General features: G+C 66.0%; 49 protein-coding genes and 1 tRNA gene (1 of these 50 running past the window's edge). 34 read left to right on the top strand and 16 right to left on the bottom strand.

Features of this window, described 5'->3' with window-relative positions; all coding sequences use genetic code 11:
* Positions 1-109: the end of a 3-oxoacid CoA-transferase subunit B gene (locus tag QWL29_RS10915; RefSeq protein WP_305822916.1), read on the top strand. 542 nt of this gene lie to the left of the window's left edge; the window shows 109 of its 651 coding nt (coding positions 543-651); its start codon lies beyond the left edge, outside the window; its stop codon occupies positions 107-109.
* 358 nt (positions 110-467) lie between these two features.
* Here QWL29_RS10915 and QWL29_RS10910 read toward each other — a convergent pair whose 3' ends face one another.
* Both QWL29_RS10910 and QWL29_RS10905 read right to left on the bottom strand, forming a co-directional pair.
* Positions 468-1,733, bottom strand: coding sequence for a M56 family metallopeptidase (locus QWL29_RS10910; protein WP_305822915.1), 1,266 nt, complete (start codon positions 1,731-1,733; stop codon positions 468-470).
* Positions 1,730-2,113, bottom strand: coding sequence for a BlaI/MecI/CopY family transcriptional regulator (locus QWL29_RS10905; RefSeq protein ID WP_305822914.1), 384 nt, complete (start codon positions 2,111-2,113; stop codon positions 1,730-1,732). Before QWL29_RS10905 ends, QWL29_RS10910 begins: the two co-directional genes overlap by 4 nt.
* A 143-nt stretch (positions 2,114-2,256) precedes the next feature.
* Between QWL29_RS10905 and QWL29_RS10900 the strand changes: the two genes are divergently transcribed.
* A complete protein-coding gene (locus QWL29_RS10900; RefSeq protein WP_305822913.1) occupies positions 2,257-2,964 on the top strand; it encodes an SIMPL domain-containing protein in 708 nt (235 codons plus the stop codon).
* Positions 2,965-2,967: 3 nt separating this feature from the next.
* Here the strand turns inward: QWL29_RS10900 and QWL29_RS10895 are convergent, their stop codons facing one another.
* Complete coding sequence (locus tag QWL29_RS10895; protein WP_305822912.1) at positions 2,968-4,284, bottom strand: amidohydrolase; 1,317 nt, start codon at positions 4,282-4,284, stop codon at positions 2,968-2,970.
* 192 nt (positions 4,285-4,476) lie between these two features.
* Here QWL29_RS10895 and paoA point away from each other — a divergent pair, with 192 nt between their 5' ends.
* From paoA to paoC, 3 genes are read left to right on the top strand one after another with little or no spacing between them, the layout of a single operon-like run.
* Entirely contained in the window at positions 4,477-5,151 is a 675-nt protein-coding gene (paoA, locus tag QWL29_RS10890; protein ID WP_305822911.1) for an aldehyde dehydrogenase iron-sulfur subunit PaoA, read from the top strand.
* On the top strand, positions 5,148-6,101 hold the full coding sequence (locus tag QWL29_RS10885) for an FAD binding domain-containing protein (RefSeq protein ID WP_305822910.1): 954 nt from the start codon (positions 5,148-5,150) through the stop codon (positions 6,099-6,101). Before paoA ends, QWL29_RS10885 begins: the two co-directional genes overlap by 4 nt.
* Positions 6,102-6,103: 2 nt before the next feature.
* Positions 6,104-8,305: an aldehyde oxidoreductase molybdenum-binding subunit PaoC gene (gene paoC, locus QWL29_RS10880; RefSeq protein ID WP_305822909.1), complete on the top strand. Its 2,202-nt coding sequence runs from the start codon at positions 6,104-6,106 to the stop codon at positions 8,303-8,305.
* 381 nt (positions 8,306-8,686) lie between these two features.
* Here the strand turns inward: paoC and QWL29_RS10875 are convergent, their stop codons facing one another.
* The 4 genes from QWL29_RS10875 to QWL29_RS10860 form a co-directional block, all read right to left on the bottom strand.
* Positions 8,687-9,058 (bottom strand): response regulator, encoded by a 372-nt coding sequence (locus tag QWL29_RS10875; RefSeq protein WP_305822908.1) that lies wholly within the window; start codon positions 9,056-9,058, stop codon positions 8,687-8,689.
* A 181-nt stretch (positions 9,059-9,239) separates the two neighbouring features.
* Positions 9,240-10,085 carry an acyl-CoA thioesterase gene (locus QWL29_RS10870; protein WP_305822907.1) on the bottom strand — a complete coding sequence of 282 codons (846 nt, stop codon included), beginning with the start codon at positions 10,083-10,085 and terminating at the stop codon, positions 9,240-9,242.
* 108 nt (positions 10,086-10,193) lie between these two features.
* Positions 10,194-11,501: a dicarboxylate/amino acid:cation symporter gene (locus QWL29_RS10865; protein WP_305822906.1), complete on the bottom strand. Its 1,308-nt coding sequence runs from the start codon at positions 11,499-11,501 to the stop codon at positions 10,194-10,196.
* 390 nt (positions 11,502-11,891) lie between these two features.
* On the bottom strand, positions 11,892-13,181 hold the full coding sequence (locus QWL29_RS10860) for a metal-dependent hydrolase family protein (RefSeq protein WP_305822905.1): 1,290 nt from the start codon (positions 13,179-13,181) through the stop codon (positions 11,892-11,894).
* A gap of 103 nt (positions 13,182-13,284) precedes the next feature.
* Here QWL29_RS10860 and QWL29_RS10855 point away from each other — a divergent pair, with 103 nt between their 5' ends.
* On the top strand, positions 13,285-14,802 hold the full coding sequence (locus QWL29_RS10855) for a tetratricopeptide repeat protein (protein ID WP_305822904.1): 1,518 nt from the start codon (positions 13,285-13,287) through the stop codon (positions 14,800-14,802).
* On the opposite strand, the gene QWL29_RS10850 is transcribed toward QWL29_RS10855, so the two are convergent.
* From QWL29_RS10850 to QWL29_RS10830, 5 genes are all read right to left on the bottom strand, one after another.
* Positions 14,799-16,202, bottom strand: coding sequence for an MFS transporter (locus QWL29_RS10850; protein WP_305822903.1), 1,404 nt, complete (start codon positions 16,200-16,202; stop codon positions 14,799-14,801). The two genes, QWL29_RS10855 and QWL29_RS10850, sit on opposite strands and share 4 nt — an antisense overlap.
* Positions 16,203-16,220: 18 nt before the next feature.
* Positions 16,221-16,925, bottom strand: a complete 705-nt coding sequence (locus tag QWL29_RS10845) for an SDR family oxidoreductase (RefSeq protein WP_305822902.1) — start codon at positions 16,923-16,925, stop codon at positions 16,221-16,223.
* Between the two features lie 121 nt (positions 16,926-17,046).
* Complete coding sequence (locus QWL29_RS10840; protein WP_305822901.1) at positions 17,047-17,622, bottom strand: TetR/AcrR family transcriptional regulator; 576 nt, start codon at positions 17,620-17,622, stop codon at positions 17,047-17,049.
* Between the two features lie 98 nt (positions 17,623-17,720).
* Entirely contained in the window at positions 17,721-18,359 is a 639-nt protein-coding gene (locus QWL29_RS10835; RefSeq protein ID WP_305822900.1) for a CatA-like O-acetyltransferase, read from the bottom strand.
* A 248-nt stretch (positions 18,360-18,607) separates the two neighbouring features.
* A complete protein-coding gene (locus tag QWL29_RS10830; RefSeq protein ID WP_305822978.1) occupies positions 18,608-19,390 on the bottom strand; it encodes a 3-hydroxybutyrate dehydrogenase in 783 nt (260 codons plus the stop codon).
* Between the two features lie 146 nt (positions 19,391-19,536).
* Here QWL29_RS10830 and QWL29_RS10825 point away from each other — a divergent pair, with 146 nt between their 5' ends.
* The 6 genes from QWL29_RS10825 (at position 19,537) to QWL29_RS10800 (ending at position 25,596) form a co-directional block, all read left to right on the top strand.
* Positions 19,537-20,415, top strand: coding sequence for an alpha/beta fold hydrolase (locus tag QWL29_RS10825; RefSeq protein WP_305822899.1), 879 nt, complete (start codon positions 19,537-19,539; stop codon positions 20,413-20,415).
* A 31-nt stretch (positions 20,416-20,446) separates the two neighbouring features.
* Positions 20,447-20,797 (top strand): RidA family protein, encoded by a 351-nt coding sequence (locus tag QWL29_RS10820; protein WP_305822898.1) that lies wholly within the window; start codon positions 20,447-20,449, stop codon positions 20,795-20,797.
* A 3-nt stretch (positions 20,798-20,800) separates the two neighbouring features.
* A complete protein-coding gene (locus QWL29_RS10815) occupies positions 20,801-23,038 on the top strand; it encodes a RelA/SpoT family protein (RefSeq protein ID WP_305822897.1) in 2,238 nt (745 codons plus the stop codon).
* A 184-nt stretch (positions 23,039-23,222) separates the two neighbouring features.
* The gene (locus QWL29_RS10810) at positions 23,223-24,029 is read left to right on the top strand and encodes an MlaE family ABC transporter permease (protein ID WP_305822896.1); all 807 of its coding nucleotides are present in this window, start codon (positions 23,223-23,225) and stop codon (positions 24,027-24,029) included.
* A gap of 8 nt (positions 24,030-24,037) precedes the next feature.
* A complete protein-coding gene (locus QWL29_RS10805) occupies positions 24,038-24,967 on the top strand; it encodes an MlaD family protein (protein WP_305822895.1) in 930 nt (309 codons plus the stop codon).
* Positions 24,964-25,596: a hypothetical protein gene (locus QWL29_RS10800; RefSeq protein ID WP_305822894.1), complete on the top strand. Its 633-nt coding sequence runs from the start codon at positions 24,964-24,966 to the stop codon at positions 25,594-25,596. Before QWL29_RS10805 ends, QWL29_RS10800 begins: the two co-directional genes overlap by 4 nt.
* Positions 25,597-25,664: 68 nt before the next feature.
* On the opposite strand, the gene QWL29_RS10795 is transcribed toward QWL29_RS10800, so the two are convergent.
* Positions 25,665-26,639: an NAD(P)/FAD-dependent oxidoreductase gene (locus QWL29_RS10795; RefSeq protein WP_305822893.1), complete on the bottom strand. Its 975-nt coding sequence runs from the start codon at positions 26,637-26,639 to the stop codon at positions 25,665-25,667.
* A gap of 69 nt (positions 26,640-26,708) precedes the next feature.
* On the bottom strand, positions 26,709-27,650 hold the full coding sequence (locus QWL29_RS10790; RefSeq protein ID WP_305822892.1) for a cation diffusion facilitator family transporter: 942 nt from the start codon (positions 27,648-27,650) through the stop codon (positions 26,709-26,711).
* A gap of 146 nt (positions 27,651-27,796) precedes the next feature.
* On the opposite strand from QWL29_RS10790, the gene QWL29_RS10785 reads away from it, so the two are divergent.
* The 11 genes from QWL29_RS10785 to QWL29_RS10735 all read left to right on the top strand — a co-directional run bounded on the left by QWL29_RS10785 (position 27,797) and on the right by QWL29_RS10735 (position 38,820).
* Positions 27,797-27,873: transfer RNA gene (locus QWL29_RS10785), tRNA-Val, on the top strand.
* Between the two features lie 260 nt (positions 27,874-28,133).
* A complete protein-coding gene (thrS, locus tag QWL29_RS10780) occupies positions 28,134-30,044 on the top strand; it encodes a threonine--tRNA ligase (protein ID WP_305822891.1) in 1,911 nt (636 codons plus the stop codon).
* Positions 30,045-30,056: 12 nt separating this feature from the next.
* On the top strand, positions 30,057-30,605 hold the full coding sequence (gene infC / locus QWL29_RS10775) for a translation initiation factor IF-3 (protein WP_305822977.1): 549 nt from the start codon (positions 30,057-30,059) through the stop codon (positions 30,603-30,605).
* 425 nt (positions 30,606-31,030) lie between these two features.
* Positions 31,031-31,228: a 50S ribosomal protein L35 gene (rpmI, locus tag QWL29_RS10770; RefSeq protein ID WP_026354218.1), complete on the top strand. Its 198-nt coding sequence runs from the start codon at positions 31,031-31,033 to the stop codon at positions 31,226-31,228.
* 20 nt (positions 31,229-31,248) lie between these two features.
* Positions 31,249-31,608 (top strand): 50S ribosomal protein L20, encoded by a 360-nt coding sequence (gene rplT, locus QWL29_RS10765; RefSeq protein ID WP_182988823.1) that lies wholly within the window; start codon positions 31,249-31,251, stop codon positions 31,606-31,608.
* Between the two features lie 127 nt (positions 31,609-31,735).
* A complete protein-coding gene (pheS, locus tag QWL29_RS10760; RefSeq protein WP_305822890.1) occupies positions 31,736-32,767 on the top strand; it encodes a phenylalanine--tRNA ligase subunit alpha in 1,032 nt (343 codons plus the stop codon).
* Positions 32,768-32,862: 95 nt separating this feature from the next.
* On the top strand, positions 32,863-35,289 hold the full coding sequence (gene pheT, locus QWL29_RS10755) for a phenylalanine--tRNA ligase subunit beta (RefSeq protein WP_305822889.1): 2,427 nt from the start codon (positions 32,863-32,865) through the stop codon (positions 35,287-35,289).
* 156 nt (positions 35,290-35,445) lie between these two features.
* Positions 35,446-35,799: an integration host factor subunit alpha gene (locus tag QWL29_RS10750; protein WP_305822976.1), complete on the top strand. Its 354-nt coding sequence runs from the start codon at positions 35,446-35,448 to the stop codon at positions 35,797-35,799.
* A gap of 7 nt (positions 35,800-35,806) precedes the next feature.
* On the top strand, positions 35,807-36,211 hold the full coding sequence (locus QWL29_RS10745) for a MerR family transcriptional regulator (RefSeq protein WP_305822888.1): 405 nt from the start codon (positions 35,807-35,809) through the stop codon (positions 36,209-36,211).
* A 180-nt stretch (positions 36,212-36,391) separates the two neighbouring features.
* Complete coding sequence (locus QWL29_RS10740) at positions 36,392-37,024, top strand: response regulator (RefSeq protein ID WP_005667428.1); 633 nt, start codon at positions 36,392-36,394, stop codon at positions 37,022-37,024.
* A 248-nt stretch (positions 37,025-37,272) separates the two neighbouring features.
* The gene (locus QWL29_RS10735) at positions 37,273-38,820 is read left to right on the top strand and encodes a CHASE3 domain-containing protein (protein WP_305822887.1); all 1,548 of its coding nucleotides are present in this window, start codon (positions 37,273-37,275) and stop codon (positions 38,818-38,820) included.
* Here the strand turns inward: QWL29_RS10735 and QWL29_RS10730 are convergent.
* On the bottom strand, positions 38,817-39,629 hold the full coding sequence (locus tag QWL29_RS10730; protein ID WP_305822885.1) for a Crp/Fnr family transcriptional regulator: 813 nt from the start codon (positions 39,627-39,629) through the stop codon (positions 38,817-38,819). The two genes, QWL29_RS10735 and QWL29_RS10730, sit on opposite strands and share 4 nt — an antisense overlap.
* Before the next feature lie 336 nt (positions 39,630-39,965).
* Here QWL29_RS10730 and QWL29_RS10725 point away from each other — a divergent pair, with 336 nt between their 5' ends.
* The 10 genes from QWL29_RS10725 to QWL29_RS10680 all read left to right on the top strand — a co-directional run bounded on the left by QWL29_RS10725 (position 39,966) and on the right by QWL29_RS10680 (position 54,515).
* Positions 39,966-40,631: a response regulator transcription factor gene (locus tag QWL29_RS10725; RefSeq protein WP_305822884.1), complete on the top strand. Its 666-nt coding sequence runs from the start codon at positions 39,966-39,968 to the stop codon at positions 40,629-40,631.
* On the top strand, positions 40,628-41,947 hold the full coding sequence (locus QWL29_RS10720; RefSeq protein ID WP_305822883.1) for a sensor histidine kinase: 1,320 nt from the start codon (positions 40,628-40,630) through the stop codon (positions 41,945-41,947). The genes QWL29_RS10725 and QWL29_RS10720 overlap by 4 nt, the downstream gene beginning before the upstream one ends.
* A 156-nt stretch (positions 41,948-42,103) precedes the next feature.
* On the top strand, positions 42,104-42,538 hold the full coding sequence (locus QWL29_RS10715) for a type IV pilin protein (protein WP_305822882.1): 435 nt from the start codon (positions 42,104-42,106) through the stop codon (positions 42,536-42,538).
* Between the two features lie 26 nt (positions 42,539-42,564).
* Complete coding sequence (locus tag QWL29_RS10710) at positions 42,565-43,185, top strand: pilus assembly FimT family protein (RefSeq protein WP_305822881.1); 621 nt, start codon at positions 42,565-42,567, stop codon at positions 43,183-43,185.
* On the top strand, positions 43,182-43,616 hold the full coding sequence (locus QWL29_RS10705; RefSeq protein WP_305822880.1) for a prepilin-type N-terminal cleavage/methylation domain-containing protein: 435 nt from the start codon (positions 43,182-43,184) through the stop codon (positions 43,614-43,616). Before QWL29_RS10710 ends, QWL29_RS10705 begins: the two co-directional genes overlap by 4 nt.
* Positions 43,616-44,794 (top strand): PilW family protein, encoded by a 1,179-nt coding sequence (locus QWL29_RS10700; protein ID WP_305822879.1) that lies wholly within the window; start codon positions 43,616-43,618, stop codon positions 44,792-44,794. The genes QWL29_RS10705 and QWL29_RS10700 overlap by 1 nt, the downstream gene beginning before the upstream one ends.
* A 3-nt stretch (positions 44,795-44,797) precedes the next feature.
* Entirely contained in the window at positions 44,798-45,397 is a 600-nt protein-coding gene (locus QWL29_RS10695; RefSeq protein WP_305822878.1) for a pilus assembly PilX family protein, read from the top strand.
* A 96-nt stretch (positions 45,398-45,493) separates the two neighbouring features.
* The gene (locus QWL29_RS10690) at positions 45,494-50,158 is read left to right on the top strand and encodes a pilus assembly protein (RefSeq protein WP_305822877.1); all 4,665 of its coding nucleotides are present in this window, start codon (positions 45,494-45,496) and stop codon (positions 50,156-50,158) included.
* A gap of 81 nt (positions 50,159-50,239) precedes the next feature.
* Entirely contained in the window at positions 50,240-51,907 is a 1,668-nt protein-coding gene (locus QWL29_RS10685) for a peptide chain release factor 3 (protein ID WP_305822876.1), read from the top strand.
* Between the two features lie 454 nt (positions 51,908-52,361).
* Positions 52,362-54,515: a TonB-dependent receptor plug domain-containing protein gene (locus QWL29_RS10680; protein ID WP_305822875.1), complete on the top strand. Its 2,154-nt coding sequence runs from the start codon at positions 52,362-52,364 to the stop codon at positions 54,513-54,515.
* 16 nt (positions 54,516-54,531) lie between these two features.
* Here QWL29_RS10680 and QWL29_RS10675 read toward each other — a convergent pair whose 3' ends face one another.
* Entirely contained in the window at positions 54,532-55,620 is a 1,089-nt protein-coding gene (locus tag QWL29_RS10675) for a DUF3108 domain-containing protein (RefSeq protein WP_305822874.1), read from the bottom strand.
* 234 nt (positions 55,621-55,854) lie between these two features.
* On the opposite strand from QWL29_RS10675, the gene QWL29_RS10670 reads away from it, so the two are divergent.
* A complete protein-coding gene (locus QWL29_RS10670) occupies positions 55,855-57,570 on the top strand; it encodes a methyl-accepting chemotaxis protein (RefSeq protein WP_305822873.1) in 1,716 nt (571 codons plus the stop codon).
* Positions 57,571-57,671 lie beyond the last annotated feature (101 nt).

The following is a 57,671-nucleotide window of genomic DNA, read 5'->3' as shown; positions in this document are numbered from 1 at the left end:
GATCGATGTCACCGGCGCCGGCCTGAAGCTGGTCGAGCTGGCGCCGGGCGTGAGCAAGGAAGACGTGCTGGCGGCGACCGGAACGGAGCTGGACGTGTCGGCGGTGTAATCCTTCGTCGCGTTGAATGAAGAGGGCGCTGACATATCAGCGCCCTTTGTCGTTTACAGCGTGAATGTTCGTCTCGTCGCTTGCGCGTCCGAAGTTGACTGCGGGAACGTACGGTGGGCACCCCGTGCCCACGCGGTTACGTGCTTGTCCAGGGTCCGCTGCTGCGACTATTCGCTCCGCGGCTTCAAGCATGCTGGAGACGTTCGCGAGACGCTTCTCATACGCCGGCAATCCGCTTCGATCTCGATACGGCACGCGCTAACGATGATCATCGTTCCGCGTGGGCACGGAGTGCCCACCGTACGGTTGTGCCTTTCGCGGCCCGGCCCACCCTACGTTTACCGCATCATCCCCGCACTCAGTCCACCGACCACACGTACTGCACCGGCGCCCACGCCGCCTTCGGCTTGCCGTTCACCGTTGCCGGCGTAAAGGTGCACTTGGCAATCGCCACGCGCGCCGCTTCGTCCAGCGATGCATCCCCGCTCGACTTCATCACCTTCGAGTCCTGCACGCTGCCGTCGGCCTCGACCTTGAATTGCAAGGTCACCGTACCTTGCAGCCGCTTTGCCAGCGTTTCGGCCGGGTACATCGGCTTGGCGCAGCTGCTGAACTGGGCGAGCGGCGGGGTGGTGACGGCGTCCGCGCTGTCGGCCACCGGCGTCTGCGCGCAGCCGACCAGCAGGGTGGCGGCCAGGCCCAGTACGGGAATCGCCGCCTTCCAGTTGAGTGCCTGCATATCGGGCGTGGGACGGACCAGTCGTTTGATGCGTTGCATGAGATCTCCTCCATTGGCCGCCATGGCCAGTTTGTTGTTGGCGAACTGGAGTTTCTCCAGTTCGGAAAGCGCCAGGGCAAGGCGCCGCGGTTCGCCGATCTGGCGCGCGGCCAGGTCGTCGGCAATATGTTCGCGCTCGACGCGGATGCGGTGCGAGATCCACCACACGGCCGGGTGGTAGAACAGCAGGGTCTCGATCACACTCTGGACCAGGTTGACCAGGTAGTCTCCGCGGCGCACGTGCGCCAGTTCGTGCGCCAGCAAGGCTTCCAGCAGCTGCGGCGGCATGCCCGACACCAGCGCCGCCGGCACCAGCACCACCGGCTTCAGCCAGCCGGCCGTGACCGGGCTGGCCAGGCCGTCGACGATACGCAGGCGTACGGCACGGTCGATGCCGAAGCCGCGCGCCAGCGTGTCCAGGCGCGCCTGCCACTGCGCATTGCCCGCCTCGCGGCGCGCCGCCCGGTCTATCCACATCAGGCCGAGCACCATGCGCAGGGCCAGCGCCGCGGCGCAGCAGGCCCAGGCGCCGACCATCCACGACAGCTTGCGCTGCACCGTATCGAGCCAGCTGTCCGCCTGCGCCGCGCCGCCAATTAACAGCTGGCCGAGGGGCAGGGCGGCGCTGGCGCCATCCGCATCGCCGCCGAGGCGCAGCACCAGCGCGCAGGCCGGCCACAACAGGCACAGGAGCAGGCCGCTGCAGGCCACCACATAGCGCGATTCGGCGCGCGCGTTGCGCAGGGCGAGCAGCAGCACGGCCGTGGCGCAGCCGACCAGCGCGCCCTGCCAGACGAAGTCGAGCAGCACCCAGCCCAGCTGGGACACGAAGGATGGCAGCGTCATTCCTTGTCCTCCTTCAGCAGCTTTTCGATTTCGGCGCGTTCCTTCTTCGAGATGCCGCTTTTCAGCGCGGCCAGCACCAGGGCCTTGGCCGAGCCGGCAAAGGCGCGCTGCACCAGGTCCTTCAGCAAATTCGTCTGCAGCGAATCCTGCGGCTGGGCCGGCGCGTACACGTGCGAGCGTTCGCTCTCGTCGCGGATCAGGAGGCCTTTGGTGTGCATGATCTGCATCAGGCGCAGCACGGTGGCGTAGGTAACGTCGGGCCGGGTCTTCTGCATGCTGTCGTGCACCTGGCGCGCGGTGGCGGCGCCGAGCGGCCACAGCACCTGCAGTAGGTCGAGTTCGGCCGCGGTCGGCTTGGGGAGGTCGGATGGGGTGGGCATGGCGCTTCCTCGGGTAACGGGTCGCGTCCAGAATAGCTTGTCTAGAAATGCTTGTCTACTCGATTCGAACGCCCAGCAAAATTTGTAGACAGCACTGTCTACATACGGCTATGCTGGAGTCACATTCGCCACCTGGAGACTCCATGCTGACACGTCTTTGCCTCGCCATCGCCATCGCCACGCTGCCCGTTGCGGCGAGCGCCTCGCCCCTGCCGGCCTATCCCTTCGTGCACGTCAGCGCCGACGCCTCCGTGTACCGCGTGCCCGACATCGGCGCCATCGACTTCGAGATCCTGGTGGCGGGCGCCGACCCGCAGCTGGCGCGCACCACGGTCGAGACCCGCATCGCCGAAGTGCGCGCGCTGTTGCAGGCGCAGGGCGTGCCCCTGGAAGACATGGAAACGCGCGACGTGCGCAAGGAGCAGAAAAAAGATGGCCCGCCGGAGGCTCCCCTGTACGAGCTGCGCTCCAGCGTCCACATCAACATGCGCGACCTGTCGAAGTGGGCCGCCGTGGTCGGCCCCCTGCTCGACATGCCGAACCTGGGCAGCTTCGCCACCTCGTTCGACTCCAGCACGCGCGACGAAGTCGAAGCCGAGCTGATGGCGAACGCCCTGCGCGACGCGCGCCGCCGCGCCGAGATCATCGCCAGGGGCGCGCGCCGCAAGCTCGGCCCGGTTACCGCCGTCACCCCGGCCGGGGTGAAGAACGTCGGCTACAGCATGGGCCTGGTGCGCGACGACTTCAGTTCGCGCCGCGCCAGCGGGGCCAACGTGGCGCGCAGCGACTTCCTCGCCATCGAAGCCCTGAAGCTGATGCAGCCAATCGACGTGGTCTTCCGGCTGGAATGACGGTCAGCGCTTCAGCACGTTCAGGACGGCCAGGCTCATCGCCTGCGCGGCCGTCTTGATCGACGGTTCCGGCACCGGCGCATAGAACGGCGAGTGGTTGAAGGCGATCGGCTTGCCGCCTTCGCGCGCGGCTTCCGCCACGTCCTTGGCGTCGTACACGCCGGTGAAGAAGAACACCGAGGGCACGCCCTGGTCCACGTACTGCGAAAAGTCTTCGCTGGCCGTCATGGCCGGCATGCGCTGGGCATTCGCTTCGCCAAAGGCATCCTTGAACACCGGCTCCAGCTGCGCCACCAGCGCTTCGCTGTTCATGATGGCCGTGCCGCCCGGGATCAGCTCGACCTGGGGCGCCGGCGCATTCGCCATCGCCGCCGAGGCCAGCGCGATGCGCTTCACGCCATCGAGCAGCTTGGCCCGCACCGCCGGGCTGTAGGAACGGATGGTGCCGCGCACCTGCACGCTGTCCGGGATGATGTTGCCGACCGTGCCGCCGTTGATGGCGCCAATCGTCACCACGCCGAACTCCTTCGGGTCCTTCTCGCGGCTGACCACGATCTGCACGTCGGTGACGAAGCGCGCCGCAATCGCGATCGGGTCGACCGCCTTGTCCGGCGCCGAGCCGTGGCCGCCGCGGCCCTTGAACACGATCTCGATCGCATCCGAATTCGACGACACCGCGCCGACGTTGTAGCCGACCGTGCCGTGGGCCAGCGGCCAGGAGTGCAGGGCGAACGCATAGTCCGGCCTGGCGAAGCGCGTGAACAGGCCGTCGGCCAGCATCGCCTTGGCCCCGGACACGGTCTCCTCGGCCGGCTGGGCGACGAACATCAGCGTGCCGCTCCACTGCGACTTCATGTTCACCAGCGTGCGCGCCGTGGCCAGCCAGGACGTCATGTGGATGTCGTGGCCGCAGCTGTGGGCGGTAAAGCTTTCGCGGCCTTCGCTGGTGGCTTTCGCGCGGCTGGCGTAGGGCAGGCCGGACTTTTCTTCCATCGGCAGGCCATCGAGCTCGGTGCGCACCATCACGGTCGGGCCGGCGCCGTTCCTGTAGATCGCGACGACGCCGGTCTTGCCGACCTTTTCCGTCACCGTGAAGCCGAGCTTGCGCATTTCAAGCGCCAGCTTGCCGGCGGTGCGCGTTTCCTGGAAGGCCAGCTCGGGGTGGGCGTGCAGGTCCTTGTAGATGCCTTCCAGCGCAGGCCAGGCGCTGTTCACGCTGGACGAGACCTGGGTTTTCAGGGCGCTTGGCAACTGGGCCTGGGCGGGCAGGGCGAGAACCAGGGCGGCAATGGCGGCGGTGTGGTGCGGGCGAAGTTTCAAGGCAGGTTTCCTCGTAAGTGAACAGGCGTGGACTTTCTAAAATGATACATCTTCCGTGTACGGAATGAACGTCTGTGACGAAAAGTCTACCGTGCCGCGCGCCTGCAAGAATGTCTTTAAGATAAGCGGATGACTGCGCCGCCTTAGGACGCGGCACGTCAATACGAAACCTGCAGCCCTGGAAGGACTCCCATGGACGACCCCATCGAAACAAACATCGCGCGGCGCAATGTACTGAAGACCGGTGCACTGGCAGCCACCGCCACCGCCGTTCCCCTCAGCGCCATGGCCCAGGCGCCGAACGCCGGCACTGCCGCCAATGCCGCGGCGCCGGCCGTGCCGGCCAGCGCCCCCGTCACCTCGAAGGTGAAGCTGCGCGTCAACGGCAAGCAGCACGAGCTGACCGTCGACACCCGCACCTCGCTGCTCGACGTGCTGCGCGAGAACCTGCACCTGACCGGCACCAAGAAGGGTTGCGACCAGGGCCAGTGCGGCGCCTGCACCGTCATCCTCGACGGCCGCCGCATCAACTCCTGCCTCAGCCTGGCCATCATGCACGACGGCTCCGAGCTCACCACCATCGAAGGCCTGGGCCAGCCCGGCAAGCTGCACCCGATGCAGGCCGCCTTCGTCAAGCACGACGGCTACCAGTGCGGCTACTGTACCCCCGGGCAGATCTGTTCGGCCGTATCGGTGCTCGACGAAATCCGCAAGGGCGTGCCGAGCCACGTGACGGCCGACCTGAACCAGAAACCGCTGCTGTCCATCGACGAGATCCGCGAGCGCATGAGCGGGAATATCTGTCGATGTGGCGCCTACTCGAACATCGTCGATGCGATCACTGAAGTGGCGGGAGGCAAAGCATGAGGGCCTTTACCTACCAGCGCGTGAGCACCCCGGCCGAAGCCGCGGCTGCTGCCGCCCGCACCCCCGGCTCGCGCTTCATCGCCGGCGGCACCAATTTGCTCGACCTGATGAAGCTCGAGATCGAAACGCCGACCCACCTGATCGACGTGAACCACCTCGGCCTGGACAAGATCGAGGCCACCCAGCAGGGCGGCCTGCGCATCGGCGCCCAGGTGCTGAACGTCGACCTGGCCAGCGACGCCCGCATCCGCCGCGACTACGCCGTGCTGTCGCGCGCATTGCTGGCCGGCGCCTCGGCCCAGCTGCGCAACAAGGCCACCACCGCCGGCAACCTGCTGCAGCGCACCCGTTGCCCGTACTTCTACGACACGGCGCAGCCCTGCAACAAGCGCGTGCCGGGCAGCGGTTGCTCGGCCATCGGCGGCTACAACCGCAACCACGCCATCGTCGGCCACAGCGAAGCCTGCATCGCCACCCACCCGAGCGACATGGCCGTGGCCATGCAGCTGCTCGACGCCGGCGTCGAGACCGTGAAGCCCGACGGCAGCACGCGCACCATCCCGATTGCCGACTTTTACCGCCTGCCGGGCAACACGCCGCACATCGAGAACAACCTGATGGCCGGCGAACTGATCACCGCCGTCACCCTGCCGCGTCCACTCGGCGGGCGCCATTTCTACCGCAAGGTGCGCGACCGCGCGTCCTACGCGTTTGCCCTGGTGTCGGTGGCCGCCGTCGTGCAGCCCGATGGCAGCGGCCGCGTGGCGCTGGGTGGCGTCGCCCACAAACCCTGGCGCGTGCCGGGCGCGGATGCCAGCATGGCTGGCGGCGCGAATGCCGTCGTCGAACGCCTGCTGGCCGGCGCCAAGCCGACCGCCGACAACGCCTTCAAGGTGACCCTGGTCCAGCGCACCCTGGAGTCGGTGCTGGCGGAAGCGAAGAAAGGATAACCATGAAATTCGATACCCCCGCCACCACCAACCCGATCGACCAGCTGAAGGTGATCGGCAAACCCGTGGACCGCATCGACGGTCCGATGAAAACCACCGGCACCGCGCGCTACGCCTACGAGCAGCACGAGGCCGCGCCGAACGCCGCCTACGGCTACGTGGTCGGCGCCACGATTGCCAAGGGCCGCATCACCGGCATGGAGCTGGACGCGGCGCGCCGCTCGCCGGGCGTGATCGCCATCGTCACCGCGCAGAACGCGGGCAAGCTGGAAAAGGGCGACTACAACACCGCAAAACTGCTGGCCGGCCCGGAAGTGCAGCACTATCACCAGGCCGTGGCCGTGGTGGTGGCCGAGACCTTCGAGCAGGCGCGCGCCGCCGCCCACCTGGTGCGCGTGAGCTACGCCGAGCAGAAGGGCGAGTACGACCTGGAAAAGGCCAAGGGCAAGGCCCAGCTGCCGAAGAAGGAAGACAAGCCGGAATCGAAGATCGGCAATTTTGACTCCGGCTACGCCGGCGCGCCGGTCAAGCTCGACGCCAACTACACCACGCCCGACCAGTCGCACGCGATGATGGAGCCGCATGCCTCGATCGCGTCCTGGGACAACGGCAAGCTGACGCTGTGGACCTCGAACCAGATGATCCACTGGGGCACCAAGGACATGGCCAAGACGCTCGGTATCCCGGTCGAGAACGTGCGCCTGATCTCGCCCTTCATCGGCGGCGGCTTCGGCGGCAAGCTGTTCCTGCGTTCGGAAGCGCTGCTGGCGGCGCTCGGTGCGCGCGAAGCGAAACGTCCGGTGAAGGTGAACCTGCAGCGCGCGCTCATGTTCAACAACACCACGCACCGCCCGGCCACCATCCAGCGCATTCGCATCGGCGCCACGCGCGAAGGCCGCATCACGGCGATCTCGCACGAAAGCTGGTCCGGCGACTTGCCGGGCGGGCAGCCGGAAACCGCGGTCCAGCAAACGCGCCTGCTGTACGCCGGCGCGCACCGCCTGACGCGCCTGAAACTGGCCGTGCTCGACCTCCCGGAAGGCAACGCGATGCGCGCGCCGGGCGAAGCGCCGGGCATGATGGCGCTGGAAATCGCCATCGACGAAATGGCCGAGAAGCTGAAGATGGACCCGGTGATGTTCCGCGTGATTAACGACACTACGAGCGACCCGGAAAAGCCGGGCCGCAAGTTCTCGCAGCGCCGCTTCGTCGAGTGCATGCGCCAGGGCGCCGAGCGCTTCGGCTGGAACAAGCGCCAGGCCGAACCCGGCAAGGTGCGCGACGGCCGTTGGCTGGTGGGCATGGGCGTGGCCTCGGCCTTCCGCAACAACATGGTCATGAAGTCGGCCGCGCGCGTGAAGCTCGGGCAGGACGGCACCGTGACGGTGGAAACCGACATGACCGACATCGGCACCGGCAGCTACACCATCATCGCGCAGACCGCTGCGGAGATGATGGGCGTGCCGCTGGAGCGGGTGGTGGTCAAGCTCGGTGATTCGACCTTCCCGGTGTCCTCGGGTTCGGGCGGGCAGTGGGGCGGCAACAGCTCGACTGCCGGCGTGTACGCGGCCTGCGTCAAGCTGCGCGAAGCGGTGGCGGGCAAGCTGGGGCTGGACCCGGCCACGGCCGAATTCGTGGACGGCTCGGTGCGCGCGGGCGGACGCTCGCTGCCGCTGAAGCAGGCGGCCCAGGGCGGCGAAGTGGTTGGCGAAGACACCATGGAGTACGGCGACCTCGACAAGAAATTCCAGCAGTCGACCTTCGGCGCCCACTTCGTGGAAGTCGGCGTGGATGTGGCCACCTGCGAGGTGCGGGTGCGGCGCATGCTGGCCGTGTGCGCGGCGGGCCGCATCCTGAACCCGAAGTCGGCGCGCAGCCAGGTGATCGGCGCCATGACCATGGGCGTGGGCGCGGCGCTGATGGAAGACCTGGTGGTCGACAAGCGGCGCGGCTTCTTCGTGAACCACGACCTGGCCGGGTACGAGGTGCCGGTGCACGCCGACATCCCGCACCAGGAAGTCGTGTTCCTCGACGAGACCGATCCGATGTCGTCGCCGATGAAGGCCAAGGGCGTCGGCGAGCTGGGGATCTGCGGCGTGGCGGCGGCGGTGGCGAATGCCATCTACAACGCCACCGGCGTGCGGGTGCGCGATTATCCGGTGACGCTGGATAAGCTGATGAGCAAGATGACCATCAGCGCGTGATCGGCCGCGTTGCGTGATAACGTAGGGTGGGCGCTCCGTGCCCACGCGTGAGGTTCGCACGGCGTTGGCTATAGAAACAGGCCAGCATCATGCATCGTTTACGCGTGGGCACGGGGCGCCCACCCTACGCCGCATGCGCTTTCAATCAACGCTCGCGTCGCTGAAACGCCGCTGACAAGGCACGCGCCTCACTTCTTCTGAATCTTGTTGTGTACGTCGTTAATCATCATCATCGCAGCCGACCCATACTGGCGAAGCAGCCGGCGAACTTCTTCTTGCGGCCTTCGGCATCAGTCATCTTGTTCTGCCCCGTCTTGAGGATGACGAGCACGAACTGGCGCATGCCGTGTTCATCGGCGGCATGCGCATCCGGACAGGCCCTTAGCGCGACGCCAGCAGATTCACCAGCAGCTTCCAGTCCACCGGCTTGGTCAAGTGGTGGTCGATGCCGTTCGTGTGCGACCTGGCGCGGTCTACCTGCTGACCCCAGCCGGTCAGCGCGATGATCTTCATCCCCGCATGGCGCCCATCCTGGCGCACCCGGTGCGCTACCGTGTAACCGTCCATGCCTGGCATGCCGATATCCAGCACCATCGCGTCGAAGCGCGCTCCCCGCTCTTCCAGCGCGGCCAGCGCCGCCAGGCCGTCGTAGCGCACTTCGACCGAAGCGCCGGCCGCCTTCAGCAACAGGCAGAGCGAATCGGCGGCGTCGCGGTTGTCGTCCACCACCAGCATCCGGCGTCCGGCCAGCACGGCGGCACGACAAGGGTAAATACACGGTTGCTCCAACGGGTTCCGGTTGGCGGACCCAGCTGGAGCACGGGCGCGACCCGGTTCAACCATGCTTTCCCCGCAGAAATATTCTGCGAATCATATCAGGAAGGTATCGTTTGCAGAAGATGCCTGTCGGGATAGCCAGCGGCGCGCAGGCAGCTTACTCCTTGAAGTACACCACCTGGTGGCTGGTCGCCAGCAGCTCGCCACGCTCGCTCCACATCTCCGCGTTCTGGTCGAAGAAACCGTTGCCGAAGCGTTGCGCCCGCGCCACGCCCAGCAGGGGCGCGCTGCCCTGGGCCGCCAGCTGCGCAGCATCGGCATGGAAGAAGGTGGTCAGGGCCACCGTCCCGATCGGCACCCATTTCGGGCGGCGCACGAAGATGCGCGGATAAAACGCGTCGCACAGGGCCGCCAGCGACAGGTAGTCGAGCGGACGCGCGGGCGTGTCGCGGATCCACATGCGGCTTTGCGAGGTGTCGCTGTGGGTGTCGGGCGCGCCCGGTGCACCGTCGATGAAGCGCATTTCGTAGCGGCCGGTCCAGGCGGCGCGCGGGATGTGCGGGGCGGGGTCGATGCTGACGGCGGGCGGCACGTCGGGGAAGACGGCGTCCAGCGCGGACCAGGTGGCGCGGCGCACGGCGGTGACGGTGGTGGCAAAGGCGGCGACGTCGCCATCCTGCACCAGTTCGACCGACCAGTGCTGGGTGCTGCGGTTGGTGCGCAGGATGCGCGTGCGGATGCTGAAGCCGCCGTCGGCGATCGGCGCGGCGAAGTGCACGGTTTGCGACACCGGCTCGCCCAGCCGCTGCGGGTGCTTCATGACTGCGTTGAGCAGCGTGGCGGCGATCACGCCGCCGAAGGGGCCGACCATGTTGGCGTAGGCCGGGTGGGTCTGGCCCGTGAAGGTGTCGCCGTCGCCGGCGCTTGATGCGATGGCGGCGTCGAAGTCGTGCGTTGCCGTGGCGTCCTGCTTCATGCCGCTGTCCCCTTGCTGTTGTGTCATGCGGTCGATCTTAGCACCGGGTTGGTAGCGGTGCAAAAGCTGAGCGGCAACAGCAGGGACGAAAAAAAACCGCGCCGTAGCGCGGTTTCCTTGTGCGGTGGGTGACGCTTACGCCGCTTTCTGCAGTACCGGGGTGCCGGTAACTGGATCGACCTGCTCGACATAGGTGCCGTTCAGGACGGCGTTCATGCGGTCGTGGTCGAGTTCCTTTTCCCACTTCGACACCACCACCGAGGCCACGCCGTTGCCGACGAAGTTGGTCAGGGCGCGGCATTCGCTCATGAAGCGGTCGATGCCGAGGATCAGCGCCATGCCGGCCACCGGGATGGCCGGGACCACGGCCAGCGTTGCCGCCAGGGTGATGAAGCCGGCGCCGGTGATGCCCGATGCGCCTTTCGAGGTCAGCATCGCCACGGCGAGGATGGTCAGCTCCTGGGTCAGGGTCAGGTCGGTGTTGGTTGCCTGGGCAACGAACAGGGCGGCCATGGTCATGTAGATGTTGGTGCCGTCCAGGTTGAACGAGTAACCGGTCGGGACCACCAGGCCCACCACCGACTTCGAGCAGCCCAGCTTTTCCAGCTTGCGCATCAGGGCCGGCAGGGCCGATTCCGACGAGCTGGTGCCGAGCACGATCAGCAGTTCTTCCTTGATGTAGCCGATGAACTTGAAGATCGAGAAGCCGGTCATGCGGGCGATGGTGCCGAGCACGATGAACACGAACAGCGCGCAGGTCAGGTAGAACGAACCCATCAGCTTGGCCAGCGGAACCAGCGAGGCCAGGCCGTATTTGCCGATGGTGAAGGCCATCGCGCCGAAGGCACCGATCGGCGCGAGCTTCATGACGATGTTCACGACGCCGAAGATCACGTGCGAGAAGTCGTCGATGATCTTGGTCATCGGACGGCCGCGCTCACCCAGCATCGACAGCGCCACGCCGAACAGGATCGCGATCAGGAGCACCTGCAGGATGTCGCCCTTGGCGAAGGCATCGACAAAGGTGTTCGGGATGATGTTCATGATGAACTCGACCGTGCTCTGGTGCGAGGCCTTCTCGGTGTACTGGGCAATCGCCTTGGTATCGAGGTGAGCGACGTCGACGTTGAAGCCGGCGCCCGGCTTGGCGATGTTCGCCACCAGCAGGCCGATCACCAGCGCGAAGGTCGACACGACTTCGAAGTAGAGCAGGGCCTTGCCGCCGACGCGGCCGACCTTCTTCATGTCCTGCATGCCGGCGATACCCGCCACCACGGTGCAGAAGATGACAGGTGCGATGATCATCTTGATCAGTTTGATGAAGCCGTCTCCCAAAGGCTTCATCTTCTCGCCGAGCTCGGGATGGAACACGCCCAGCAGGACGCCCAGCACGATGGCGAACAGAACCTGTACGTACAGGATTTTATAAAATGGCTTTTTCATGACAACTCTTCTCGAGAGGTTGATGGTGAAGAGGATCATCACAAAATCTCACCGCCGTGCATATTGTGGATAACCGCAGGTCGGTGAATGACCGTCATATGGTTTATTGATGTCCGGATTGATGGCGGATATCAATAAAACGGATGACAGACGGTGGTGCAGCCTTGCACCACGAGGAGGCGGGTGGCGATCCATGGCACGCGGTGGCGGAAAAGCCGATCACCGTAGGGTGGGCTCTCGAGCCCACGCGGTGCATCATGTGCGTATCGAAACGCCAACCCGGAGGATTGCGAACGTCCCCGGTTCCATTTGACGGCGGGGCGGGGCGGGCACGGGTACAACCGCGTGGGCACAAGTGCCTGGCGCGGCCCGGCCTACCCTACAACCCCGTTACGGCTTGCGGTAGACCTTCCCGCCTTTCATCACGAAGCCCACCTTGCGCAAAGCTGCGATGTCGGCCGTCGGATCGCCATCGACGGCCACGACGTCAGCCAAGGCCCCCGGCGCCAGCCGCCCCAGCTCCTTGCCCTTGCCAAGAATCTCGCCCGCCACCGAGGTCGCCGCACGCAAGGCCTCCGTCGGCGTCATCCCCAGCCGCACCATCCATTCCAGCTCGCGCGCATTGGTCCCGTGCGTGAACACCCCGACATCGCTGCCGTTCCCGATCACCACACCGACCCTGCGCGCCAGCGCAAACGCGCGTGCCGCTTCCTTCATCGACGGCGTCGGCTCGCCGCCGCGCACGTGCTTCTGGAAGTATTCGCCGATCGCCTCCGGCGCCGTCAAGGTCGGAATGTAGGCCGTGCCGCGCTCCTTCATCAGCCTGAAGGTCGCTTCGCTCGCCCCATACCCATGCTCGACCGTGTCGACCCCGGCCAGCACCGCCATGCGGATCGCCTCGTCGGTGCTGGCGTGCGCCGCCACCTTGCGCCCGGTGACGTGGGCTGCCGCCACCATCGCCTTCATCTCCTCGATGGTGAAGGTCGGGCGGCTGCTGCCGTCGACGCCAGTGCGGTAGTCGGCGTAGAACTTGATCCAGTCGGCGCCGTGCGCGGCCTGCTCGCGCACGGCCCTGGTCACCTCGTCGATGCCGGTGGCCGGCTGGGCGCCGTAGGGAATCTCCATGTCGGGTCGGTAGCTGCGCTCGGCCGGACCATAGCTGAAGCTGGCCACGATGGCCTTGGTCGCAATCAGCAGGCGCGGACCGTCGACCACACCCCCCTCGATGGCGCGCTTGACGGCGACGTCGGCATAGTTGGCGCCCTCGGTGCCGAGGTCGCGCAGGGTGGTGAAGCCGGCCTGCAGCGTGTCCTTCGCGTGCTTGCCGGCGAGGAGAGTGCGGTACTCGACCTGTTCCTTGATTACCTGGTCGTCCCAGGTGGTTTCGTTATACGGATGCAGCAGCACGTGCGAGTGCAGGTCGATCAGGCCGGGGATCAGGGTCTTGCCGGGCAGGGCGATGCGCTCGGCGTCGACCGGAACGCTGATCCTGTCCGCCGGGCCAACCTCCTTGATGCGGCCGTCGCCCACCAGCACGGCCCAATTGGCGTGGGGCTGGCCATCGCCGGTCCAGACGCGGTCGGCGCTGAGCAGGAGGGTGCGCGCCTCGAACGCGTGCGCAGTGGCGGTGGCGATCAGGGCGAGGGCGGTCAGGGCAAGCTTGCTGGTCCAGCGGCGCATGGCGGGTCTCTTATCGTTGTGAAGATGGAATGATAGCGGACTGCCTGGCCGCTTGACAGGCGCTTGCGGTATCCTTGCGCCGATCAGGATTCGAGAGGCAGGAATGAAGCAGGCAGGAAAGCAGGACGTCACCGCGCTGTTGCAGCAGGCGGTCGCCCACCACCAGGCGGGCCGGCTGGCGCAGGCGCAGGACTTGTACCGAGCGGTACTGGCCGAGGCGCCGCGCCAGTTCGACGCGCTGCACCTGCTCGGCGTGGTCTGCCGCCAGCAGGGCGACGCCGCGCTGGCGCTGGATTTGATCGGGCAAGCCATCGCCATCAACCCGGCGCAGGCCGCCGCCCACTGCAACCTGGGCGCCGCCTTGCAGGACCTGGGCCGCAGCAGCGAGGCATTGGCCAGCTACGACCAGGCGCTGCGTTTGAACCCGTCGTATGCGATGGCCTTCGCCAACCGCGGCAATGCGCTGCGCAAGCTCGGACGCGCCAGGGAAGCCGTGGACAGCTACGAGCGCGCGCTGGCCCTCAGGTCGCCTTATCCGGAAGCGGCATGCAACCGCGCGGCGGCCTTGCTCGACCTCGGCCAGCCGCAGGCCGCGCTGGAAGGCGCCGAGCGCGCACTGGCCGGCAAGCCCCGTTATGCGCAGGCGCTGTGCGTGCGCGCGAATGCGCTGTATCTGCTGCGCCGCCTGCGCGACGCGGTCGACGGCTACGACCACGCGCTGGCCGTCGACCCCAGGATGGCCGAAGCCCATGCCGGCCGCGGCATGGCCCTGCACAAGCTGCGCCGCTTCGACGAGGCGCTGCGCAGCTACGAGCGTGCGCTGGCGGTGCGGCCCGAGAATGCCGTCACGCACGAGCATCGTGCGGCGACCCTGGTTGCGCTGGGGCGTCAGCCCGAGGCCATCGAGGCCTACCGCGCGGCACGCCGGATACTGGCGGCGCAGGGCGGGGACACGGAACAGGTGGACTTCGCGCTCGCCGCACTTCGCGTCGGCAACGCACCGGAACGCGCGCCGCAGGAGTATGTGAAGGCGCTGTTCGACCAGTACGCCGGCCACTTCGACCAGCACCTGACCGAAGTGCTGGACTACCGCACGCCGGCGGCCATCGATGCCGCCCTGCGCAGCGCCGGGGTGGCCGTCGGCGGCGACGTGCTCGATCTCGGCTGCGGCACGGGCCTGTGCGCACCGTATCTGAAGCCGGCCGCAGGTTCGCTGGCCGGCGTCGATTTGTCCGAACGCATGCTGGACAAGGCGCGCGAGACCGGCATGTACGACCGCCTGGCCTGCGCCGACATCGTCGCCTTCCTGGCGCAGGAAAGCGCAGGCGTTGACCTGGTCGTGGCGGCCGACGTCTTCGTGTACTTCGGCGACCTGGCCGAGGTATTCGCACAGGTCGCGCGCATCCTGCGGCCGGGCGGCGCGTTCTGCTTTTCCACCGAAACCTGCGCAGGCGAGGGCTTTGTGCTGCAGGCGTCGAACCGCTACGCGCATGCGGCGAGGTACCTGCGCGCGCTGGCGGCCGCGCATGGCTTCGAGGTCGCCTTGCTGGAAGCGTCCCCGCTGCGCAGCGAGAACGGCGTGCCCATCGTCGGACAGGTCGCCGTCCTGCGCGCCGCTTAACTGCGCCGCGTCTGCACGCCCAGGCACAGGGCGCAGGTCAGCAGCGCCAGCCCCATGTGCAGCACATACAGCGGCAGGAAGTCGGCGCGCGCCACACCCGCATGCCCGACCAGCACCACCGCAATCGCTACCCCCAGTGCACTGCCCAGCTGGCGCGTGGCCTGGTTCACAGCGCTGCCCACCGCATACTGCGCCGGCGGCAGGCCCGCCACCGCGGCGCCGGCCAGCGAGGGCAGCACCATGCCGACGCCGGTCCCGCTCAGCAGCACCGCCGGCAGCCACTGCGCCAGGTAATGCGGATCGCTGCCCACCATCGAGAACAGCCACAGGCTGCTGCAGGCGTAGATCAGTGCGCCCGGCACCAGCACGCGCCGGTGCCCATAGCGCCCTGCGATGCGGCCTGCGATGATCGCCGTCGGCACCACCGTCAACGGTCCCGGGGTCACGGCCAGGCCGGCCGCCGGCAGGCTGTAATGCCACACATTGGTGAGGTAGGCGAAGTAGGAAAAGAACATCAGCGCGAACGCCGTGCCAAAGACCAGCGTCGCCAGGTTCACCAGACTGTAGCTGCGGTTCCGGAACAGCGCCAGGTCGACCAGCGGCGCCCTGGCCGTACGCGCCCACAGGATGAAGGCGCCGAGGCCGGCCACGCCCAGCAAGGCCAGCACGGTCAGCTCGACCCGGCTCCAGTGCGGCGACTCCGACTGCGTAATCGCCATCGCAAATGCCCCCACCGCCACGATCAGCAGCAGCATGCCGACCACGTCCACGCGCCCCTTGTTCGCGCCGCCGCCCGCTTCGCGCAGGCGCGCCGCGCCGTACCAGAGCGACACGGCGCCCAGCGGCAGGTTCAAATAGAACGCCGCCGGCCAGCCGAAGTGCTCGATGACGGTCGTGCCCAGGCTCGGCCCCACGGCCGCCGCCAGGCCGCCGACCGCGCCCCATAAACTGACCGCCACCGCGCGCCTCTCCTTCGGAAAGGCGTCGAGGATGATCGACAGCGAGGCCGGCGTCAGCAGCGCCGCCCCCAGCGCCTGGGCCACGCGCGCCGCGATCAGCAGGCCCACGCTGTCGGCCATGCCGCAGGCGGCCGACGCCGCCAGGAACAGCGTTACACCAATCAGGAACACGCGCTTGCGGCCGTGGGTATCGGCCAGGCCGCCGGCCGGCACCAGCATGGCGGCGTAGACGATGGTGTAGGCGTTCAGCACCCAGGACATGTCGGCCGGCGTGGCGCTGGGGAAGCTGCGTCCGAGCGGGCCGAAGGCGGCGTACAGCAGGGTGGCGTCGAGCGAGACCAGGAACACCGCGATGCTGGCGATCCAGAACACGGGCCAGGGCGAGGCGCCGGCCTGCGCGCCTGCGGCCAACGGGATGGGGGCGACGGAAGGATTGTTCATGTGCTTGTCCTCAGGGGTTCAGCGCGCCAGGTCGATGTAGATGCCTGGTTCGTTCGACAGGCCGCGCTTGATCCCCTGCGTCCATTCGTCGATGGCGACTTCGCTGGCGCCGGCTTCCAGCGCCGCATACGCGCGTTCGACCACGAACTCGGGCGCCAGCTTGGGTGCGTCGAAGCCCCTGGTGAGGTCGGTGTCGATGAAGACGACGTGCATGCCGAGCACCTGCGTATTTTGCGCGCGCAGTTCGTTGCGCAGGGCGTTGGTCACGCTCCAGGCAGCGGCCTTGGTTACCGCATACCCGGCCAGCACCGGCGCGCTGATCCAGCTCGATACCGACAGCACGTTCAGCAGCGCGCCGCCGCCGTTCTTTGCCAGCAGCGGCGCAAAGGCCTGGCTCACGCGCAGCGTGCCGTAGACGTTGGTCTCCATCATGCGCTGGGTGGCCTCGATGCTGCCGGCCTCGAGCAGGCCGCCGACGGTGGCGATGCCGGCATTGTTGATGACCAGGGTAACGTCGCCGCAGTCGGCCGCGGCAGCCGCCACTTGCGAGGAATTGCTGACGTCGAGCGCGACCGGGGTCACGCCGGGCAGGGCGATGCCGGCCGGGTCGCACGCGGCGGCATAGACCTTGCGCGCCCCGGCGGCCAGGGCGGCGCGGGCAAAGGCGAGACCGAGGCCGCGGTTGGCGCCGGTGATGAAGACGGTGGCGTTGGCGAGCTGCATGGTGATCCTCTTTCGGGTTGGATGAATATGATGACTGTCATATTCTTTGGCGAGGTAGGGTGGGTACTCGTACCCACCATGCTGTACTGTATGCATGGTGGGTTCGAGAACCCACCCTACCTCAGTCGTATTGCGCCAGCAGCGCCTCGCGCGAGGCTTGCAGCAGGCCGCCGGCCTCGTCGCCGAGGGTACGCGCCAACTGCAGGGTACCGACCAGGGTGCTGGCAATGACCTGCGCCTGCGCCGCGGGCGCATCCGGCGGCAGGGCCTGGCGCACGTTGGCGATCAGGCCGAGCACGCGGCGGCGCGAGGCGGCCAGCACGTCGTCCTGCTGGCGGTGCATGTCGGAACCGAGAGCGGCCACCGGGCAGCCCAGCTCGGCGGCCGCCACGTGGGCTTCGCTCAGGTAGCCTTCGACCAGGGCGCGCAAAGGGCTGACGCCGGCTTCGCGTGCAAGTGCGATGCGGCGTGCCAACATCCTGGCGCTGCCGGCGCCGGCATGGTCGAGCGCAGCGGCGAGCAGGGCGTCGCGCGACTTGAAGTGGGCATAGAAGCCGCCGTGGGTGAGTCCGGCTTCCTTCATGACCTCGGCTACGCCGACGCCGGCGTAACCATGGCGGCGCACGGCGCGCGCGGCGGCGTCGAGGATGCGCTGGTGCGACAGTTCGCGCTTGGATGGCTTGGATTCAGGGTTCATGGTGGCTGGTGCTGGAATATGATGGCTTTCATATTATGGCATCATATTCTGGAGTCAAGCGGAATCTGCGCACCGCGTGCCGGCGGCGCTTCCTTGCATCAAGCCATGAAACCGTCGAGCTCGACGGCAATCTGCTGCGCCAGCCGGTGGATGTGGTAACCGTCGACGAAGCCGTGGTGCGCCTGCACCGAGAACGGCAGGGCCAGGCGGCCGTTCGGGCCGTCCTTGAACTTGCCCCAGGCCAGCGAGGGGATGTCGGGCGAACCGAGCGTGGCGGCCGGGTGCTGGATCGAGGTGAAGTCGAGCCAGGGAATGCAAGTGATGAAGACCTGGTCCTTCACCTGGCGCGGCGAGAGGCCGGCGTAGCCGTTGTTCAGTTCCAGCATGGCGCCGGCTTCGTCGCGTGCGGCCACGCTGCGCCTGACGAACTCGCGCAAATCGTCGGACCAGTCGAACAGGGCGAAATTCAGGTCGTGGTGCTGGTTGGTAACGGTGAACGAGGGCATCAGGCGGTCGATCTCGATGACTTCGCCTTCGAAGACGCGGTAGCGGAAGTTCGGGATATTCAGCACCGAGCGCAGCACGGCGCACAGCAGCACGTGGAAGGGCGGCAGGCCTTGCGCCTTGCACCAGGGCCGGAAGTCCGGCAGGTCCATCGTGAAGCAGAGATTGACCGCGGGGCTGTCCATGCGGTCGAAGAGGTCGAAGCGGTCGCGCCGCCGTTCAAAGTGCTGCATGCGAGTATTGCCTGGTTGATGAGGCCGAGATTGTCGCACACCGGATGGGTTTCGTAGGGTGGGCACCTGTGCCCACGCGGTCTCATCGAATGATCATCGTCGAACGAAAACGAAACCGGGATGTACGCATTGCCATTCCGTTTTGTGCCGCATGCATGCATGTGATGATCCCGCGTGGGCACGAGTGCCCACCCTACAAATGCGGATCCATTACCGATATCGGCCGATACCGTGAGGCAGCGCCTGATTTACTGCGCGGCCCAACCCCCATCCATATTCCACGCCACGCCGCGCACCTGCGCACCGGCCGGCGAGCAGAAGAACACCGCCAGCGCCCCCAGCTCGTCCGGCGTGACGAACTCGCCCGACGGCTGCTTTTCCGCCAGCAGCGCGCGCTTGGCCTCGTCGTTCGACACGTTTTCGCGCGCGGCGCGGTCGTCGACCTGCTTCTGCACCAGCGGCGTCAGCACCCAGCCCGGGCAGATCGCATTGCAGGTGACGCCGGTCTGTGCGGTTTCCAGCGCCGTCACCTTGGTGAATCCGACCAGCCCGTGCTTGGCCGCGACATACGCCGACTTCTGCGCCGAGCCCACCAGCCCGTGCACCGAAGCCAGGTTGATGATGCGGCCCCAGTTCTTCTGCTTCATGCCGGGCAGCGCCAGGCGCGTGGTGTGGAAGGCCGAGGTCAGGTTGATGGCGATGATCGCGTCCCACTTCTCGACCGGGAAGTCCTCGACCGGCGACACATGCTGGATGCCGGCGTTATTCACCAGGATGTCGACGCCGCCGAGCTTATCCGAAGCAAACTGCATCAGCGCCGCGATCTCCTCGGGCTTCGACATGTCGGCGTTATGGTAGGCGGTCTGGACGCCGAATTCCTGGCCGACGTCGGTGTACAGCTTCTCGATCTGCTGGGCGTCGCCGAAGCCGTTGAAGACGATGTTCGCGCCCTGTTCGGCCAGCGCACGGGCGATGCCGAGGCCGATGCCCGAGGTGGAACCGGTGACGAGTGCCGTTTTACCGCTTAACATCTTTGCGCTTGCAGCTGCATTCATACTGACCTCTTTAGAGTGGTGTTCAAGGTGCCTGCTCGGAATTGGTAGAATTCTAATCGCACTGCCAGCTAAAATGTCGGTTCGGCTGAACAGGCTGGCAATATTGTCACGATGGAGCGGGAATGAGCGAAGCGAGAATCAAACATGTGCAGTGCAGCTCGCGGGCTGGCCTGCACCGCATCGCCTACAAGGAGTGGGGCGACCAGGACAACCCGCGCGTGCTGCTGTGCGTGCACGGCGTCACGCGCGTGGCCGACGATTTCGACGCCCTGGCGCGCGACCTGAGCGACACCTACCGCGTGGTCTGCCCCGACGTGGTGGGGCGCGGCCGTTCGGACCGCCTGCGCGACCCGCAGCTGTACGCGGTGCCGCAGTACGTGGCCGACATGGTGACCCTGATCGCACGGGCAACCGCCGGGAGCGCGGACAGCCGGGTCGACTGGTTCGGCACCTCGATGGGCGGCCTGATCGGCATGGTGCTGGCCTCCTTGCCCGATACGCCGATCGCCAAGCTGGTGCTGAACGATATCGGCCCGGTGCTCGACGAAGCGGCCATGCGCCGCATCGCAGACTACATCGGGCAAGACCTGCGCTTCCCGGACTTCGAATCCGGCGCACGCTTCGTGCGCGACGTGTCAAGCTCGTTCGGCCCGCACTCCGACGAAGAATGGCGCAAGCTGGCCGCCGACGTGCTGCGCCAGGCGCCGAACGGCGAATGGGTGCGCCACTACGACCTGGCGCTGGCCGAGCCTTTCAAGGCGATCACTGCTTCGCGCGCCGAGATGGGGCAGGCGGCCCTGTGGCGCGCATTCGACGCGATCCGCTGCCCGACGCTGCTGGTGCGCGGCGAACTGTCCGACCTGCTGTCGCACGAGACGGCGCTGGAAATGAGCACGCGCGGCCCGGGTCCGCAGCTGGCGGAGATCAAGGGCGTGGGCCATGCGCCGACCTTCGTGCACGCCGACCAGATTGCGCTGGCACGCGCATTTTTGCTGGGCTGAAGGCCCACAGTTTTAGATAGAAAGAGAAAAAATGGAAATCACCCGTTACCACGTCGGCAAACGCCTCTCCGAAACCGCGGTCTACAACGGCACCGTGTACCTGGCCGGCCAGATCGCCGAAGACACCACCCAGGACATCGAAGGCCAGACCCGCGAAGTGCTGGCCCACGTCGACCGCCTGCTGACCGAAGCCGGCAGCGACAAGACCTGCATCCTGATGACCCAGATCTACATCGCCGACATGGCCCACTTCGCCGGCATGAACGCGGTGTATGACGAGTGGGTCGCACAGGGCCATACGCCGCCGCGCGCCACCGTCGAATCGAAACTCGCCAATCCGGCCTGCCTGGTGGAGATCGTCGTCACCGCCGCGCTGCGTTAAGCGATGGTCTCGACCGCCGCCCTCGGCGACGCCACCACCCAGCTGGTCCAGGGCCTCAGCCCTGAGGAATGCGCACGCGTCCAGCATGCGCTCGACTATGCTGCCGCCGCCTATGGCGAGCGCAGCCTGGCGTCCGGCCAGAACGCCTTCGAATTCTCGCTGGGCGTGGCTGGCACGCTGGCCTACCTGCGCAGCGACGCGGAGACGCGCATCGCTGGCCTGCTGTTCGAGCTGGCGATGATCGACCCGGCCATCGTCGAGACGCTCGAACAGCTGTTCGGCAGCGAGGTGGCGACGCTGGTGCGCGGCGTCCAGCAGCTGATCCGCCTGCGCGACCTGACCGTGGCGCAGCCCGTGCTCGGACGCGGCAAGAACGCCGCCCAGGAAGCGGCGGCCCACATCGAGACCCTGCGCAAGATGCTGCTGGCGATGGCGTCCGACATGCGCGTGGTGCTGGTGCGCCTGTCGTCCTGCGCCACCATGCTGCGCTGGTTCGCCGAGCAGAAGCGCTTCGACGACACCACCCGCGACTACGGGCGCGAGGTAATGGACCTGTACGCGCCGCTGGCGAACCGCCTCGGCATCTGGCAGCTGAAGTGGGAGCTGGAAGATCTGTCGTTCCGCTTCCTGCAGCCGGATACGTATAAACGCATCGCCAGGATGCTCGAGGAAAAGCGCATGGCGCGCGAAGGCTTCGTGCAGTCCTCGATCGACCGGCTCGAGGCGGAATTGAAGTCGGCCGGCATCAGGGCCGAGGTCAGTGGGCGGCCAAAGCACATCTACAGCATCTGGAGCAAGATGCGCGGCAAGGACCTCGATTTCTCCGAGCTCTACGACGTGCGCGCCTTCCGCGTGATCGTGCCCGACGTGAAGACCTGCTATGCGGTGCTGGGCCTGGTGCACAACATCTGGACCCCGATCCCGAAGGAGTTCGACGACTACATCTCGCGTCCGAAACCGAACGGCTACCAGTCGCTGCACACGGTGGTCACGGCCGAGGACGGGCGGCCGCTGGAAGTGCAGATCCGCACCCAGGAGATGCACAACTTCGCCGAGTACGGTATCGCCGCGCATTGGCGCTACAAGGAAACCGGCGGCTCGACCTTCAAGGGCGAGAAGTACGACGAAAAGATCGCCTGGCTGCGCCAGCTGCTGGCCTGGAAGAGCGATGTCGCCGACGCCGTGGCCGGCGAGGACGTGCAGAAGGAATGGGTCGAGAAGCTGAAGGCCACCACGCTGGACGACCGCATCTTCGTGCTCACGCCGCAGGCGCGGGTGCTGGAGCTGCCGGTCGGCGCCACGCCGATCGACTTCGCCTACCACCTGCACAGCGAAGTCGGCCACCGCTGCCGCGGCGCCAAGATCGACGGCGTGATGGTGCCCTTGAATACGGCGCTGAAGAACGGCCAGACCTGCGAAGTCATCACCGCCAAGGGCGCACCAGGCAGCGCCGGACCGTCGCGCGACTGGCTCAGCCCCGAGTACACGGTGAGCAGCCGCACGCGCTCGAAGATCCGCGCCTGGTTCCATGCGCTGGATTTGGCCGAAACCCTGTCGCAGGGGCGGGCGCTGGTCGAGAAGTCCCTGCAGCGCGAGGGCAAGACGGCGGTCAACCTGGAGGCGCTGGCGCACAAGCTGGGCTTTGCCAAGGTCGACGATTTGTTCATCGCTGTCGGCAAGGAGAAGTTCAGCCTGCGCCACGTGGAAGCGGCGCTGCACGAAGCCGCCGAGCCGCCGCCGCTGGAAGACGCGGCCGTCGTCAACAAGAGCCGCGCATCGAGCGTGGAGCAGGGCGCGAAATCCGGCGTGCTGGTGGTCGGCACCGAAGGCCTGATGACGATGCTGGCGCGCTGCTGCAAGCCGGCGCCGCCGGACCCCATCGTCGGTTTTGTTACGCGCGGCAAGGGCGTGTCGATCCACCGCCAGAGCTGCAAGAACTTCGCCGAAATGCGCAGCAAGGCCCCCGAGCGCGTGATCCAGACCGCCTGGGGCACGCTGGGCAGCGAAACCGTGTACCCGGTCGACATCTTCATCCTCGCCAGCGACCGCCAGGGCCTGCTGCGCGACATCTCGGAAGTCTTCTCGCGCGAGAAGATCAACGTGACCGGCGTGAACACGCAGACCACCAAGGGCCAGGCGCGCATGGTCTTCACCGCCGAAATCGGTTCCACGAGCCAGCTGCAAAAGGCCCTGGCCGCGATCCGCGAGGTGCAAAACGTGCACGAGGCACGCCGCCAATGATGGCGTCGGTGTGCTACGCTGGATATGATCGCGCTGTCGATGGCGATGCTCACGGTGACCGTACGGTGGGCACCCCGTGCCCACGCGAACGCATGATCCGCTACCTGCTTCGCCCCCTCGGCGCGCCACGTTGTCGCCACCGCGGCATCGCGCCCCCACGCCCAAGCGGCGCCAAATAAACCCCATGCGCCGCACCTTCAACCTCGCCACCCGCCCCAGCCTCTGGGGCGCCGCCTTCCTGCGCTACCTGCGCAGCTGGTGGTACATGTTCCACCTCGGCGCCATCGCCCTGGTCAGCGCGCTCACGCCCTCGACCTACAACCGCGCCAACCGCCACGCCACCGCCTGGTACATCTACACCGGCACCTGGAAGGTCCTGCCCTGGTTCACCTTGCTCTCGGCCCTGATCAGCCTTGTCATCATCCGCATCGTGCTGGTCACGGCCCTCAGCTACGGCCTGTCGCGCTATGCCCTGGAAATGGTGGTGCGCGTGCTGGTGCTGGAACTGATCCCGCTCTCGGCCGCCCTGTTCGCCGCCCTGCGCGCCGGCATGGCCTTCGATTCTTCGATCCTCGGCCTGGCGCGCGCCGGCCTGCCCACCGCCGACATCAATGCCGAGGCGCTGCGCCGCCTGCGCCGCGACCTGGTGCCGCAACTGTTCGCCAACGCCTTCTCGGTGCTGTCGCTGGCCATGGTCAGTTCCACCATCGTGCTGGTGCTGGCTTACCTGAATGTCTATGGCCTGTCGCCCTGGGGCCTGCCGGACTACACCCGCACCGTCGGCCGCGTGTTCGAGCCGGTGGTGACCATCGGCTTCGTGCTCAAGACCGTGCTGTTCGGCCTGGCGGTGGCCGTGATCCCGACCGCCGCCATCCTCGAACTGCAACGCTACCCGCGCCGCCTGGCCTCGAACGTGCAGCCCGGCGCGCTGCGCCTGCTGTTCGTGCTGCTGCTGATCGAAGGCTCCTCGCTCGCCATCAAATACATCTGACCATTCATATGAACGAACCTATCCAGGACGAACCGGCCCACGTCGAAACCAAGGCGATGATCCTGCTGGCTGTCGTCGCCGCCCTGATCATCGCATTTGTCGTGTATGTGATGTACGCGCGCGGCGTGTTCGAGCCGACCCAGCGCCTGGTGCTCGAGACCGACAATTCCGAAGGCGTCATCCCCGGCATGGACATGACGTTCGCCGGCTTCCCGATCGGGCGCGTGCGCCTGGTCGACCTGGGCGCGGACGGCAAGGTGCACATCGTGATCGACGTCTCGAAGGGCGACGCGAAATGGCTGCGCACCTCGAGCGTGTTTACCCTCGAGCGCAGCGTGGTCGGCGAGACGCGCATCCGCGCCTTCACCGGCCTGCTCGACGACCCGCCGCTGCCCGACAACTCCACGCGCCCGGTGCTGCGCGGCGACGTGACGGCCGAGATTCCCGGCCTGGTGGCCACCGCGCGTTCGCTCCTGAACAACCTGGAAAACATGACGGCCGACGGCTCCTCGATGAGCGGCAGCCTGGACAACCTGCAGACGCTGACCGGCCGCTTGTCCGGCAAATACGGCCTGCTCAGCGGCGCGCTGGGCGACGACGAAGCCAGCAGGTTCGTGCAGACCCTGCAGCGCCTCGACACCCTGCTGGCGAAGACCGACCAGCGCCTGTACGGCAAGAAGGGCATGGTCGACGATGCCCAGGCGGCCGTGGTCGAGCTGCAGGGCGTGCTGCAGGATGCGCGCGGCACGCTCAAGAAAGTCGATGCGGTGCTGGTCGAGGCCCAGGCCGTGGGCTCGAACGCGCGCGTGGCCACCGAAGACCTGGGCGCGCTGCGCGGAGAAGTCGACGCCAGCCTGCGCAAAGTGAACCGGCTGGTCGACGAAATCAACCGCAAGTGGCCGTTTGGACAACCGAAACAGGAGATCAAGCTGCCATGACGAAGACCATGATGCTGGCCGCGCTGCTGCTGGCCGGCTGCGCCAGCCAACCCGCGCCGCCGAGCTGGCAGCTTGATGCCAAGGATGCGCTGGACGGATTTACCGACGACTACCTGCGCGGGACTACGGCTGCGGCAAACGCGGAGTTTGCGCGCGCGCGGCGCGAGACGGGCAGTACCGGACGTCCGGACCTGGTAGCGCAGGTGGAACTGGTGCGCTGCGCAACGCTGGCCGCCAGCCTGGAGTTCGACGATTGCCCGGGGTTTGCGGCGCTGGCTCCGGATGCGACGGCGCAGCAGCGGGCGTATGCGGCCTACATCGCCGGGCGCTGGGAGGGCCTGGATGTGGCGGCGCTGCCCGAGCAGCACCGGCCGGTGGTGGCAAGTGGCGGGTTAGCGGGGATGGCCGATCCCTTGGCGCGCCTTGTTGCGGCCGGCGCCTTGTTGAAGGCGGGGAAGATCACGCCAGGAGATATCGAGCTGGCCACGAATACCGCATCGGAGCAGGGCTGGCGCCGGCCCTTGCTGACGTGGCTCGGCGTGTCGGAGCAGCGTGCGCAGGCCGCGGGCGATAAGGCTGCAGTGGAACGGATTCGCCGGCGGATCGCCCTGGCATCCGGCGTCAAGTAACCGTAGGGTGGGCACGGGGTGCCCACCGTACGGGTTATTTCAACAATGGAATACAGCGCATCGACAAATCAAGCGGCGCGCTGCGCTTTTTCCGGCGCCGGGCGCAAGGCCCACGGCAGGGCATTGTGGATGGTGGTCGCCGCAATCGCCGCCTGGCCGGCCGCCACCGCGATCTGGTTCAGCCCGCGCACCACGTCGCCGATCGCATACAAGCCCGGCACCTTGGTGCGCCCGTGGTCGTCCACCACCAATTTGTCGCATTCGGCCGTCTCCGCTCCCAGTTCGGCCGCCAGCTTCGAGCGCGCCGACTCACCGAGCATCGGATAGAACACATCGAACTCGCGGCTCTCGCCATCGGCGGTATTCAAGACCGGCTTCATGTCATCGGTCAGCGTCACGCCCAGCAGCGGCGATTCGACATACTTCACGCCCGCCGCCTCGATCTGGCGGCGTTCGTCGTCGGTCAGCATCGACTCCTCGCCGCGGTCGAACAGGGTGACGTCGGCGCTGAACGAGCGCATGAAGAGGGCGTGGCCGACCGGATTGGTTTCCGAGGTCACCACCGCGATGCGCCGGTCCATCACGTCGTAGCCGTCGCACACGGGACAGAGCCGCACCGCGCCGGCCGCCACCGCATCGTGCCAGCGCTCGACCGGCAGCCCGGCATCGGCCACGCCGGTGGCCAGCAGCACGGTGAGCGCGCGGATCGGCCAGGTGTTGCCGTCGTCATCCAGGTAGTCGCCGACGAAGATGCCGTCCTCCAGGCGCAGGCCGGTGATCTCGCCATGGCGCACCTCGCCGCCGTAGCGCTTCAATTGTTCGGTGAGATTGACCAGCAGTTGCCCGCCGGGCACGCCGTCGGGAAAACCAGGATAGTTGTGCGAGACGGGAATCAGACACAGGCGGCTGTTGCCCTTGTCGACTACCACGATGTTGCGGGTAAAACGGCGCAGGTAGATGGCGGCGGTAAGCCCGCCGGGGCCGCCGCCGATGACCAGGGTATCGAAGACGTGTTCAGTAAGATGCTCGGTAGATTCGTTCATGCACCGATTATCACGAAGCTTTGGCAGGTCTCCTATCGGCGTGCGCACCCAGCCGGAGTCGGAGGATACTTACACCGCCTGCAGCGGCTTGCCGTCCAGCGCCTCCGGCTGCAGCGTGACGTGGTCAATGCCGTGCTTGGCCAGCAGCATCTCCTTCACGCGGCGCAGCACAATCGGCCATTCGCCCAGGTCGGCGATTTCCAGGTGGCCGATGAGGGCAGGGTGGCCGGGCGACATGTCCCATACATGCAGGTCGTGCACCGACAGCACGCCTTCGACGGCGGCCAGGTCGGCGCCGACCTGCAGGTAATCGATCCCGTGCGGCACGCCTTCCATCAGGAAGTGGTAGGACTCGCGCAGGATGCCGACCGTGGACTTCAGGATCAGCAGCGAGACGAAGATCGACAGGATCGGGTCGATGCGCACCCAGCCGGTAAAGTAGATGATGGCGCCGGCGGCAATCGCCGCCACCGAGCCGAGCAGGTCGCCCATCACGTTGACCAGGGCCGCACGCGTGTTGATGCTCTCGGTATCGCGCGAGAGCACCCAGGCCACCGCGATGTTGATGCAGGCGCCAAGCGCGGCCACGATCAAGACCACGCCGCCCTGCACCGGCTCCGGATGGGTCAGGCGCTGCACGGCCTCGTAGACGATCCAGGCCACCAGCAACAGCATCGCCAGGCAGTTCACAAAAGCGGCCAGCGCCTCGGCGCGCACGAAGCCGAAGGAGTGGCGGCTCGACGGCGGGCGCTTGGCGATGACTTGCGCCAGCAGCGCCAGGCCGAGAGCGGCGGCGTCGGTGACCATGTGGCCGGCATCGGAAATCAGGGCCAGCGAGTTCGATATGACACCGGTGACCACTTCCACCAGGGCGAACAGCAGCGTCAGCGCGAGGGCAAAGGCCATCGCCTTCTGGCTGCGCGCCTCGATATAGTGGCCATATCGGGCGTCGCCGTCGAGGTGGGCGTGCAGGTGGTCGGAAGTCGGCGGTGCGGCGTGCTCGGAGGACATGGCTGTTACGGTGGATTCAACGACTGGCAAGTGTAATGGATATCGGCCTGGACGAAAGCAGGGCGCCTGTTCTAGGCATCGCAGAAATACTTAATTCCGAACAAGCCTTGCGCGGTCGGCGCCTGGCCCCTATAATGCTCCTCATTGGGCGGTTAGTTCAGCTGGTTAGAATACTTGGTCGACATCCAAGGGGTCGCAGATTCGAATTCTGCACCGCCCACCAGAATACACAGACAGTGCGGGGAACTCCGGTTTTCCGCTCTTGTCGTAACGGTAAGAGTGAGAAAGGCAAAAACGGTTATGACACCGCGAACTACAACCTGGTTGTGGGGGAATCGCTAGACGCGGTACGGTGGCCTTTTGCTCGAATAAACTCGACGACACTGAAAACAACGCGCCTGGTGCGCGTTTTTTTTCGTCCCGACTTTTTCAGTTTCAAATTTATTAATGTTAGCAGGCGCATCAGCGCTATTGGAGATCAAAATGTTGAATGTGCGACTTCCGGACGGCTCCAGCCGTCAATTCGAAGGACCGGTCACCGTCGCCCAGGTGGCCAGCAGCATCGCCACCAGCCTGGGCAAGGCCGCCCTGGCCGGCAAGGTCGACGGCAAGGTCGTCGATACCTCCTTCCTGATCGAGCAGGACGCCGATCTCGCCATCGTCACCGACAAGGATCCCGAGGGTCTGGACGTCATCCGTCACTCGACCGCCCACCTGCTGGCGTATGCGGTAAAAGAGCTGTTCCCGGAAGCCCAGGTCACCATTGGCCCGGTCATCGAGAACGGTTTCTACTACGACTTTTCGTACAAGCGCCCGTTTACCCCGGAAGACCTGCAAGCCATCGAAAAGAAAATGGTCGAGCTGGCCAAGAAGGATGAGCCGGTCACCCGCAAGGTGCTGCCGCGCGACGAAGCCGTGGCCTATTTCAAATCGATCGGCGAAGACTACAAGGCCGAGATCATCGCCTCGATCCCGGCGAACGAAGACGTGTCGCTGTATTCGGAGGGTGGTTTCACCGATTTGTGCCGCGGCCCGCACGTGCCGTCGACCGGCAAGATCAAGGTCTTCAAGCTGATGAAGCTGGCCGGCGCCTACTGGCGCGGCGACTCGAAGAACGAGATGCTGCAGCGCGTGTATGGCACCGCCTGGACCAAGAAGGAAGACCAGGAGCAATACCTGCACATGCTGGAAGAAGCCGAAAAGCGCGATCACCGCAAACTCGGCAAGCAACTCGACCTGTTCCACTTCCAGGAAGAAGCGCCGGGCCTGATCTTCTGGCATCCGAAGGGCTGGACCGTCTGGCAGCAGGTCGAGCAGTACATGCGCAAGACCTACCAGGACACCGGCTACAACGAAGTCAAGGCGCCGCAAATCCTGGACGTCACCCTGTGGCAAAAGACCGGCCACTGGGACAATTATCGCGACAACATGTTCACCACCGATTCGGAGAACCGTTCATATGCGCTCAAGCCGATGAACTGCCCGGGCCACGTGCAGATCTATAACGCCGGCATGAAGAGCTACCGCGATCTGCCGCTGCGCTACGGCGAGTTCGGCCAGTGCCACCGCAACGAGTCCTCGGGCGCGCTGCACGGCCTGATGCGCGTGCGTGGCTTTACCCAGGACGATGGCCACGTCTTTTGCACTGAAGATCAAATTGCGCCGGAAGTCGTGGCTTTCCACGCCCAGGCGATGAAGGTGTATGACGATTTCGGCTTCGCCAACATCGACGTCAAGATCGCACTGCGTCCGGACAACCGCATTGGTTCCGACGAAGTCTGGGACCAGGCCGAGGAAGCGCTGCGTTCGGCGCTGCGCGGCTGCGGCGTGGAGTGGACCGAGCTGCCGGGCGAGGGCGCCTTCTATGGTCCGAAGATCGAGTACCACCTCAAGGATAGCCTCGGCCGTCCATGGCAGGTCGGCACCATGCAGGTCGACTTCTCGATGCCGGGCCGCCTTGGCGCCGAGTATGTTGCCGAAGACAACACCCGCAAGGTGCCGGTGATGCTGCACCGCGCGATCGTCGGTTCGATGGAGCGCTTCATCGGCATCCTGATCGAGAACTACGCGGGCGCGCTGCCGCTGTGGCTGGCACCGGTGCAAGTAGCCGTTCTCAACATTTCTGACGCCCAGGCAACGTATGTGAAAGAAGTGGAAGCACGCCTGAAAGCTGCCGGCCTGCGCGTTCACGCTGATTTGCGGAACGAGAAGATTACCTATAAAATACGCGAACATTCCGTCCAAAAACTGCCATACATCCTGGTGGTTGGCGATAAGGAACGCGAAGCAAACACCGTGGCCGTGCGTGCGCGGGGCAATGTCGATCTGGGCGTGATGTCCGTCGATGCCCTGGTGGAGCGCCTCCTGGGCGAGGTTTCCTCCAAAGCCAAATAACGCCGGCCGGTCATTCAGACATTAAAAGGAAACAACATAGCTACTGACAAGTCGTCGCATCGCATCAATGGCGAAATTAATCACCCGGAAATGCGTTTGTCCGGGGTGGACAACGAGCCGCTGGGCATTGTGAGCCTGGCCGAGGCGTTTCGCCTGGCTGAGGAAAAGAACGTCGACCTGGTGGAAATCGCGCCGAACGCGAATCCACCGGTCTGCCGCCTTATGGATTACGGCAAGTTCAAGTACTCCGAGCAGAAGAAGGCCCACGAAGCCAAGCTGAAGCAGAAGATCATCCAGGTCAAGGAAGTCAAGTTCCGTCCGGGTACCGACGAGGGCGATTACAGCATCAAGCTGCGCAACCTCATCAAGTTCCTCGACGAAGGCGACAAGACCAAGATCACCTTGCGCTTCCGCGGCCGCGAAATGGCCCACCAGGACATCGGCTTCCGCATGCTGGAACGTCTGAAGGGTGACCTCGAGCCGTATGGCCAGGTCGAGCAGTTCCCGAAGATGGAAGGCCGCCAGATGATCATGATCATCGCGCCGAAGAAGAAGAAGTAATTCTTCCGTCGTGATGGCAGGGCAGGCCGGACCCGGCGCCGCAGCGTGAGCTGTAGCGCCGGGTCCGGCTTTGTTCGTTTGTAGGGTCTGGTGCGTTTGCATGGCGCTGTTTTCGTGGGGTGGGCACTTGTGCCCACGCGGTATGGTGCGGATGATTTATCGAAACGTTCCATATGATGATCGACCGGCCCTTCGGCGATGATGTGCAGTGCGCATCGGTACGACCGCGTGGGCACGAGTGCCCACCCTACAAAGCAACACATTTCCCTACAACCTGTGCTAGAATCTGCGGTTCCTGTTTTTCGAAACAGGTTGTAGTGGGCCTGCGGTCCGCTGCAAAACAAGTGAAAGTAGGCATCTAAGAGCAGCGTCGCTGCCACCTGCAATCCTGTTACATATGAGGCTGTCCGCGAGGACAGATGACTATGCCAAAAATGAAAACCAAAAGCAGCGCGAAGAAACGTTTTCGCGTGCGTCCGGGCGGTACTGTCAAATCGGGTATGGCGTTCAAGCGTCACATCCTGACCAAGAAGACCACCAAGAACAAGCGCCAACTGCGCGGCACCCGTAACATCAATGCGTCGGACGTGACCAGCGTCTACCGCATGATGCCATCTGCTTAATCTCACACTAAGGAGCGAATATGCCTCGAGTAAAACGTGGGGTTACTGCACGTGCCCGTCATAAGAAAGTTCTTGCGCTTGCCAAGGGTTACCGCGGCCGTCGCAGCAAGGTATTCCGTATTGCCAAGCAAGCAGTCATGCGCGCTGGCCAGTACGCATACCGCGATCGTCGTAACAAGAAGCGCGTCTTCCGCGCACTGTGGATCACCCGTATCAACGCAGCATCGCGTTCGCACGGCATGACCTACAGTGTCTTCATGAACGGCCTGAAAAAAGCCGCGATTGAACTGGACCGTAAGGTTCTGGCCGACATGGCCGTGCACGACAAGCCGGCTTTCGCCGCGATTGTTGCTGCCGTCCAGGCCAAGCTGGCTGCCTAAGCATCCAGTTGAGTACGACAAGCGCTGCGGTAACGTAGCGCTTTTAGAAGCGGGGCATCGGTTCATACCTGTGCCCCGTTTTTGATTGTGGCGCCTCCCGCCACCCAAAGACAGGAAAAGAAAAAGCATGAAATCGGTGGAAGAATTCGCGCTGGAAGAACTCGTCGTTGCAGCAGGGACCGATTTTGCCGCTGCCCAGGATGCAGCCGCGCTCGAAAACGCAAAAGCGAAATACCTCGGCAAGACCGGCCAGGTAACCGAACTGATGAAGGGCCTCGGCAAGCTCGACCCTGAACAGCGCAAGGCGCAGGGCGCCCTGATCAATGCCGCCAAAGAAAAAATTGAAAAGGCATTGACCGCGCGCCGCGACGACCTGGCCAACGCCCAGCTGCTCGAGCGCCTGAACGCCGAGTCCATCGACGTCACCCTGCCGGGCCGTGGCCGCTCGGTTGGCGGCATCCACCCGGTGATGCGTACCTGGGAGCGCGTCGAGCAGATCTTCCGCTCGATCGGCTTCGACGTGGCTGACGGCCCGGAAATCGAAACCGACTGGACCAACTTCACCGCCCTGAACAGCCCGGAAAACCACCCGGCGCGTTCGATGCAGGACACCTTCTACATCGAAGGCCAGGATTCCACCGGCAAGCCGCTGCTGCTGCGCACCCACACCAGCCCGATGCAGGTGCGTTACGCGCGCACCCACACGCCGCCGATCAAGGTCATCGCGCCGGGCCGCACCTACCGCGTCGACAGCGACGCCACCCACTCGCCGATGTTCCACCAGGTCGAAGGCCTGTGGATCGGCGAAGACATTTCTTTCGCTGACTTGAAGGGTGTCTACCTGAACTTCGTGAAGGCCTTCTTCGAGACCGACGACCTGCAGGTGCGCTTCCGTCCTTCCTACTTCCCATTCACCGAACCGTCGGCCGAGATCGACATCGCCTTCGGCTCCGGTCCGCTGAAGGGCCGCTGGCTGGAAGTATCGGGCGCCGGCCAGGTACACCCGACCGTGGTGCGCAACTTCGGGCTGGACCCGGAAAAGTTCATCGGCTTCGCGTTCGGCTCCGGCCTCGAGCGCCTGACGATGCTGCGTTATGGAATCAACGATCTCCGTCTCTTCTACGAAGGCGATCTCCGCTTCCTCAAGCAGTTCAATTAAGAATGAGCATGTAGGAAACCGTCGAGCTTGCTCCGGTTTCCTCGTCCATTTATAAGAAAACCTGATAAATAGCGCAGCTATAAGGTAAAAAGATTATGCAATTCTCCGAAAACTGGCTCCGTTCCCTGGTCGATCCGAAAATGAATTCGGACGAACTGGCCCACCTGCTGACCATGTCCGGCCTCGAAGTCGAGGAAGTGGAAGCCGTCGCGCCGCCGTTCTCGCACGTGGTCGTGGCGCAGGTGGTAGAAGTGGCCAAGCACCCGAACGCCGACCGCCTGAACGTCTGCCAGGTGGATGTGGGCACTGGCACGCTGTTGAACATCGTCTGCGGCGCGCCGAACGTGCGCGCCGGCATGAAGGCGATCTGCGCCCAGGCCGGCGCCGTGCTGCCGCCTGGCGCCGACGGCAAGCCCTTCGAGATCAAGGTCGGCAAGCTGCGCGGCGTCGAGTCGCAGGGCATGATGTGCTCGGCAAAGGAACTGAAGATTTCGGAAGAAAGCAGCGGTCTCATGGAGCTGCCGGAAGAAGCACCAATCGGCACGAATATCCGCGACTACCTCGGCCTGAACGACCTGAAGTTCACCATCAAGCTGACCCCGAACAAGGCGGACTGCCTGTCGGTGCTGGGCGTGGCGCGCGAAGTGTCCGCGCTCACCGGTTCGCCGCTGTCGCTGCCGAGCGCACGCGCCGTCACCGTGAATACCGATGAAGTGCTGCCGGCAAAAATCTCGGCGTCGGACCTGTGCGGCCGCTTCACCGGCCGCGTGATCCGCGGCCTGAACGCGCGCGCCGCTACCCCGGAATGGATGAAGCGCCGCCTGGAGCGCTCGGGCCAGCGTTCGGTCTCGGCCCTGGTCGACATCTCGAACTACGTCATGCTGGAAATCGGCCAGCCGTCGCACGTCTTTGATCTGAGCAAGATCCACGGTTCCATCGACGTCCGTTGGGGCAAGCCGGGCGAAACCCTGAAGCTTTTGAACGGCAACACCGTCGAAGTCGACGAGTGGGTGGGCGTGATTGCCGACGACAAGGAAATCGAATCGCTGGCCGGCATCATGGGCGGCGACTCCACCGCCGTCACCCTCGACACCACCGACGTCTACCTGGAAGCCGCCTTCTGGTGGCCGAACGCCATCCAGGGCCGTGCCCGCAAATACAATTTCTCGACCGACGCGGCGCACCGCTTCGAACGCGGCGTCGACTTCGCGCATACCGTGGAAAACATCGAGCGCATCACCGCGCTGATCGTCGAAATCTGCGGTACGAACGACACGAAAGTCGGCCCGGTCGACGACCAGGCTGTGAACCTGCCGCAGCGCCAGCCAGTCGTGCTGCGCACCGCGCGCGCCGCGAAAGTGATCGGCGTGGCCGTCACCGACGAGATGATCGCCGACATCTTCAATCGCCTGGGCCTGCCGTTCACGCATGAGGCTGGCCAATTCTCGGTCACCGCGCCATCCTACCGTTTCGACATCGAGATCGAGGAAGACCTGATCGAGGAAGTCGCACGCGTATATGGCTTCGAGAACATTCCTGCGAACCCGCCGGTGGCGCCAAGCGCCATGCTGATCGAGCCGGAACATACCCGTTCGCTGTTCGCCGTGCGCCATCAGCTGGCCGATCTTGGCTACCAGGAAGTCGTGAACATGAGCTTCGTGGAAAGCGCATGGGAAGCGGACTTCGCCGGCAACGACGCACCGATCAAGCTGCAGAACCCGATCGCCAGCCAGATGAGCGTGATGCGCTCGACCCTGATCGGCGGCCTGCTGGCCAACGTGCGCTATAACCTGAACCGGAAAGCCGGCCGTGTGCGCGTGTTCGAAGTCGGCGCCATCTTCAAGCGTAACGAGGCGATTGCCGACGGTCCGCTGGCCGTCGCCGGCTTCGAGCAGCCAAAGCGCGTGGGTGCGATTGCCTACGGCCCGGCCGTGGACGAGCAGTGGGGCATGGCCACCCGCGCGGTCGACTTCTTCGACGTGAAAGCCGACCTGGAAGCCCTGTTTGCGCCACGTGTGGTACGCTTCAATAAGGCTGAGCATCCGGCGCTGCATCCGGGCCGCTGCGCCACGGTCGAGCTCGATGGCAAGGTCGTCGGCTTCATCGGCGAGCTGCATCCACGCTGGCTGCAGAAGTACGATCTGCCGCAGGCGCCGGTGCTGTTCGAGGTCGATGCCGCTGCGCTGCAGGAACGCGTGGTGCCAAGCCACGCCGAGATTTCGAAGTTCCCGGGCGCCACGCGCGACCTCGCTTTGGTCGTGAAACAGGACGTGCCGGCCCAGGCCGTGCTCGACAGTTTCAGCGCTGCGGCCGCCGCCCATCCAAACGGCAAGATCTTGCAAGCGGTTGTTTTATTTGATGAATACCGCGGCAAGGGCCTGGAGGCGGACGAAAAATCGCTTGCTTTCCGCTTTAGCTTGCAAGATACTCAATCGACCTTGCAGGACGATGCCGTAGAGGCCTTGATGGCTGCTGTGGCTGAGGCTGCAAAAGAAAAACACAGCGCAAAATTGCGCGGGTAGTTGATAGCATTGCGGCGTCATCGCGCTCATACCGCGCGAGCGCCGCGATAATATCGTCCAAAACACGTGATCCGAAGGCAGGGCTTCAAAATTAATAACAACGACGTTGATACGGCCGTATTCCAGGAGGCGCTGGCGGCCGACCTGCATCGTGCGATGCAAGTGGCGCGGGTACGGGCGGAAGCAGAGCGCGACCTGCCGACCCTGACCAAGGCCGAGCTGGCCGAACTGCTGTTCGAGCAGGTCGGCCTGAACAAGCGCGAAGCCAAGGACATGGTCGAAACCTTCTTCGACGAAATCCGTAACGCGCTCGAGCGCGGCGAGGCCGTCAAGCTGTCGGGCTTCGGCAACTTCCAGTTGCGCGACAAGCCGCAGCGGCCGGGCCGCAATCCGAAAACCGGGGAAGAGATCCCGATCACGGCGCGCCGCGTCGTGACTTTCCACGCCAGCCAGAAACTCAAGGGCATGGTCGAAGAGACCAGCCCGGCGTCGCTGGCGCGCGCTGCCTGAGTGAGCCATGAACGACCGTCCGAACAAGAATGAACTCGCTGCGCTGCCGCCGATCCCGGCCAAGCGCTACTTCACGATCGGCGAAGTCAGCGAATTGTGCGGGGTCAAGCCGCATGTGCTTCGCTACTGGGAGCAGGAATTTACTCAGCTGAAGCCTGTCAAACGACGTGGTAACCGCCGCTACTACCAGCACCACGAAGTGTTGCTGATCCGGCGCATCCGCGAGTTGCTGTACGAGCAGGGCTTCACCATCAGCGGCGCCCGCAACCGCCTTGACCACCGCGCCAGCGACCTGGCCGGCGGCATCGAGCAGGTGGAAGTCGAGGAAGCGCCGGCGGTCGACACCGCCAAGCTGCGCGAAGACCTGCTCGGCATCCTCGCGTTGCTGAAAGACGGCCCGCGGCCGGCGTAAAAACACGGCGTAATTCAAGGCACGGCGCAGTTCACACTCAGGCATTCGTGCGCCTGTTGTACTGGGGCCTGGGAGTGCTAAAATGTTACATGCGCTTAGCTCATCGGACGCATGACAGCCGCGGCGCTAATAAAAGTTCGCACGGCTCTTTCCTGTGCCAGGAAAATTTAAGGGAAGACAATGATACGCGTTGCCATTTGTGACGATCACCAGATAGTTCGAGCAGGTTTCAAACAGATTTTCTCGTCGTCCGGCGATTTCGAAGTCGTCGCCGAGGGCGCCACCGGCCGTGAGGCGCTCGATATCGCCCGTCGCGAAATTTGCGACGTGCTGTTGCTCGACATCGCCATGCCCGACCAGAGCGGGATCGATATCCTGCGCACCATCCGCCAGGGCCAGCCAAACCTGCCGGTGCTGATTCTCTCCGGCTACCCGGCGCAGCAATACGCGCTGAATCTGTTCAAGATGGGCGCCAACGGCTACCTGAACAAGGAATGCGAAGCCGACGAGCTGAAAACCGCCGTGCGCACCGTCTACCAGGGCCGCCGCTATGTGTCGTCCACGGTCGGCGAACTGCTGGCCCAGAGTTTCGACCGCGACCCGAACACCGCGCTGCACACCGAGTTGTCGGACCGCGAGTTCCAGGTCTTCCTGCGCCTGGCCAAGGGCGCCACCGTGTCCGATATCGGCAACGCGCTGTCGCTGTCGATCAAGACCGTGTCCACCTACCGCACCCGCATCATGGAAAAGATGGGCCTGCAGTCGAACAGCGACCTGACGTATTACGCAATGAAAAACAACCTGCTCGACTGAGCAGGCTCCCAAAAAAGCGCCAGGCATTCCCTGGCGCTTTTTACATGCGGCAAGAGCAAGGTGCGAACGCCGCCCGGCGTTTGTTCTTGCCGACCTCGTCCGTCTCCACGCCGCAGTCCCGCGATTCTCCTGCAGCTGCCGCATAATCTGTCTCCTCCCGCCCACGCTTACAGTCCCGCCTGGCTGCGTCATTGCGCCGGGCAGACTATAATCGGCCCGTCCGTTAAGTTGCGCGAAGGAATCCACCGATGTATTTCACCACCGATCCGGCCCCGTCCCAGGTCCGCGCACTGCCGCTCTACAAGACGCTGCTGTGTTTTGCCTGCGTGCTGATCCTGGTGGTGAACGGCTATTTCCTGCTGCGTAACCTGGATGGCCTGAAGGCGGCGAACGCCCTGCAGGAGCGCACTTCCCAGGTCACCGACGAACTGCAGCACCTGAACCTGCTGGTCACCGATGCCGAGAGCAATCTGCGCGGCTATTTCCTTTCCAATTCCGAAAGCTACCTGGGCAGCGTGCAGGCGGCGCCGGCGCGCATCGGCCAGCAGCTCGACAAGCTCGGCACGCTGCTGGCCGACAATTCCTCGCAACAAAAGAACCTGGTGCAGCTGCGCAGCCTGGTCGAGCGCCAGCTCGGCATGATGCAGCAGGCCATGACGATCTACCGCCAGGGCGGCATCGAGGACATCCTGGCCATCACCGGCGCGCCCGGCGACAACGACAGCGACGAGATCCGCCTGCAGGTGGTGATCATGCTGAGCGAACAAAACGAATTGCTGAATGCACGCAGCGCCGCGTTTTATGGCCAGTACCGGCATGCGGTGATGCTGGGCCTGGGCATCAACGCCGCTGCGATTGCCGTACTGCTGCTGTTCTATCGCCTGGTGCGGCGCAGCTTCGGCGCGCGCAAGGATGCCGAGCACGCCCTGCAGCAAGCCAACGAACAGCTGGAATCGATCGTGGTCCGCCGTACCGAGCAATTGTCGGTCCTGTCGCGCCACCTGATCCATGTGTCGGAAGAGGAAAAAACCAAGCTGGCGCGCGAGCTGCACGACGAGATGGGCGCGAACCTGACGGCGATCGGCATGGACCTGAACAGCGTGGCCGAACAATTGCGCGGCACCCGGCCCGACCTGGTGGCCATGCTGACCCGGGCGCGCAGCACCCTGGTCGATACCGTGCAGTTGAAACGCCGGATTGTCGAGGACCTGCGCCCCAGCCTGCTCGACAACCTGGGCCTGAGCGCGGCCTTGCAGAGTTACTGCGAAGACTATGCGCGCGTCACCGGCCTGGACTGCGACGTGCTGGTCGACGGGGACATCGATGCGGCCGGGCCGATGCACGCGATCGCGCTGTTCCGCATCGTGCAGGAATCGCTGAACAATATCGCCAAGTATGCGCAGGCCCGCAATGTGATCGTCCACCTCGAGCGCGAGGGGGCGGTGCTGGGCCTGGAAGTGACGGATGACGGGATCGGCATTCCGTCAGACGCGTTCGCGCGTTCGAAATCGCACGGTTTGCTGGGGATGCGGGAAAGGGCCTTGCTGCTGGGCGGGAAGTTCGAGGTCGAGCGCGGCGTGAACGGGGTAGGGACTTGCGTCCGTGCCAGCATTCCGCTGGGCGCCGGCATTACCGCAGCGCCGGTGCCGGGCACAGTGGCCGGTGCGCTGCCCGATTACACGCGTCAGGAACAATCGGAAGGGGGCGGGAAATCGCCCCACATGGCAGCGCCGATTCCATCGCCGGTCCTGCCGGCGATGGGGAACGACGATCTTGGGGAACTCGCCCCGCGTTAGCGGGCGGCGACGTCCATCAGCAGGCGGTCGTACTCGGTCTTCGCGACCTTGTAGCATTCGCCGGCGTACTCTTCCAGGCCGGCACGGTCGAGGACCGTGATGTTGCCGCGGCGGTACTGGATCAGGCCTTCGTCCTGCAGCTTGCCGGCAGCGGCGGTGATCGACTCGCGGCGCACGCCGAGCATGATCGAGATCAGTTCCTGGGTCACTTTCAGCTCGTTGCCTGGCGAACGATCCAGGCGGTCGAGCAGCCAGCGGCACAGCTTCTGTTCGATCGAGCTGTGGCGGCCGCCGACGGCGTTCTGGGCCATCTGGGCGAACAGGGCATTGGTGTAGCGCATCAGGAGCTGGGGCAGGGCGCCGCCTTTCATGAAGGCGTCGCGCAGGAACTGGGTCTTCAGGCGGTAGCCGTAGCCGGCGCTTTGCACGACGGCGCTGCACATGGCGCGTTCGCCCATGAACAGCGACACACCGACCACGCCTTCATGGCCGACTACGGCGATCTCGGTGGTGGCGCCGTCTTCCATCACATACAGGAGCGACACGATTGCGGTTGTCGGGAAATACACGTATTCCAATTTGCTGCCATACTCGAACAGTTCTTTGCCGAAAGGCATAGGAACCAGTTCCAGGTGCTCGAACAGGGTTTCCAGGTCCTGGCGCGGCAGGGCGGCCAGCAGTTCATTCTGCTGGGTACCGCTGACGCTCACGACTGGACGCGACGCAGCTCGGATTTCTTCTTTGGTCGACGGGATTCCGTTGACCGATTGCGCTTTTTGCGTGGCACCACCAAGTTGAGCGTTGTTCATTATCTGTCCTCTTATCTCTAGCTTCATTGCATCCGGGAGCGATTTTTCGGCTGTTCACTTTGCCTCATCGCGATGTGTGTACATTAAAGCTATAGTTTGTTGCCGAACATAAGATTAGGGGTTGCTCCTGTGTAGGCCCCTCGCAGGATGTTTTGTCAGTCCAGTCCTACTAGGAAAGATACCCGGAGTTAACACCTGCCGCGGTCTCATTCTCAGCGTCACCTCCAGCCCCGCTCCAGCGCCTCTTCGGCTCCGCCTCTACCTTGCCGTTTGTGGCCGCAGAGCGCTTTGCCCCATAATGTGCGCCAACACCATTTCCTTGGAAAATGTAGGCGCATGCACATCCTGCTTGTGGAAGATGACGCCGTCCTCGCCGACGGCCTGGCCCGCACCCTGCAAGCCCAGGGCATGCAGGTCGAGGTTGCGCGCGACGGCCTGCAGGCCGATACGCTGCTGCAGCGCGCGCCTCCACTGGTCGCCGTGCTCGACATCGGCTTGCCCGGCATCGACGGTTTCGAAGTCGTGCGCCGTCTGCGTGCGCGCGGCGACGCTACCCCGGTGCTGCTGCTGACCGCGCGCGACGCCGTCGAAGACCGGGTGCGCGGCCTGGAGACCGGCGCCGACGACTACCTGGTCAAACCCTTCGCCACGCCCGAACTGGTCGCCCGCATCCGCGCCCTGGCGCGACGGAATGCCCCCAAGAGCACGATCCTCGCGCTCGGCAACATCGTGCTCGACAGCGGCGCGCGCCGGGCGCGGGTCGGCGAGCGGCCGCTGGAACTGTCGGTGCGCGAGTGGGCGGTGCTCGAATACCTGCTCCAGCATGCCGGGCGGGTGGTGTCGAAGCAGCAGATCGTCGACGCCATCGCGCCCTGGGGCGAAGACCTGACCCTGAACGCGGTCGAGGTCTACGTGTCGCGCCTGCGCCTGAAGCTCGACGGCGCCGGCGTCAGCCTGCGCACCATCCGCGGCTTCGGCTACCTGCTCGAAGCGGGCGCATGAACTCGATCCGGCTGCGTCTGCTGAAGTGGCTGGTCGGGCCGATCCTGGTATTCAACCTCGGCGCGGCGGCGCTGACCTATTTGCTGGCCTGGACCCCGGCCCAGCTTGCCTTTGACGATGGCCTGCGTGCGGCAGCCGGCGCCCTGGCTGCACGGGTGCGTGCGGAAGGGCTGGGGCTGCTGGATGCGGGCCGCGCACCGGACGACAGCGCCGGCGAGGCAAGCTGGGCTGCCCTGCACGGCGCCGATGGGCGCCTGCTTGCCGGCAGCGCCGCCCTGCCTCCTGCGCGTGGTCCCGGCCTGCGCGACGCCGACCTGCACGGCGAGCCGGTGCGCATCGCGTCGGCCGCGCTGGAGTGGCAGGGCCAGCACGCCACCATCAGCATCGCCCGCACCGTGCGTGCGCGCCAGCAGGTGCGCTCGGCCATCGTGCGCTCGCTGGTGCTGCTCGAGGGCGTGTTCAGCCTGGCGCTGGTCGGCCTGGCCTGGTTTTCGGTCGGAAATGGCCTGGCGCCGCTGGCGCGCCTGCGCGCCCGGCTGGATGCGCGCGGCAGCGCCGACCTGGCGCCCCTCGACGACAGCCAGATGCCGCGCGAGCTGGCGCCGGTGGTGGGCGCCTTCAATGCCCTGCTGGGCCGGATCGAGGCCGGCGCCCGCGCCCAGGACGAATTCCGCGCCAACGTGGCGCACCAGCTGCGCACCCCGCTGGCCGGCCTGAAACTGCAGCTCGAATGGCTGGCCGCGCGTCATGCCGCCGACCCGGACAGTGCCCGTTCGCTGGCCCTGATGCTGCAGGCGAACGAGCGCCTGATCCGCCAGACCAACCAGTTGCTCTCGCTCGAACGCGCCGAGCCGAACCGTTTTGCCCGTTCGCGCCTGCTGCCGGTGGACCTGGCAGAATTGGTCGCGGAAAGCATCCAGCATTTTGTCGAGCAAGCCGCCGCCAAGGACATCGACCTCGGCTTCGAGCTGGAGGCGGCGCCGCTGCAGGGCGACCGCTTCATGCTGCGCGACCTGGTCGACAACCTGGTCGACAACGCTTTGCGCTACACGCCGGTTGGAGGCCGGGTCACGGTGGCCTGCGGCGCCAGCCCCGGCGGCGGCAGCTTCCTGCGTGTGGAAGACAACGGCCCCGGCATTCCGGCAAATCTGCGCAGCCAGGTCTTCGAACGCTTCGTGCGCCTCGACCAGCAAAGCACGGGCAGCGGCCTCGGCCTGGCGATCGTGCGCGACATCGCCAACCTGCACGGCGCCGACCTCAGTCTCGGCGAGCCGGAAGGGGGCAGCGGGGCGGTCTTCCGCATCGAATTTCCTTGAGCGCAAAGGGTAAATGCCCTTGATGCCGGCGTGCGTCTGTCAGGATCCTGTCAGCATTTCCTCAGGGTAATGCAAGCTTTCTCGGGTATTATTCTCCCAAGGCAACTTTTCTTTCTGGGTGCGACGCGCCCGACTGCACCGATCCCGAGGATTCCCATGACACGCCCGGCTGGCTTTACCCTCATCGAACTGTTGATCACGCTGGTCGTCGTCGGCGTGCTGACCGCCGTCGCGGTGCCGGCCTACGGCAGCTACATGCTGCGCACACGCCTGACCGATGCCTATGCCGGCCTGGCCGGCGTGCAGCCGCTGGCCGAGCAGTACTGGGCCAACGAGCACAGTTTCGAGGAGCTCGACGGAGCCGCCGGCTTCCCGGCCGCCACCGAGAATTTCACTTATTCCGTGACGGCCGAGAGCGACACCGCCTACACCGTCACCGCCACCGGCCGCAACGGCGCCACCGGCTTCCGCTTCACCATCGACCAGAACGGCCGCCGCACGTCGGCGCTCTCGGCCGCGCGCATCGCCGAAGGCTGGGCCGCCAGCGACCGCTGCTGGGTGAGCGACAAGGGCGGAAAGTGCAGCGAGTAAGGGTAAAGATGCGCATGAATATGCGTATGCCCCTGCTGCCCGCGCGCGGCTTCACGCTGCTCGAATCCCTGGTGGCGCTGGCCATCCTGGGCGGCATCCTGGCCTTCGGCGCGCCGCGCATGGCGGCCTGGATCAGCGTCACCCGCGCCGCCGCCGCGTCCCAGTTCTATGCCGAGGGCTTCGCCCTGGCGCGCGCCCAGGCGCTGTCGCACAACAGCGCCAGCCGCCTGGTGTTGAGCGAGAACGCCAACGGACAGCTCGACTGGCAGGTCGACATCTGCTTCCCGCGTCCCGACACGCCTTGCAACGACGCCAGCGGCTCGTGGTCGACCGCAACCGCCCCCGCTGCCCGCGATCCGGAAGGCGCGGCCGGCTTCAAGTCGGTATTGCGCAGCGCCGATGCGCTGCCCGGCGCCGAAGTGCTGGTGCAGACGGTCGATCCGGAAGAAGCCGACAGCGTGTACTTCACCCCGGTCGGCTGGGTCGACACCACGATGGCGCCGCGCATTGCCCGCATCGACATGCATCCCGCCGCCAGCCACGCGGGCGAGTTTCGCTCCGCCAGCGTGGTGCTGACCCTGGCCGGTATCGCTACCAAATGCCAGCCCAGCGCCGCCGACAGCGATCCCCACAGGTGCCCGCCATGAACCGCACATCCATCATCCGCCGCCGCCAGGGCGGCGTCTCCCTGATCGAAGCCCTGATCGCGGCGGTGCTGCTGGCCATCGGCCTGCTCGGCACCATCGGCCTGCAGGCGCGCGCCTATTCGGCCCTGAGCGACGCCGGCATGCGCGCCGAAGCCACCATCGCCGCCGAGAAGCTGATCGGCGTGATGAGCACCGACACCGGCCACCTGGAAGACTACGCCCTGGATGCCGGCGCGGAGCCGGGCGAGCGCCTGGATACCTGGTATGAAGAAACGCGCAGCCACATTCCCGGCGCCACGATCACGGTCGAGGTGGACGAGGGCGTGGCCCCGGACCCGAGCGAAGTGCTGGTGACAATCTCCTGGCAGCGCAAGGCCGGCGAGATGGCGAACAAGCACGAAGTGCGCGCCTTCATTTCGGGAGCGATGTGATGCGCGGCGGCGTGCAGGCGGCGCGCGCGCGCGGCTTTTCCCTGGTCGAGCTGCTGGTCAGCGTGCTGATCGGCCTGCTGGCGCTGGTGTTCGCCACGCGCCTGATCACCGGCGCCGAGCAGAACAAGGCCTCGGCCCTGGGCGGCTCGGACTCGATGCAGAACGGGATGCTGGCGATGTTCTCGATCAGCGGCGACGCCCAGCAGGCCGGCTTCGGCCTGAACGATCCGGTGCTGGTCGGCTGCAATACGCGTTTTCACGACACCGGCGGCTACCGCCTGGCGCCGGCAGCGCGCGGCACCACCACCGTGTTTCCGCTGGCGCCGGCCGTGATCGAGTCCGGCGGCGCCGGTCCCGACCGCATCACCCTGTACGCGGGCAGCTCGATGACCGGCACCGGCACCTTGCGCGTGACCAGCAACTACATCGGCGGTACGCGCCTGGACGTCGACCGCATTCCCTCCTACGGCTTCAACCTGGGCGACGTGGTCGTGGTGGCCCCGGACAACATCGGCAACGGCGACTGCGCGCTGGCCCAGATCTCGGCCGACCCGGCCCGCGTCGACGCGCCGCCGAAGCAGCAGTACGTGATGGTGGCCGGCGGCATGGGCTTCCGCTACAACAACGGCGCCCTGGGCGGTGCGAACTACACGGCGGGCATGGCGCGCATCTTCAACCTGGGGCCGGAGAAATCCCTGGCCTTCCATACCTGGTCGGTGAACAACGGCTTCCTGCAGCTGCGCTCGACCGACCTGGCCGGTTCCGGCGGCACGCCCCAGACCGTGGCCGACAACATCGTTTCGATCAAGGCGCAGTACGGTTTCGATACCCGCACCGGCGGCGCCTTCCTTCCCGAGGACGGGCTGCAGGTGCGGCGCTGGTCGGCGACCATGATCGACGCCGACGGCAGCGGTGTCGCCGGCAGCGCCGGCGACTACCAGCACATCGCGGCGCTGCGCATCGCCGTGGTGGCCCGCAGCGCCGCACGCGAGCGTCCCGATGCGAACGGCGACTGCGTCGCCACCGCAGCCAAGCCCGTGGTGTTCGCCAGCGCCGTGCCCGAAGGCGTGACGGCCGTCCCGATCACGGTCGATGTCGGCGGCGAGGACTGGGGCTGCTACCGCTACCGCGTCTTCGAGACCATCGTCCCGCTGCGCAACGCCGGCTGGAGACCCTGAACCATGCACACCAACGCTTCTTTCCAACGCCGCGACGGGCAGGGCGGGCTGGCCCTGCCGGTCATGCTGATCATCCTGCTGGTGATGCTCATCTCGAGCATCTACCTGATCAAGTCGAGCAACTCGACCACGCTGACGGCCTCGAACCTGGCCTACGACTCGGCCCAGAGCCGCGCGGTCGACGCCGGCCTGCACGCGGGCTTCAAGTGGCTGAGCGACACCGCGGCCGGCAACAACAAGGCGCTGCTGAACGACGATTCCGCCGACAATGGCTACCTCGCCACGCTCGACACCACCCAGACCACGCGCTCGAGCGCCTTCTGGGACGGCAAGAAGACGGTCGTGCACGAAGGCCAGAGCATCGAGTACGTGGTGCATCGCCTGTGCCTCCTGAGCGGCGCCTACGACGCCGTCGGGAATACCTGCGTGCAGACCGCCGACCCGAATTCCGGCAGCGCCCACATCGGGGTCGGCGACAGCCTGGCCTCCGATTCGCCGCAGTTTGCCGAAACGCCGAAGGTGCACTACGTGGTCACGGCGCGCCTGTCGGGCACGCGCGGCGGCAACGTCGTGAACCAGCTGGTGGTGCTGATCGGCGGCTGACCGCCTGCCCCAGCCCCGGGCAGCGCTGCGGCGGGGCCGCAGCAACGAGAACCGGCCCTTGCCGGACCAAGTAGAAACGCGAGAATGGAAACGCGCATGAACCGTTTGTTCACCCTGTTTGCCTCGGCCCTGCTGGCTTCCCTGATGGCCGCGCCGGCCCTGGCCGCCCCGGTCGGCATCGCCGACGTCCCGCTGCTGAACATCAGCGGCACCGGCACCGTCAAGCCGAACCTGATGCTCCTGTACGATAACTCGGGCTCGATGACCTTCAACTACACGCCGGACTACGTGAACAACACCGGCAGCTGCCGCGCGCGCGCAACGATTGCCGGCGGTATCCGCGGCTGCAAGGCCGGCGACCCGCCGTTCGCCAGCGCCGACTTCAACAAGCAGTACTACAACCCCAAGGTGCGCTACCTGCCGCCGGTGAAAGCCGACGGCAGCTCCTACCCGAACCAGAACGCGGCCGAGACGAGCAGCTGGACCTCGGTCACCACCGACATCTACGGCGTCGACCGCACCGATCTGCTGAGCCGCGACACGAGTTCCACCAACCTGGTGGCGGGCTTCCCCGACCTGCGCTGGTGCGACGGCACCGACTGCGGCTACAACACCACCGGCTACACTTACCCGAACGACGCCCGCTACACGCCCGAGTACTTCATCGCGAATCCCTACTATTACAGCATCAACGTGGCCGAGTACTGCACCGACGCCACGCTCACCAACTGCAAGGTGACGGCGGTGGGAGCGGCCGCGCCAAGCGGCTATCCCGAGCCGGCCAAGGTGCGCTTCTGCACCGACCGCGCGCTGACCAACTGCCAGGCCAAGTTCGTCGGCGACTACAAGTACCCGCGCTTCTCCGACCCGAACCGCAACCCGGACTGGTACGGCAGCATCACCATCAAGGCCTCGCCGTACACCAATTCGATGACGATCAACAGCGTGCAGGTGGTCGAGCCGAACGGCACCTTCACGCTGACGAAAGACGCCGTTACCGCCGCCAACGGCACCGACACCGCCGCCAAGCAGACCGCGCTGGCGGCCTCGCTGGCCGCCTCAATCATGGCCAGGACCGGCCTGGCCGCCCAGTACACGGCCTGCCTGCGCACCGCCAGCGGCAGCGTGCCGGCCTGCTCGAAGTACGGCATCACCCTGGAGTCGAACAACATCGTCGCCGTGGTGCCGATCAGCTGCCCGGCCGGGAATACCAACAAGGCGGTCGGCCCCTGCACCGTGGTCAACGACGGCAGCCGCGCCGGGCGCGACCTGATCGTCAACTCGGGCGCGCGCGTGACGGCGCTGCTGCAGGTGGCCGGCACCTCGAACAGCTCGAAGACCCAGGTCCTGAACGGCCTGTCCTACGGCGGCGTGCAGCTGTTCGGCTCCACCCTGAGCATCGGCACGCGCTCGTCGAGCGCCACGGTGGCCAGCCTCATCAAGAACAAGATTCTCACCAACAAGGGCATCACCGCTTACGTCGGCGGCACCAGTGCCGGCACCGCCGGCCCGATCTGCGCGGCCGCCAGCACCAGCTACGTCTGCCTGGTCAGCACCAGCATGGACAGCGTCGGCGACAACATCGCCCTCGGTTCCCTGACCAACAACACCAGCGGCCGCACGACCTACCTGAGCTTCGGGGCCACGCCCGGCATCAGCGACGGCGTGCCGACCGACGTCACGCCGCTGGGCGCCTCGGTGTTCGTGCGCACCGACATCGTCTCGAGCCGCACCACCTATCCGAAGGACGTCAAGCGCACCGACTGCGCCGGCACCGCCTGCACCTATGCCGAGGAGATGACCAACTTCGCCAACTGGTACGCCTACTACAAGAGCCGCAACCAGATGATGAAGACGGCCGTCGGCCAGGCCTTCCAGCCGATTGCCGACAACTACAACGTCGGCATCGTGTCGCTGTCGACCGCGGCGGCCGAGGGCACCATCCGCCAGCCGCCGAAGCCGTTCACCGGCGCTGCGCGCACGGCCTGGTACAAGGCCCTGTACGACATGACCACCAGCGGTTCGACGCCTGTGCGCCAGGGCCTGCATGCGGTGGGTAAGATGTACGCCAACCGCTCGCCGTATGCCTATTCGGCCGGCAACGAGGTGGTGCAGTTCCCCTGCCAGCAGAACTTCACGTTCGTGACCACCGACGGTTACTGGAACGGCGGCGCGGCCGACGGCGTGGTCAACAACGACAACAAGGAAGATGCCTCGCGCTTCTGCTCGAAAAGCAAGGGCTGCGTCGACACCAGCGCGCAGACGGCCAACTCGCTGGCCGACGTCGCCCTGTACTGGTACAACGGCGGCTCGAACGACAGCGTGACCTCGCTGCGCCCCTCGCTGGAAAACTGGAACGAGCCGAACGGCCTGGTGGCCGCGTCCGCCGGCGACAACACGCGCCTGCACATGAACACCTACGCGCTCGGCCTGGGCGTGGACGGCATCATGACCTACGACGACAAGTACGACACCGCGCCCAAGGTCGGCAGCGACTTCTACAAGCTGATTACCGGCGTGCAGACCGGCTGCCCGTGGAACAACAACGGCCCCTATGTGTGGCCGAACCCGCAGACCGGGGTCGACGACGGCGGCGCCGCCTACCAGTCGCGGGTGGACGATCTGTGGCATGCCGCCATCAACGGCCACGGCAAGTACTTCAGCGCTTCCGACCCGCTGCAGGTGATCGAAGGCCTGCGCTCGGCGCTCTCGAACATCGAGGTGAAGATCGGCGCGGCCGCCGCGGCGGCCACCTCGACCCCGAACATCTCGCAGCAGGACAACGACATCTTCTCGGCCACCTTCACCACGGTGCGCTGGTACGGCGAACTGTCGGACAAGAAGATCGACACCGTTACCGGCGTGGTCGGCAGCAAGGCCGACTGGAACTCGTCGGAAACGGTGGGCGGCCAGGTCGGCGCCGACACCGACGAGCGCAAGATCTACATGCGCGACCTGGTTGGCGTCGACGACAGCGCCGACGGTTTGAAGGACTTCGACTTCAACCTGATGAGCGATCCCGAGAAGGCCTGGTTCAAGGACAAGTGCAACGCCCTGGCGCAGTGCCTGACGCTGAACGATGCGAACCGCAAGATCGTCAACAATGGCGAGAACATGGTGAACTGGCTGCGCGGCCAGCAGCAGCACGCCAACGACACCCTGTTCCGCGCCTACGCGAGGACTACCACGATTGCGGGCGGCACCGCGGCCCAGCTGCCGATCGTGCTGGGCGACATCGCCTCGTCGAAGCCGGCCTTCCTGCGCGACCCGCGCAAGTCGTATTCGCTCGATGGCTACAGCGATTACAAGCTGAACAACGCCACGCGCCAGCCGATGGTGTTTGTTGCCGCCAACGACGGCATGCTGCATGCCTTCGATGCCGATAGCGGCAAGGAAGCCTGGGCCTACGCGCCGCGCATCACGATGAGGAAGCTCTACCTGCAGGCCAGCACGACCTACGGCACCAACCACCAGTTCACCACCGACGGTTCGCCCGAGGTGGCCGACGTGCAGATCAACGGCGAGTGGCGCAGCGTGCTGGTGGCCGGCCTGAACGCGGGCGGACGCGGCTACTACGCGCTCGACGTCACCGACCCCGAGGCGCCGAAGGCGCTGTGGGAACTGTGCGCCGACGGCGCCGTCTGCAGCGGCAGCAACTACGACAAGGACATCGGCCTGAGCTTCGGCAATCCGCAGTTCGGCACCTGGAAGGATGCGCGCGGTGTCGAATACTGGGCCGTGTTCCTGACCTCGGGCTACAACAACATCCCGGACACCGACGGCATCGCCAGCGGCGACGGCCGCGGCTACCTGTACGTGGTCGACATCGCCACCGGCCGCGTGCTGTCGAAGAAGGCCACGCCCAAGCTGGCCGGGAAGACCGAGGACAGCAAGTACGTCGCCACGCCGACCGGCTTCGCGCGCATCACCGCCATCAGCAGCAACCCGAACACCGACCCGAAGATCACCTTCGTCTACGGCGGCGACAACGACGGCGCGATGTGGCGCTTCGACTTCACCGGCCTGGGCGACCCGGGCGTGGTGCTGCTGGGCTTCCCCGGCGCCGACCAGCCGGTCACCACGCGTCCCGACGTCACCACCTGCCTGGTCAATACGGTGGCGGCCGACGGCAGCCAGAGCAGCACCACCACGCGCGTGGTCGCCTTCGGCACCGGGCGCCTGCTCGACGAAGTCGACATCGGCAACATCAAGGTGCAAAGCGCCTACGTGTTGAAGGATGCCGGCAGCACGATTCCGACGGCCGAGTGGCGCGGCACCGCGAGCATGGCCAAGCAGACCCTGGCCAAGATCAGCGGCACCAGCACCTCGTACTCGATCAGCGGCCCCGCGGTCGACTTCTCGACCCAGCGCGGCTGGTACGTCGACTTCGGCCTGAATTCCGGCGAGCGCGTGAACCTGGATCCGAAGATCGTCGCGGGCGGCCTGAACGTCGTGACCAACCTGCCGAGCTCCTCGTCGAGCTGCAAGGTGGGCGGCACCAGCAACGTCTACCAGCTGAACGTCTGCACCGGCGAACCGCTGGGCGAGACGATCAGGAACAGCGCCAACCAGGAGGTGCAGGTCGCCGGGCGAACCCTGTCGAACTCCTCGGCCGCGGTCGGCTTCATCATCGTGCGCCTGCCGTCGGGCGCGCTGAAGATGATCACGACTACTGCCGACGGCAATACCATCACCTCGGGCGTGGCGCCGGCCGAGTCGGAAGGCGCGTCGCGTGCCGGCTGGCGCAGGGTGCGGGAGTAGGCGGGCCCATTCAATTCACACGAACACCCTCGGAATCGGTAAAATCGAGGGTTTTCTTCATGGGCCAATTGGGGCTCGACTATGTCCAACGAATCTGACATCCTCGCAACCGACGCCGCTGCCGACAGCAGCGCGCCGACGACGGCGTCCACGCCTGCCTTCATCGCGCGCGAAGTGGCGCGCCGCCGCACCTTCGGCATCATTTCCCACCCTGACGCCGGCAAGACCACGCTGACCGAGAAGCTGCTGCTGTTCTCGGGCGCGATCCAGCTGGCCGGCACCGTCAAGGGCCGCAAGAGCGGCCGCCACGCCACCTCCGACTGGATGGATATCGAGAAGCAGCGCGGCATCTCGGTCGCGTCTTCGGTGATGCAGTTCGAGTTCCGCGACCACGTGATCAACCTGCTCGACACCCCGGGCCACCAGGACTTCTCGGAAGACACCTACCGCGTGCTGACCGCGGTCGACTCGGCCCTGATGGTGATCGACGCGGCCAAGGGCGTGGAAGCGCAGACGATCAAGCTGCTCGATGTGTGCCGTATGCGCAATACGCCGATCGTCACCTTCATGAACAAGCTGGACCGCGAAACGCGCGATCCGCTCGAGCTGCTCGACGAGCTGGAATCGGTGCTGAAGATCGAATGCGCGCCGGTGACCTGGCCCATCGGCATGGGCAAGAACTTCCGCGGCGTGTACCACCTGCTGAACGACACCATCATGCTGTTCAAGGCCGGCGAGGAAAAGGCCGACGGCGCCTTCGAGCTCATCAAGGGCATCGACAATCCGAAGCTGGCCGAGATGTTCCCGCTCGAGATCGAACAGCTGAAAATGGAAGTCGAACTGGTACACGGCGCCTCGCATCCCTTCGACCTGGAGCGTTTCCTGTCGGGCGTGCAGACGCCGGTGTTCTTCGGTTCCGCGATCAACAACTTCGGCGTGCGCGAAATCCTGTCGGCCCTGGTCGACTGGGCGCCGGGCCCGCGCGAGCGCGACGCCACCGTGCGCGCCGTGAATCCGGACGAGCCGAAGTTCTCGGGCTTCGTCTTCAAGATCCAGGCCAACATGGACCCGGCCCACCGCGACCGCATCGCCTTCCTGCGCGTGTGCTCGGGACGCTTCGAGAAGGGCATGAAGGTCAAGCACCTGCGCCTCGGGCGCGAAGTGAAACTGTCGTCGGTGGTGACCTTCATGGCGTCCTCGCGCGAGCAGGTGGAAGAAGCCTACGCCGGCGACATCATCGGCCTGCCGAACCACGGCAATATGCAGATCGGCGACAGCTTCTCGGAAGGCGAGCTGCTGACCTTTACCGGCATCCCGTACTTCGCGCCGGACCTGTTCCGCACGGTGCGCATCCGCAATCCATTGAAGGTGAAGCAGCTGCACAAGGGCTTGCAGCAGCTGGGCGAAGAGGGCGCGGTGCAGGTGTTCAAGCCGGTGCTGGGCTCGGACCTGATCCTGGGCGCGGTCGGCGTGCTGCAGTTCGAGGTGGTGGCAAGCCGCCTGCTGAACGAGTATGGCGTCGATGCGGTGTTCGAATCGTCGAGCATCAGCAGTGCGCGCTGGGTGTCGTCGGACGATAAAAAGGCGCTGGCCGACTTCGAGAACCAGCTCGGCCACCAGGTCGCCTATGATGCGGCCGGCAACCTGGCCTTCCTGGCGACGTCGGGCGTGAACCTGCGCCTGACCCAGGAACGCTGGCCGAAGCTGACCTTCCACGCCACGCGCGAACACGCGGCGAAACTGGCGTAACCAGACTGCTTGGCTGAAGAGGGCGGATCCACGCGCGAGCGTGGGTCCGCTTTTTGTTTGGCGATGCGTCCCGGTCTCGCCGGCAAGGCCTGCGCCCATGACCGTACGGTGGGCACCCCGTGCCCACGCGGTTACGTGCTTCGACTTCGGACACGTGCCGCGAGGTGTCGCTCGCACAGCCAGGCGAAGCCCATGCAAGTGGATCGTCCGGGTTTGGCGCTGGCGAGCGAACCATCCACGCTATCGGCTGCGGAGGAACACGTAACCGCGTGGGCACGGAGTGCCCACCCTACGGTTGCTGCATCAGCTAACAGAACCAAATGCGATGCTTTTACTTTGCAATTCGTATTGCTAATGCATAGCAGTTTATATTTCCACTTTATGTTTACATATTGCCACATTCCGGCATATAGTTATTCCCACAACACGAATAACCATTTCCGGAGACTGGTATATGCCCCCACCGCACCCCCGTACGCTCCTCATTCTCGCCGCCGGCTTCTCCAGCTCGGCTCTCGCCCAGCAATCCCCACCCGACACCCCGGTCGCCCAGGTTGAAGTAAAGAGCAGCACCTACGACCCGCGCCGCGACGACACCGCCAGCCGCATCGTGGTCCGGCGCGAGGAAATCGAACGCTACGGCGACACCAGCGTGCCCGACGTGCTCAAGCGCATACCCGGGGTCAGCGTGACGGTCGGCTCCGGCGGCGTCCAGGAGGTGCGGATGCGCGGCCTGGCCGGCGGCTACACGCAGATCCTGCTCGACGGCGAGCGCACGCCGCCGGGTTTCACGCTGGCCACGCTGTCGCCCGAGATGATCGAACGGATCGAGGTGCTGCGCTCGGCCAGCGCGGAGTTCTCGAACGAGTCGGTGGCCGGCACCATCAACATCGTCACGCGCAGGAAGGTGCGCAAGCAGGAGCGCGAGGTCAAGCTGGGCTATATGGACGCGCGCGAGTTCCGTGGCCCCACCTTCAGCGCCGACCTGGCCGACCGCGGCGAAACCTCGGCCTGGTCGTTCTCCGCCAGCGGCAACCACGACGCCCTGGACCGCGACACCAGCAGCTACCAGACCAATACCCGGCCCGATGGCGCGGTCGACATGCGCCGCGCGACCAGGCTGGCCGAGCGCGGCCGCATGAACCGCCTGAACCTGAGTCCGCGCCTGAGCTGGACCTTCGAGAACGGCGACAGCCTCGAATGGGAGACCCTGGCCAACGGCGGCAGCTTCCGCAACCACGGCCACGCCGTGACCACGACCACGGTCGGCGCGCCGCCGCCGGTGCCGGACCTGCACACCGCCGGCGCGTTCGACGACCGCATGCTGAGCACGAACCTGCGCTGGAACACGACCCTGGCCTCCAGCGCGAAGCTCGAGAGCAAGATCGGTCTCACGCGCAGCTGGCAGGACACGCTGGTAAGACGCAGCGGCGTCGATGGCCTGGGGCGGCCGGAAACCGAGGGCAGCGTGCGCACCGAAACCGATGCGCGCGGCGCCAGCAGCACCGGCAAGTACACGCGTGCATTCGAGGGCGGCCACGTGCTGGCGGTCGGCTGGGACGCGGGCCTGAACGACAGCGACGACCTGCGTGCCGAGGCCGATGCGGTGCGCGTGCTGCCGCCCGGCCAGCCGCCAATCGAAACCTTCGCGGCGCGGGCGCTGCGCGCCGCCGTGTATGCCCAGGACGAGTGGACCGTCACGCCGCAGTTCTCTGTGTACCTCGGCGCGCGCTGGGAGGGCGTGCGCACGCGCGTGAGCGGGAATACCTTTGACACCGCGCGCGTGCGTTCAAGCGTATTCAGCCCGGTGCTGCAAACCCTGTGGAAGCTGCCGGGCGAGAAGGGCAACCAGCTGCGCCTGGCCCTGAGCCGCACCTACAAGGCGCCCGACCTGTACAGCCTGGTGCCGCGCCGCTCGGCCTGGGAAAACAACAGCGCCACCGAGGCCGATTACGTGGGCAACCCGAACCTGAAGCCCGAGCTGGCCTGGGGCATCGACGCCGGCTGGGAGCGCCACTGGGCCGAAGGCGCGATGCTGGGCGCCAGCGCCTCGCTGCGCCGCATCGACAACTACACCGGCAACCGCATTTATTTCGATGGCCTGCGCTGGATCTTCACGCCCACCAACGAAGACCGCGCCGAGCTGCGTACACTGCTGCTGGACGCGAAATTCCCGTTGTCGGCGCTGATGAAGGATGCGCCCGCGCTTGAGCTGCGCGCCAGCGTCAGCCGCAACTGGTCGCGCGTGGATTCGGTGCCCGGCCCCTACAACCGCATGGAGCAGCAGGTGCCGCTCACGGCGAACCTCGGCCTCGACTACAAGCGCGGTGCGTTCTCGGGCGGCGCCAGCCTGGCGCACCGGCGCGGCGGGCGCGTCGACCCCAGCGTCGAGCGCAGCTTCTATACGCATGCGCGCACCGACCTGGAAGCGTATGCGGTGTGGCAGTTCAATCCGAAGCTGCAGCTGCGCCTGGCCGGCTCGAATCTGCTCGGCGAGGACAACTTCTTCGAGCCGAGTTATATCGACCCGGTGAGCGGCACCGAGCGCCGTGGCTGGACCTATCCGGAAAGCCCGAAGCTGGTGGCGACACTGGAGATGCGCTTCTGATACGCCGCCTGCGCCGCTACATGACCGCAGTGCTGGATGAAGGCGCGGTCTCGATGCCGGTCATGACCTGGTTCGCGACGCTGCCATCGGGTTCGGTCACGCGCAGTTGCACCGGCAGCCAGCCGCGTTCCGGCGCCAGCCAGATTTCCAGCCGGCGCCGCCCCGGTTCGCTGAGCTCGGCCAGGCGCAGCGTCTGCAGGCTGCCGGCGCCGGTGGCCAGCGGCTCGCGGCCCAGCACCTCGAAACGCGCCGTGTGGGGGCCGTCGGGCCCAACGACCATCATCTCGATCACGCCCTGCATCTGCTCGGGGGCGGCGAGGCCCATGCCGGTCAGCTGCATCAGCAGCGAGGCGCGGTCCTGGCTGCCCAGGTAGAGCGGGTCGCTGCGTGCGCCATCGGCGTCGATGCGTCCGCCCGCGCGGTCGAAGCGCGTGATGCGGTCGCTGCCGTCGTCCTGGTGTTCGCTGGCGCGGATTGGCGCTATTCCCGTGTCGTCGCCGCCGCCCTCGCTTTCCAGCAGGCCGAGCACGCCCTCCAGGCGCAGCTGGTAACGGCCGCCGCCGGCCTCCCATACCAGCTGGGCTTCGCCTTCGCTCGACGGCGCGCGGCCTGGGCGGGTGCGGCTGACGGCGTAGCGCAGGCGCACCGAAGGGGGCGTCTGCACCCGGTAGCGGCCGGGCATCTGTTGGACGGCGGCGCCGCGCGGATCGCCGCGCGCGGGCGGGGCGCTTGCGGCAGTGGCAGCCGATGGGCCGGGCAGGGTGGAGGGCGCCGAAGAAGACGCCGACTGCGCATCGGCCGGCGCCAGCGACTGCAGCGGCGGCAGGGCTGGTGGCGTGTCGGCAGGAGCGGCACTGGCCTGGGCCGGCGCCGTGGCCTCTGGCTGAGGTTCGGCCGTCTGCAGCGCCGGCTGCGGCGCCGATTCTGCCGCAACCGCGGCCGAGCGCTCCAGGCGCAGGGCGAGCGGCACGCCCAGCGTCTGGCGCGGCGCGGCGCCAGAACGGCTGCCGATCCAGGCCAGGGCCAGCAGGTGCAGCAGCAGGGACAGCCCGCCCAGCGCCAGCAGGCGCCGGTGCCGGGCCAGGCGGACGGCAATCTTTTTCATGGCGCTAGTTTAACTGTGGCGCCGGAATTGTCCATGGCGCCACAGCCGGGGCGCGCGGCGCGGACGGTCTTGAGATTGCGCAAAAGCGCGCCCGGACGGATGACATAGATTGGTCAAATGCGCTGAAGAAATTTTGCGTGGTGATCATATCGAGGGCCTCATGATGACTCTTCCGTTCTCCCCTGTCGCGGCGCCCCTGGCCGTGGTGTCTTCCCTCTCTTCCCCTGCCTGCCCATGCTAGCCCGCCTGAAGATCGGCCCCAAGCTGCTGCTCGCGCCGGCCGTCGTGTTGGTCCTGTTGGTGCTGCTGTCCACCGGCGGCTACTACGCGATGGTGCGCCAGAACGCCTCGCTGGAAGTCATCGTCAACCAGCGCGCCAATCACATGCGCGCCGCCAGCGAACTGGTGGCGGGCGCCCAGCGCGGCCATGCCCAGGTGTACCAGCTGCAGACCTGGATCGCCGGCAGCTTTCCGAAAAGCCGGATCGAACCGCTGATGCGCGACATCGACCGCCAGCATGCCCAGACCAGCAATGGCCTGGCCGCGCTGGCGCGCCAGACCGAAGCAGGCAATGCCGAGCGCCGCTACGTCGAGCAGGCGCTGGAGGCCTACCGCATCTACACGGCGGCGGTGCGCGACGTGCTCGAGATCGTGCGCGACGACCAGTCGATCGGCGCGAACGCCATGAGCAAGGCCGACAGCGCCTTTGCCGTGGTGGCCCAGCGCCTCGCCGAATTGTCGGAGCACGAGCAGGCGCTGTCGCGCGCCGCCTCGGACAGCGCGGCCAGCGACTTTCGCGCCATGGCCCTGGCCACGCCCTGCGTGATCCTGCTGGCGGTGCTGGTCTCGCTGCGCATCACGATGGCGGTGCGGCGCGCGCTGCTGGCGGAAATCCGCGGCATCGGCGCGGCGGCCATCGACCTGGCCAGCGGCGACCTGACCGTCAAGGACCGGGTGTATGGCAACGACGAGATCGCCGACACCTCGCGCGCGCTGGACGCCAGCATCCGCAACCTGAACGGTACGCTGCGCACCATCCTCGAATCGGCGCGCTCGATCGGCAGCGCCTCGCGCGAAATCGCGCTGCGCGACCTGAACCTGGCCACGCGCGCCGTGTTCCGCGCCAGTTCGCTGGAACAAACGGCCTCGTCGATGCAGGAGCTGGCCGCCACCGTGCACCAGACCGCCGACAGCGCCCAGGCCGCGAACCGCCTGGCCGCATCGGCCTCGAACGCGGCGCTGCAGGGCGAGAGCGTGGTCGACCGCCTGGTGACGACCATGGAAACGGTGAAGGGGAGCGCGCGCCGGGTCGGCGACATCGTCGGCCAGATCGACGCCATCGCCAACGAGACCGGCACGCTGGCGCTGAACGCGGCGCTGGAAGCGGCACGCGTGGGCGACGGCGGGCGCGAGTTTGCGCTGGTGGCGGGCGAGGTGCGCTCGCTGGCGCTGCGCGTCGGCGGCGCGGCGCGCGAGATCCGCGAGCTGGTGGCGCAGTCGGTGGCCGAGATCGAAGGCGGCACCGCCTGCGCGGCGCAGGCCGGCAGCAGCATGGCGACGCTGGCGATGTCGGTGCAGCAGGTGGGGGACATCGTCAGCCAGATCAGTTCGGCCAGCCTGGAGCAGGCCAGCGGGCTGAATGAGGTGAATGAAGCCATTGTGCAGATGGACCAGGTCACGCAGCGCAACTCGACGCTGGTAGAAGAGGCGGCCGATGCGGCGCGGACCTTGCAGATGCAGGCATTGACCCTGTCGCGGGCAGTGTCGGCGTTCCGGCTGGACGAGGTGGCGGCGGGCGAGCCGGTTCCGGCGGCGCCGGCGCCTGACCCCAGGCCGGGGGCGGTGAAGACCTGGTCGCGGCTGGTGACGCAGGATGGGGCGCTGGAAGTCGCGGCTGAACGCAGGCGCCATCCGCGGCCGCATTTGCATCTCGCCTCGCGGCGGGATTAGAGCTGCGGGCAGGTTGGCCGCGCCGACGGTGTGCTCGCCATGATCGTTAGCGTTAAACCCGTATCTATGGACTCCACCCGTTTTGCAAGAAGAAGATTGAA

It is taken from the genome of Massilia brevitalea, from assembly GCF_030711405.1.
In the GTDB taxonomy this organism is placed as follows: Bacteria; Pseudomonadota; Gammaproteobacteria; order Burkholderiales; family Burkholderiaceae_D; genus Telluria; species Telluria brevitalea.
Note: the sequence above shows the minus strand (reverse complement) of the source record. Positions and strands in the feature narration are given on the sequence as shown.

Bases quoted from the DNA above. Each gene is read 5' to 3' on its own strand.
- QWL29_RS10680 (WP_305822875.1), top strand. From the start codon at position 52,362: ATGCCCCCACCGCACCCCCGTACGCTCCTCATTCTCGCCGCCGGCTTC.
- QWL29_RS10845 (WP_305822902.1), bottom strand. From the start codon at position 16,925: ATGCAGCTCGCCAACGCCACCGTCTTCATCACCGGCGCCAACCGCGGC.
- QWL29_RS10885 (WP_305822910.1), top strand. From the start codon at position 5,148: ATGAGGGCCTTTACCTACCAGCGCGTGAGCACCCCGGCCGAAGCCGCG.
- QWL29_RS10670 (WP_305822873.1), top strand. From the start codon at position 55,855: ATGCTAGCCCGCCTGAAGATCGGCCCCAAGCTGCTGCTCGCGCCGGCC.
- QWL29_RS10870 (WP_305822907.1), bottom strand. From the start codon at position 10,085: ATGACACAACAGCAAGGGGACAGCGGCATGAAGCAGGACGCCACGGCA.
- QWL29_RS10740 (WP_005667428.1), top strand. From the start codon at position 36,392: ATGATACGCGTTGCCATTTGTGACGATCACCAGATAGTTCGAGCAGGT.
- QWL29_RS10805 (WP_305822895.1), top strand. From the start codon at position 24,038: ATGAACGAACCTATCCAGGACGAACCGGCCCACGTCGAAACCAAGGCG.
- paoA (WP_305822911.1), top strand. From the start codon at position 4,477: ATGGACGACCCCATCGAAACAAACATCGCGCGGCGCAATGTACTGAAG.
- QWL29_RS10690 (WP_305822877.1), top strand. From the start codon at position 45,494: ATGAACCGTTTGTTCACCCTGTTTGCCTCGGCCCTGCTGGCTTCCCTG.
- QWL29_RS10820 (WP_305822898.1), top strand. From the start codon at position 20,447: ATGGAAATCACCCGTTACCACGTCGGCAAACGCCTCTCCGAAACCGCG.
- QWL29_RS10825 (WP_305822899.1), top strand. From the start codon at position 19,537: ATGAGCGAAGCGAGAATCAAACATGTGCAGTGCAGCTCGCGGGCTGGC.
- QWL29_RS10830 (WP_305822978.1), bottom strand. From the start codon at position 19,390: ATGTTAAGCGGTAAAACGGCACTCGTCACCGGTTCCACCTCGGGCATC.
- QWL29_RS10675 (WP_305822874.1), bottom strand. From the start codon at position 55,620: ATGAAAAAGATTGCCGTCCGCCTGGCCCGGCACCGGCGCCTGCTGGCG.
- QWL29_RS10865 (WP_305822906.1), bottom strand. From the start codon at position 11,501: ATGAAAAAGCCATTTTATAAAATCCTGTACGTACAGGTTCTGTTCGCC.
- pheT (WP_305822889.1), top strand. From the start codon at position 32,863: ATGCAATTCTCCGAAAACTGGCTCCGTTCCCTGGTCGATCCGAAAATG.
- thrS (WP_305822891.1), top strand. From the start codon at position 28,134: ATGTTGAATGTGCGACTTCCGGACGGCTCCAGCCGTCAATTCGAAGGA.
- QWL29_RS10900 (WP_305822913.1), top strand. From the start codon at position 2,257: ATGCTGACACGTCTTTGCCTCGCCATCGCCATCGCCACGCTGCCCGTT.
- QWL29_RS10700 (WP_305822879.1), top strand. From the start codon at position 43,616: ATGCGCGGCGGCGTGCAGGCGGCGCGCGCGCGCGGCTTTTCCCTGGTC.
- rpmI (WP_026354218.1), top strand. From the start codon at position 31,031: ATGCCAAAAATGAAAACCAAAAGCAGCGCGAAGAAACGTTTTCGCGTG.
- QWL29_RS10815 (WP_305822897.1), top strand. From the start codon at position 20,801: ATGGTCTCGACCGCCGCCCTCGGCGACGCCACCACCCAGCTGGTCCAG.
- rplT (WP_182988823.1), top strand. From the start codon at position 31,249: ATGCCTCGAGTAAAACGTGGGGTTACTGCACGTGCCCGTCATAAGAAA.
- QWL29_RS10710 (WP_305822881.1), top strand. From the start codon at position 42,565: ATGCCCCTGCTGCCCGCGCGCGGCTTCACGCTGCTCGAATCCCTGGTG.
- QWL29_RS10860 (WP_305822905.1), bottom strand. From the start codon at position 13,181: ATGCGCCGCTGGACCAGCAAGCTTGCCCTGACCGCCCTCGCCCTGATC.
- QWL29_RS10720 (WP_305822883.1), top strand. From the start codon at position 40,628: ATGAACTCGATCCGGCTGCGTCTGCTGAAGTGGCTGGTCGGGCCGATC.
- QWL29_RS10725 (WP_305822884.1), top strand. From the start codon at position 39,966: ATGCACATCCTGCTTGTGGAAGATGACGCCGTCCTCGCCGACGGCCTG.
- paoC (WP_305822909.1), top strand. From the start codon at position 6,104: ATGAAATTCGATACCCCCGCCACCACCAACCCGATCGACCAGCTGAAG.
- QWL29_RS10735 (WP_305822887.1), top strand. From the start codon at position 37,273: ATGTATTTCACCACCGATCCGGCCCCGTCCCAGGTCCGCGCACTGCCG.
- pheS (WP_305822890.1), top strand. From the start codon at position 31,736: ATGAAATCGGTGGAAGAATTCGCGCTGGAAGAACTCGTCGTTGCAGCA.
- QWL29_RS10795 (WP_305822893.1), bottom strand. From the start codon at position 26,639: ATGAACGAATCTACCGAGCATCTTACTGAACACGTCTTCGATACCCTG.
- QWL29_RS10715 (WP_305822882.1), top strand. From the start codon at position 42,104: ATGACACGCCCGGCTGGCTTTACCCTCATCGAACTGTTGATCACGCTG.
- QWL29_RS10750 (WP_305822976.1), top strand. From the start codon at position 35,446: ATGCAAGTGGCGCGGGTACGGGCGGAAGCAGAGCGCGACCTGCCGACC.
- QWL29_RS10835 (WP_305822900.1), bottom strand. From the start codon at position 18,359: ATGCAGCACTTTGAACGGCGGCGCGACCGCTTCGACCTCTTCGACCGC.
- QWL29_RS10840 (WP_305822901.1), bottom strand. From the start codon at position 17,622: ATGAACCCTGAATCCAAGCCATCCAAGCGCGAACTGTCGCACCAGCGC.
- QWL29_RS10810 (WP_305822896.1), top strand. From the start codon at position 23,223: ATGCGCCGCACCTTCAACCTCGCCACCCGCCCCAGCCTCTGGGGCGCC.
- QWL29_RS10705 (WP_305822880.1), top strand. From the start codon at position 43,182: ATGAACCGCACATCCATCATCCGCCGCCGCCAGGGCGGCGTCTCCCTG.
- QWL29_RS10910 (WP_305822915.1), bottom strand. From the start codon at position 1,733: ATGACGCTGCCATCCTTCGTGTCCCAGCTGGGCTGGGTGCTGCTCGAC.
- QWL29_RS10745 (WP_305822888.1), top strand. From the start codon at position 35,807: ATGAACGACCGTCCGAACAAGAATGAACTCGCTGCGCTGCCGCCGATC.
- QWL29_RS10730 (WP_305822885.1), bottom strand. From the start codon at position 39,629: ATGAACAACGCTCAACTTGGTGGTGCCACGCAAAAAGCGCAATCGGTC.
- QWL29_RS10685 (WP_305822876.1), top strand. From the start codon at position 50,240: ATGTCCAACGAATCTGACATCCTCGCAACCGACGCCGCTGCCGACAGC.
- QWL29_RS10800 (WP_305822894.1), top strand. From the start codon at position 24,964: ATGACGAAGACCATGATGCTGGCCGCGCTGCTGCTGGCCGGCTGCGCC.
- QWL29_RS10855 (WP_305822904.1), top strand. From the start codon at position 13,285: ATGAAGCAGGCAGGAAAGCAGGACGTCACCGCGCTGTTGCAGCAGGCG.
- QWL29_RS10905 (WP_305822914.1), bottom strand. From the start codon at position 2,113: ATGCCCACCCCATCCGACCTCCCCAAGCCGACCGCGGCCGAACTCGAC.
- QWL29_RS10790 (WP_305822892.1), bottom strand. From the start codon at position 27,650: ATGTCCTCCGAGCACGCCGCACCGCCGACTTCCGACCACCTGCACGCC.
- QWL29_RS10850 (WP_305822903.1), bottom strand. From the start codon at position 16,202: ATGAACAATCCTTCCGTCGCCCCCATCCCGTTGGCCGCAGGCGCGCAG.
- QWL29_RS10695 (WP_305822878.1), top strand. From the start codon at position 44,798: ATGCACACCAACGCTTCTTTCCAACGCCGCGACGGGCAGGGCGGGCTG.